Genomic DNA, 57,039 nt, shown 5'->3' on the forward strand with positions numbered 1-57,039 from the left:
GTCTTCCTTCAGGAGGGCGACGAGCATCGACGCGGAGGCCTGCGAGATCGAGCAGCCCGCGCCTTCCCAGCTGACGGATGCCACGCGGTCGCCGTCGACGTCCACCCGCAGCGTGATCTCGTCGCCGCAGATCGGATTGCGCTGATGCACGGTGGCGCTGTGCGCGCCAGGGTCTGCCAGACCGAAACCGCGACGGTTCTTCGAGTGGTCGAGGATCAGGTCCTGGTAGAGGGATTCGAGACCGCTCATGCGCTCACCCCGAAGAAGCCGCGGACGCCGGACACGGCATCCAGGAACGTGTCGACCTCTTCGGCCGTGGTGTGGACCGCAGCGCTCGCGCGCACCGACGCGGTCAGGCCGAACCGGCGGTGCAGCGGCTGCGCGCAGTGGTGTCCCACGCGGACGGCGACGCCGCGGCTGTCGAGGAACTGCCCCACGTCGTGCGCGTGGACCCCCTCGACGTCGAAGGCCTGCAGGGCGACGCGCTCGGCGGCATCCGTGTCTCCGAGGAGACGGATGCCGTCGATCGAACGCAGGCCCTCGCGGAGGCGCTTCTCGAGGGCGGCCTCGTGCGCGTGCGCGGCGTCGCGGTCGAGCACGCCGAACCAGCGCACGGCGGCGGCGAGTCCGATCGCCTGCGACACCGGCTGCGTCCCCGCCTCGAACCGCTGCGGCGGCGGGAGGAACTCGGCCTTCTCCAGTGTCACGGTGGTGATCATCGAACCGCCCGTCGTGAACGGCGGGAGGGAGTCGAGCACCTCGTCGCGGCCCCACAGCCCGCCGATCGCGTAGGGACCGAAGATCTTGTGGCCGGAGAAGACGGCCAGATCGACGCCGGATGCCGGCAGGTCCAGCACGAGGTGGGGCGCCGACTGGCACGCGTCGAGCACGGTCAGCGCGCCGACTCCCTTCGCGAGGGCGACGAGCTCGGCGACCGGGTTCACGATGCCGAGGACGTTCGAGACGTGAGGGAAGGCGACGACCTTCGTACGGGCGCCGATGAGGCTTTCCGCCGCTGCCATGTCGAGCGTGCCGTCGTCGTGCACCGGGATGGGGCGGAGGCGCGCGCCGGTGCGGGCGGCGAGCTCCTGCCAGGGGATGAGGTTCGCGTGGTGCTCGGCCTCGGTGACCACGATCTCGTCGCCCTCGCGGAGGCGCCCCGCGTACCCGAGGGAACCGGCCACGAGGTTGAGCCCCGCGGTCGCGCCCGAGGTCCACACGAGCTGCTCGGGCGTGCCGCCGACGAACTCCGCGACGGCGGCACGGGCATCTTCGAACAGTTCCGTCGCTTCGGCGGCGAGCGTGTGCGCGCCCCGGTGCACCGCGGAGTTCGCGGTCTCGAGGAAGTGACGCTCGGCATCCAGGACCGCGCGGGGCTTCTGGCTCGTCGCGCCGGAGTCGAGGTAGACGAGGGGCCGACCGTCGATCTCGGTACCGAGGATCGGGAAGTCGGCGCGCACGGCGGCCACGTCGAAGGGGAGGGTCACGGTTCTAGGCTACGCGGCGGCGGCGGCGGCGGGTGGGTGGGGGCTGGGGCGTGGGCGGCGGCCCTGGCGTCGGCGGGGGCGCGGGGCGGGGCGAGCCGCGAGACTGCACGCTGCTGCCGAAACCGGCGCAGGCTGCAGTGGAGATGTCGGGCGGATGCAGTCTCGCGATGCCGGGGGCCGGTCCCGCCGCCGCGGCACCGTGAGGAACCGGCCCGGGCCCGCACGGGAAACGTCAGCGGTGCGGAAGCGGCCCTGTGCCCGGCGTAGACCGGATGCCATGACCCTCACCGCTCTCCTCCCCACCCTGCGCGCGAGCATCCCGGCGCCGTTCGACGCGGCCGCGTGGCCCGCAGGTTCCGCCCCGACACTCGACGACGTCACCGTCCGCGCCATGTCCGTCGCCCGGTACGCCGACCTCTGCGGCACGCCGTGCGTGTGCACGGGCCCGGCGGTGATCCCGGCGTCGGGAGGGGTGGCATCCACGGTCCTGTCGACGACCGTCGTGGTGGCGACCGTCGTGGATGCCGGGCCCGGAACGCTCCGGCTCGATGCTTGTGCCGCGAGGCTCGACGCGGTGTGGCGGGAGGCGCGCCTGCTCGGGCGGGTGTCGCACGCGTACGACGAACGGTTTGCCGTCGTCGATGCGGCGGGGCGTCCGGTCGGGAGCGTCACGCTCCCGGGCGACCTGCGCATCGGGGACCGCGTCGCGTTCCCGTGCCCCGGATGCCACACGGTCGGCGAGGTCCGCTGATGCTCCTCCACTCGATCGTGTACGCCTGCCGCTGCGCCCGCGTGCAGGCGGAGTTCGAGGCCGCGGAGGCGGAGGATCCCGACCCGTGCGTCGTCTCCGACCGTTGACTTCGGGCTTGTGTACGCCGGGATCGTGGTTTTGCGTGCGTTTGTGCCAAGTCAGCGGGGAGCGGCCGCGGCGGGGGGCCCCGCGTGCCGCGTGTGGTCGCTGACTTCGGGCTTGTGTACGTCGGGCCCTTGGTCTTGCGCGCGTTTGTGCCAAGTCAGCGGGGGAGGGGGAGGGACCGCCGCCGCGGACCGCCCCGCGGCTACAGCACCAGCCGGTACCCCATGCCCTGCTCGGTCAGCAGGTGCGCGGGCGCGGAGGGCTCGGCCTCGAGCTTCTTCCGCAGTTGCGACATGTACAGGCGGAGGTACCCGCTGTCGGCGACCTGCTCGCTGGCCCAGATCTCCTTCAGCAGCGTCTGCCGCGTCACCAGCGAGCCGGGGTTGCGGGCGAGGAACTCCAGCATCCGCCACTCCGTCGGGGTGAGGTGCACGCGGGTGCCGGCGCGGGTGACGGCCTTCGCGGCGAGGTCGACCTCGACGTCGGCGAATCGCACCACCGACTCACCGCTCGACGGCACCGACCGCCGCGCGTGCACGCGCAGCCGCGCGAGCAGCTCGTCGATCTGGAACGGCTTGGTGACGTAGTCGTCGGCGCCGGCATCCAGGGCTTCGACCTTGTCCGCGGAACCTGTGCGTCCCGACACCACGATGATCGGTGCGGTCGTCCACCCGCGCAGCGCCTGGATCACCTGAACGCCGTCGAGGTGCGGCATGCCGAGGTCGAGCAGCACGATGTCGGGGTGCGCCTGGGCGGCGAGCGTGATCGCCGCCGCCCCGTCGGCCGCGGCGACGACGTCGTATCCGTGCGCGGCGAGGGTGATCCGCAGCGCCCGCACGAGCTGCGGGTCGTCGTCGGCGATGAGGACCTTCATCGGGTCTCCGTTCGGGGGAGGGATGCCGGGGACTCGGGGCCGCGCGCGGGTGCGGGCGCATCCGCCACCGGCAGCGCGATCACCATCGTCAGTCCACCGCCCGGGGTGTCCTCGGGGGTGAGGGTTCCGCCCATGCCCTCGGCGAACCCGCGCGACAGCGCCAGGCCCAGGCCGAGGCCGACCGTGTTGTCGGTGTCGCCGAGGCGCTGGAACGGCGCGAACATGTCGCCCCGACGCTCGGGGGCGACCCCGGGGCCGTGATCGATGACGCGGATCTCGGCGACACCGCCGAGCCGGCTCGTCGCGACGCGCGCGCGCCCTCCGGACGGCGTGAACCGGACGGCGTTGCTCAGCACGTTCACGAGCACCCGCTGCAGCAGCACCGGGTCGGCGCGCAGCGACGGCAGGTCGGGGTCGAGTGCGAGCTCGACGTCGTCGGGACCCAGGTCGAGCTCGTCGAGCGCGGCGAGCACGACGCCGGCCGAATCCACCGGCGCCAGCGACACCGCGAGCACTCCGGCCTGCACGCGACTGACGTCCAGCAGGTCGGTGACGAGCACCGACAGCGTGGCCAGGCTCTCGTCCGCCGTCTCCAACAGCTCGCGGCGATCGTCGGCGGAGAGGTGGTCGCCGGCGGCGCGCAGGCCCCCGAGGGCGGCGACGGCGGCGGCGAGCGGCCGGCGCAGGTCGTGGCTCACCGCCGAGAGCAGGGCGCTGCGCACCTGGTCGGTCGCGGCGAGCACACCCGCCTCGGCCGCGGTCTCGGCCAGATCGGTGCGTTCGAGGGCGGCGGCGAGCTGCGCGACGATGACGTCGAGGAGGCGCCGCTCGGTGGCATCCAGGTCTCTGCCGTGCAGTTCGAGGCGGGCGCGGCCGTCGCCCACGGGCACGTCGAGGAGCCGGCCGTCACGTACCGGCTCTCCGTCGGTGGCGAGGACGGACCCGTCGGATGCCACGAGCCGCACCCCCGCGAGTCCGAACGCCTCGCGGGCGCGGGCGATCAACGCCGGCACCGCGCTCTCGCCGCGCAGGACGCTGCCGGCGACCGTGGCGAGCAGCTCGGATTCGGCGGCGGCCCGACGCGCGGCGCGGGCGCGGCGGGCGGCCTGGTCGACGACGACGCTGACGAGCATCGCGATCACGACGTACAGCACCAGTGCGATCGCGTGGATCGGGTCGCTGATCGTGATCGTGTACACCGGCGCGATGAAGAGGAAGTCCAGGGTCAGTCCCGACAGCACCGCGGCGAACACGGCGGGCCAGATGCCGCCGATCAGGGCCACGACGACCACGAGAAGCTGGTACGCGAGGACGTCGGTGGTGATCGATTCGTCGGTGCCGGTGGCGATCAGCAACCACGACAGCAGCGGGCCGCCCGCGAGGGCCGTGACGAAACCGAGGAGGCGCCGCTTCGCGCTCAGCGCCGGACCGGTGAGCCGCGGCAGCGCGAACCGTCCGCCGGCGCGGGCGTGGTTGACGATGTGCACGTCGATGTCGCCGGAGAGGCGGATGACGGTCGCGCCGATGCCGGGGCCGGTGAGGGCGGCGCCGAGGCGCCCCCGGCGGCTGACGCCGATGACCAGTTGCGACGCGTTCACCGAGCGGGCGAAGTCGACGAGGGCGGCGGCGACGTCGTCGCCCACGACCTGGTGATAGGTGCCGCCGAGCGACTCGACGAGCGCGCGCTGCACGGCGAGGGCGCCGGGTTCTTCGGCCCGCAGTCCGTCCTGCGTCGACACGTGCACGGCGAGCAGCTCACCGCCGGCCGAGCGTGCGGCGATCCGGGCGCCCCGGCGCAGCAGCGTCTCGCCCTCGGCGCCACCGGTGAGCGCGACGACGACGCGCTCGCGCGCCTGCCACGACCCCTCGATGCCCTGCTCGACGCGGTAGCGCTGCAGCGCCGAGTCGACCTCGTCGGCGAGCCACAGCAGCGCGAGCTCGCGGAGCGCGGTGAGGTTGCCGAGGCGGAAGTAGTTCGAGAGGGCCGCGTCGATCCGCTCGGCGGGATACACGAACCCGGATGCCAGCCGGTCGCGCAGCGACTGCGGAGCGAGGTCGACGACCTCGATCTGGTCGGCGGCGCGGACCACGGCATCCGGGACCGTCTCGCGCTGCACCACGCCGGTGATCTTCTCGACGACGTCGCCGAGGGAGGCGATGTGCTGCACGTTGACCGTCGTGATGACGTCGATGCCGGCGTCGAGCAGCGCCTCGACGTCCTGCCAGCGCTTCTCGTGCGTCGACCCGGGGGCGTTGGTGTGCGCGAGCTCGTCGACCAGCGCGAGTTGCGGTCGGCGCGCGAGCACGGCATCCAGGTCCATCTCATCGAGAGCGACGCCCCGGTGCGCCACGTCGCGGCGCGGCACGACCTCGAGTCCCTCGGCCTGCGCGGCGGTGGCGACGCGGCCGTGCGTCTCGACGATCGCGATGACGACGTCGCGGCCCTCTTCGCGGAGACGGCGCCCCTCCTCGAGCATCTCGTATGTCTTGCCGACGCCCGGCGCGGCCCCGAGCAGTACGCGCAAGTGTCCGCGCTTCACGTGGGGCTCCCGTGCCGGCGTGTGTTCACTGTCCAAGACACGCCGTTGCGGCGGCGCGCAATCGGCGTGTTGTGGACACTCGACGCGCGTGCGACGCCGTCGGGCCCCACCGCGGCCGCGGACGCGCCGCACCGCCGCCGCCCGCGAGGGGCGACGGCGGCGGGAGGACGCGTGCGCATGTCAGCGATTCTCGCGCGTCATCGGGCGTCCAGCGCGCGATTGAGCTCGAGCACGTTCACGCGCGGGTCGCCGAGGAAGCCCAGGTCGCGCGGCAGCGTGTGCTCCGCCACGAGCGCCTCCACCTCGGACACCGGGATGCCACGGGCCTCGGCGATCCGCGCGGCCTGGCGTTCCGCGTTCGCGACGGAGATGTCGGGGTCGAGGCCGGAACCCGAGGTGGTGACCGCATCGGCGGGGATCGCCCCCGCGCCGTTCAGCGCCTCGAATACCTCACGGTTCGACGAGATCGACGCGATGAGGTCGGCGTTCTCGGGGCCGAGGTTCGATCCGGTCGAGGCGGCGGCATCCCAGGAGGCGGCGGACGGACGCGATTGGAAGTACTGCGGCAGCGCCTGGCCGTCGGCATCCTGGAACGACTGCGCGATCAGCGACGAACCGACCACGGTGCCGTCGGCGGAGCGGACGAGCGAACCGTTCGCCTGGGACGGGAGGGCGAGCTGGCCGATCCCGGTGATCAGCAGCATGTAGCCGACGCCGAGGAGCACGGTGAAGACGAGCATCGCGCGGACGGCGACGCCGGCGGTACGCAGGGTGGTGCGCATGACGGGGCCTTTCAGAATCCCGGGAGCAGGCTCACGACGAGGTCGATGAGCTTGATGCCGATGAAGGGGACGAGGATGCCGCCGAGCCCGTACACGAGCAGGTTGCGGCTGAGAATGCTCGAGGCGCTCGCCGCGCGGTACTTCACTCCGCGCAGGGCGAGGGGGATGAGCACGACGATGACGATCGCGTTGAAGATGATCGCGCTGAGCACCGCGGACGCCGGCGACGACAGCTGCATGACGTTCAGCACCGCGAGCCCGGGGAAGACGCCCATGAACATCGCCGGGATGATCGCGAAGTACTTCGCGATGTCGTTCGCGAGCGAGAACGTCGTCAGCGCACCGCGGGTGATGAGCAGCTGCTTGCCGATGCGCACGATGTCGATGAGCTTCGTCGGGTCGGAATCGAGGTCGACCATGTTGCCGGCCTCCTTCGCGGCCGAGGTGCCCGTGTTCATCGCGACGCCGACATCGGCCTGCGCGAGCGCGGGGGCGTCGTTCGTGCCGTCGCCGGTCATGGCGACGAGGTTGCCGCCCTCCTGTTCGCGGCGGATGAGGGCGAGCTTGTCCTCGGGCGTGGCCTCGGCGAGGTAGTCGTCGACGCCGGCCTCGGCCGCGATCGCCTTGGCCGTGAGCGGGTTGTCGCCCGTGATCATCACGGTGCGGATGCCCATGGCCCGCAGCTCCCCGAACCGCTCGCGCAGGCCATCCTTGACGACGTCCTTGAGGTGGATGACACCGAGCACGCGTCCCTCGCCCGCGGGCGTGAGGGTTGCGACGACCAGGGGCGTGCCGCCGGACTGGGCGATGGCATCCGTCTCCTCCTGCAGCTGCGCACGCAGCGTCTCGGGAACGGGCGATCCGGATGCCGCGAGCCAGGCCAGCACGGCTGACGCGGCGCCCTTGCGCACCTGCGTGCCGTCGGTGAGGTCGAGGCCGCTCATGCGGGTCTGGGCCGTGAAGGGGACGGGTTCCGCGCCGCGGGGCATCTCGGCGACGATCCCCTGCGCGGCGGCGAGTTCGACGACCGAGACGCCCTCGGGCGTCGGGTCGGCCTGCGACGACAGTGACGCGTACTCCGCGAGGAGCGGACCGCCGACGCCGTCCAGCGGGACGAACGCCGACGCGCGGCGGTTGCCGTAGGTGATGGTTCCGGTCTTGTCGAGCAGCAGCGTCGTGACGTCACCCGCGGCCTCGACCGCGCGACCCGACATCGCCAGGACGTTGCGCTGCACGAGCCGGTCCATGCCGGCGATGCCGATGGCGCTCAGCAGCGCCCCGATCGTCGTGGGGATCAGGCACACCAGCAGCGCGACGAGCACGGGGATCGACACCGGGGATGCCGCGTACGAGGCGATCGGGTTCAGCACGAGCACCACGACGACGAACACGATCGACAGGCTCGCCAGCAGGATGTTCAGCGCGATCTCGTTCGGCGTCCGCTGCCGCGAGGCGCCCTCGACGAGTGCGATCATCCGGTCGACGAACGTCTCGCCGGGCTTCGACGTGATCGTGACGACGATGCGGTCGCTGAGCACCCGTGTGCCGCCGGTGACGGCGCTGCGGTCGCCGCCCGACTCGCGGACGACCGGCGCCGACTCGCCCGTGATCGCGGATTCGTCCACGGTCGCGATGCCCGCGACGATGTCGCCGTCGCCGGGGATCAGCTCCCCGGTCTCGACGAGCACGACGTCGCCGACCCTCAGGTCGCCCGAGGGCACGTCCTCGGTGGCGGCACCGGATGCCAGGGGGTCGGCGGCGGAGTACGCGACGACGCGGCGCGCGGTCGTGGTCGTCCGCGTCTTGCGGAGCGTCGCCGCCTGCGCCTTGCCGCGACCCTCGGCCACCGACTCGGCGATGTTCGCGAAGAACACCGTGAGCCACAGCCAGATCGCGATGCCCCACGTGAAGCCGAAGGGGAGCGCGGCGTCTCCGCCGCCGAGGAACGGCTCGGTGAGCGCGATGAGGGTGGTCAGGGCCGCCCCCACCCACACGAGGAACATCACGGGGTTGCGCCACTGCGACGCGGGGTTGAGCTTCTTCGCCGCTCCCGGGAGCGCGGCGACGATCTGCGCGGCGCTGAACGCGCGGTGCGGAGCGGCCGGGGTCGGGGCCTCGGCGGGTGCCGGGGCGTGGGTGAGCGTGGACATGGTCAGACGAGTCCTTCGGCCAGGGGTCCCAGGGTGAGGACCGGGAAGTAGGTGAGAGCGGTGACGATGACGGCCACGCCCGCGAGGAGGCCCGCGAACTGCGGCCGGTGCGTCGGCAGGGTTCCGGCGGTGGCGGGCACGGCATCCTGCGCCGCGAGGGAACCCGCCAGGGCCAGCACGAACACGATCGGCAGGAAGCGCCCGAGCAGCATCGCGACCGCGAGGGCCGTGTTGAACCACGGGGTGTTCGCCGTGAGCCCCGCGAACGCGGAGCCGTTGTTGTTCGCCGCCGACGTGAAGGCGTAGAGCACTTCGCTGAGGCCGTGGACGCCCGGGTTGAGGATCGAGGTCGACTCGACATCGTCCCGGATGCCGGGGAGCGCGAAGCTCAGCGCGGTGCCGGCCAGCACGAGCGTGGGCGTGACGAGGATGTACGGGCTCGCGAGCTTGATCTCGCGCGGCCCGATCTTCTTGCCGAGGTACTCGGGCGTCCGGCCGATGAGGAGGCCGCCGACGAACACCGCGATCACGGCGAGGATCAGCATCCCGTACAGGCCCGAACCGACGCCGCCGGGCGCGATCTCGCCGAGCATCATGTTGATCATCGGCATCATGCCGCCCAGCGCGGTGTAGCTGTCGTGCATCGAGTTGACCGCACCGGTCGAGGTGAGGGTGCTCGTCGTGCCGAACAGCGTCGAGCCGAAGATGCCGAACCGCACCTCCTTGCCCTCCATCGCGCCGCCCGCGAGCTGCGGGGCGGTGCCCGCACCGGCGAGCTCGGCCCACGTGAGCAGAGCCGCGGATGCCACGAAGATCGCGGCCATGACCCCGAGGATCGTGTAGCCCTGGCGGTCGTCACCGACGATGCGGCCGAACGCGCGGGGGAGCGAGAAGGGGATCACGAGCATCAGGAAGATCTCGAACAGGTTCGTCCACGGCGCGGGGTTCTCGAACGGGTGCGCCGAGTTGACGTTGAAGAACCCGCCGCCGTTGGTACCGAGGAGCTTGATCGCCTCCTGGGATGCCACCGGCCCGCCGGGGATCGACTGGGCCGCGCCCGCGAGGGTCGTGGCATCCGTGAATCCGGAGAGGTTCTGGATGACGCCGCCGGCGAGCAGCACGATCGCGGCCACGATGGAGAACGGCAGCAGCAGGCGATACGTGCCGCGGACGAGGTCGACCCAGAAGTTGCCGATGACGCCGCTGCGGCGGTACGCGAAGCCGCGCACCAGCGCGACCGCGATCGCGATGCCGACGGCGGCCGAGACGAAGTTCTGGACGGTCAGCGCCGCGAACTGCACGGTGTAGCCGAGGGTCGTCTCGCCCGCGTAGGACTGCCAGTTGGTGTTCGTGACGAACGACACCGCGGTGTTGAACGACAGGGCCTCGCCGGGGGCTTCGAGTCCGAGCGAGAACGGCAGCAGCGGCTGCAGGCGCATGAGCGCGTAGACGAGCACGACGCCCGCGACCGAGAACAGCAGCACCGATCGCAGGTACGCCTGCCAGGTCTGCGCGCCGCGCGGGTCGACGCCGATGAGGCGGTAGGTTCCCCGCTCGACGGCGAGATCGCGCTCGCCGGTGTAGATGCGGGCGATGTGGTCGCCGAGCGGGCGGTAGGCCAGGCCCAGGGCGACGATGAGGGTGAGGCTGGTCAGGACGATGGACCAGGTGCTTCCGGCATCCATGTCAGAACTTCTCCGGACGGACGAGGGCGATCACGAGGTAGACGATCGCGGCGACGGCGAGGACGGCGGCGAGGATGCTCACGCGGAATCGCCCCCTCGCTCGGACGCGGCGGGGGTATGCGGGCCGCGGCCGGGGGTGCGCGCGGAGGGAGCGCCGGGCTGCGGGCCCAGCTTCTCGACCCCCTGCGCGATGAGGGCGACCAGCGCGAAGAGCGCGAGGATCGCGACGAGGTAGACGACATCGAGCACGATGACTCCAGGTTCGGGAGCTTCCGCGCGACTGCTGTGGCGCGGGCGCCGCGGGGCGGCACGTATGTCGATGCAACTCCTGCGCGCCCGGCGTTCATGCGGCCCTAACGCTTTCCCTACGGCCGGGTCGCGGACGCATACGAGGCGCTTACGCGCTTGCTACTCGCTCTTGCTAAGTACCGGTACTCAGTGTTACGTTGTAGCGGTAGTCAACGTTGAGGAGTACCGCATGGCGAGGCAAGACACCGAGATGCTCAAGGGGGTGCTCGAGGGCGTCGTCCTGGCCGTCCTCTCGCGTCGGCCGGCCTACGGCTACGAGATCACCGCCGACCTCCGCGAGCGGGGGTTCGCCGACCTCGCCGAGGGCACGGTCTACGCGATCCTCGTCCGAATCGAGCAGCGGGATCTCGTCGATGTCGAGAAGGTGGCGTCCGAGAAGGGGCCGCCGCGCAAGGTCTTCACCCTCAACGAGGCGGGGCGAGAACAGCTCGCCGAATTCTGGACCACCTGGGGTCTGCTCGCCGATCGGCTCGAGCAGCTCCGCGACGAAGGGAACTGACATGGCCTGGTACGAGAAGATCATCGGCGACTTGGGCGCCAAGAAGCAGTGGCGGGAGTACCGCCGCCGCCTCGACGCCCTCCCCGCCCCCTACCGGCAGGCGGGCCGCGCGCTCGAACGCTACGTGCTCAACCTCGGGCCGACGGACGACAGCGACGCGCTGATCCGCATGGTGACCGACCTCGCCGACCTGCTCGAGCAGGCCGCTGCGGCTGACACGCCCATCCGTGACCTGATGGGCGCCGAGCCGTCGGCGTTCGCCGAGGAGTTCATGGCGAACTACGGCGACGGCAGCTGGATCGGACGCGAGCGCGCACGCCTCGCCCGCGCGATCGACGAGGCGGCCCGCACCCAGGGCTGATCCCGCTCGCACACGCCCTCCGGACCCGGCTGGCCGGAGGCGATGGCTCAGTGCGCCCTCCGGCCGGACCACCGCGAGAGGAAGAACATGCCCATCACCGATACCGGTTCCGCCGTGCGGGTCCGGAACCTCACCAAGTCCTACGGCGACGTCACGGTGCTCGACGGCCTCGACCTCGACGTCGAGCGCGGCACGGTCGTCGCTCTCCTCGGCGCCAACGGCGCCGGGAAGACGACCGCCGTCCGCATCCTGTCGACCCTGCTGCGCGCCGACGGCGGGACCGCGACGGTCGACGGAGCCGACGTGGCCACCCAGGCGGCGCGCGTCCGGGCCTCCATCAGTCTGACGGGCCAGTTCGCCGCCGTCGACGAGATCCTCACCGGCCGTGAGAACCTCACGCTCGTCGCCCGCCTGCGACACGTGCCCGACCCGACCCGTGTCGCCGACGAGCTCCTCGCGCGGTTCTCGCTGACGGATGCCGCCGGTCGCGCGGCATCCACGTATTCCGGCGGCATGCGCCGACGCCTCGACATCGCGATGAGCCTCGTCGGCGAGCCCGCCGTGGTCTTCCTCGACGAGCCGACGACAGGGCTCGACCCGCGGGCCCGCCGGGAGGTCTGGGATGCCGTGCGCTCGCTCGCCGCGTCGGGCACCACCGTGCTGCTCACGACGCAGTACCTCGACGAGGCCGAATACCTCGCCGACCGCATCGCGATCCTGCACGGCGGACGCATCATCGCCGAGGGGACGCTCGCGGAGCTCCGCGCGCTGTTCCCGCCGACGACGGTGGAGTACGTCGAGAAGCAGCCCACCCTCGAGGAGATCTTCCTCGCCATCGTCGGCGCGGCCGACCCGATCGACACGGAGGAATCATGACCACGCACGCGCTTTCGGACACCGCGGTCCTCACCGGCCGTTCGCTCCGGCACATCCTCCGCAGCCCCGACACGATCGTGACGACCGCGATCATGCCGGTCGCGATCATGCTGCTGTTCGTGTTCGTCCTGGGCGGCGCGGTCGATACCGGCGGCACCGCATACGTGGACTTCCTGCTGCCCGGCATCCTGCTGATCACCGTGGCTTCCGGAATCGCGTACACCGCATATCGGGTCTTCCTCGACGTGCGCGGGGGAATCGTCGACCGGCTCCGATCGCTGCCGATCGCGCCGGCGAGCGTCCTGTGGGGACACGTCCTCACGTCGCTGCTGGCGAACGCGGTTTCGCTTGCGCTGGTGATCGGGGTGGCGCTTCTCGTCGGCTTCCGGTCGGGCGCGTCGCCCGTCGCGTGGCTCGGTGTGGTCGGCATCCTGATGGCCTACACGCTCGCCCTCACGTGGGTGGCGGTGATCGCCGGACTGGCGGCGAAGACCATCGACGGCGCCAGCGCGTTCAGCTACCCGCTGATCTTCCTCCCGTTCGTGAGCTCGGCGTTCGCGCCCACCGACACCATGCCCGGGCCCGTGCGCTGGTTCGCTGAGAACCAGCCGGTGACGTCCCTCGTGGATGCCCTCCGCGCCCTGCTCGCGCAGCAGCCCGTCGGCGCGAGCGTGTGGATCGCACTGGCGTGGTGCGCAGGCATCCTCGCGGTCGCGTGGGCCGTCGCGGTGGTGCTGTTCCGGCGCTCCGCGCGCTGACGCCGGGCTCCGTGTCCAGGACACGCGGATGGTGCCGCCGGGCCTCCGCGTGTCTTGGACACTCAACCGGGGGCGGGGCGGGGTCGCGCATGATGGAGGCATGCTCTCCTCCGCCGGATCCGACGTGCGCGTCAGCGCGGGCCTGGTGATCCCGGCGGCGGAACTGTCGTGGCGGTTCTCGCGCTCGTCCGGCCCCGGCGGTCAGGGTGTGAACACCGCCGATTCCCGCGTGGAGCTGATCTGGGATGCCGCGCGCTCGGCCGTGCTGTCGCGGGTGCAGCGCGAGCGGGTCACGGATCGTCTGGAGAGCCGGCTCGTCGACGGGGTGCTGACCATCGCCGCGTCCGAGCACCGCAACCAGCTGCGCAACCGCGACGCCGCGCGCGCCCGTCTCGCCGCGCTGGTGGCCGAGGCCGTGCGTCCGCCCGCGCCCCCGCGTCGTGCGACCCGGCCGACCCGCGGATCGAAGGAGCGGCGTCTGCAGGCGAAGCAGCGCCGCACCGACGTGAAGCGCCTGCGACAGCGGCCCACCGATTGACGCCGATCGCGTCGACGGGCGTCCGAGAAACGCCGTACGGGCCGTCTTCCCGGCGGCGTGTTCCGGACACTCGACGGGTCAGCGGGCGCGCGGTCAGCTCGCGGCGTCGCCCTCGGCGCGGCGGCGGCGCACCTGCTCCTCGAGGTCGGCGAGGTACATCTCGCGCTCGAGGTCGGCGATCTGCTGCTCGGTGGTGCGGGCGCTCGGTGCGGCCGGAGCCGCCGCGGCATCCCGCTGCCACCGCCGGGGGTCGCCGAACGTCATCGGCTCGCGCCGCTGCTCCCACTCGCGACCGATCGTGAACCACAGGATCGACCCGATCAGCGGCAGCAGCACGATGAAGAACACCCACGCGAACTTCGGCAGGTGCTTGACCTGGTCGTCGCGGCGGGTGATGGCGTCGATCAGCGCGACCACCATCACGGCGAGGGTGAGTACGGCGAGGATCGGCATGGCATCCACCCTGCCGGAGGCGTCGGCGGGCGGCAAGGTTTCCGTGGCGGAGCCGCCCCGCGCCGTCGGGAGCGAGGGATGCCGAGACTGCACCCGCATGACGACTCCACTGCAGCGTGCAGTGGGTTTGTCGGGCAGATGCCGTCTCGGCGATCCGAGGGGCCACAGAGGCCCCGGCCCCCGGCCCCCGACCCGGATGCCGGGTCAGCCGGCGACGCTGACGCGGGCCGGCTCGTCGGCGTCGGCGCGGCCCTGCGCGTCGCCGCGCGTGACGATGAGGAGCACGACGGCCCACACCACGTAGGCGACCGTTCCGGCGCTGGCCACCGCGTTCGCCGAGTTCATCGTCGCGTGGGTGCCGTCGTCGATCCCGCCCGAAGCGAGGATCGTGGTCGGGTCGGTGAGCGCGTGCAGGATGATCGGCCAGATGAGCGAGCCGCCCACGCGCAGCGTGGCGTACATGCACACGCCGAAGGCGAAGGTGTAGATCACGATCGGGATCACCGCCGCGATGCTCTGTCCCGCGAAGAGGTTCGACAGGTGCAGCGAGGCGAACAGGAGCGAGGAGAGCGCCATGACGGCCCACTCGCGGTAGCCGTGGCGACGGAGCATCACGACGGCCATGCCGCGGGTGAGGAAGTCCTCGGAGAACCCGACGAACACGCCCGCGATGAGGACCGAGATGACGACGCCCGCCCCGTAGCGGCCGTAGTCGATCCCGAGGAAGTGGAAGACGATCGGCACGAGGATGAAGATCGGTCCGAGCCAGAACCACCACTTGCGCGGCACCGGCTGGCGCCCGAAGAGGGGGCGGGGCAGCCATCCGAGCGAGACGGCGATGATCACCAGGACGACCGAGCCGATCAAGGGCTGCAGGCCGATCGCGAGGAACGCCGACAGCGGGGTCGACAGGAAGTTCTCCGCGTCGACGAGCCCCCCGATCGCGGGCTGGAGGGCGAGCCCGGAGAGGTTGTAGACCGCGAGGTAGATCACGGCCATGAGGACCGCGCGCCACCAGCCGCCGCGGTTCCAGAAGCGCTGCCAGCCGTTCGCGCCGAGAGCGGGGGCGGTGCGGGTGTCGTCGTGCATCGACGGAGCCTTTCGGGGGGAGGTCACGCGAAGAAGCGGTTCGCGCGGGAGGTGTAGAGGAGGGCGATGCCGAGGACGGCGAGCGCGATCGTCAGGACGGCGCCGACGAGCACGTTGGCGTCCTGATGGGCGATCGCCTGCAGGATCGCGCTCAGGATGCTGAGGACGAGCGACGCGGTGACGATCACGCGCGCCACCCGGCGGGCTCCGAAGAGCCCGAAGCTGACCAGGAGCGTGATGATCCCGACGACGATCCCGACCCACGCGGAGGGGACCGAGACCCCCGCGGGGCGGATCGCCCCGGTGAGGACGAGGGCCGAGATGCCGACCTGGAGGATGCCGGTGACCCACGCGATCACCGCGACGAACGTGACTCCGGGCGGACGGTCGTTGTACGCCACCGGCTAGTTCTCGAGTCGGCCGAGCAGATCGTCGAGACCGAGGCCGCCGATGTTCTGCGCTTCGAACTCGAGAGTGGTGCCCGTGGTGGTGTCGGTGAGTTCGAGCACGCGGACGGTCCCGCTGTGCCGCCGGTTCACCTCGAGATGGTCCCGATCGATGTGCGCGACGGGACTCAGGTCTTTCCACCCGCCGACCAGGCCGGTCGACCGCCGCCCGAGGATGTAGAGCTTCGTCTCCGACAGCGCGAGCACGATGGACGGGAAGCTGCCGTGGGCCGCGCTGTGCGCGCGCTGGCCGACCATGCCTCCGGCGACACCCCACGCCAGCTGGTTGTCTCCCGCGAGACCTGCGCCGACGGCGGCGCCGAGGATCCCCGACTTCGTCGATCCCCGCGGCATGACGACGGCCACGTCGATGATCCGGTCGTCCGGGAGGACGGCCTGGGCGCCCTCGCGGGCGTGCTCTTCTCGGGACATGTCCGACTCCTTCTGCCTGTTTCGGGACAGTACCGAAGGAGTCGCGTTTGGGACAAGTCCGAATAGTTCGAACCGGAAATCATTCGGCGGGGTCGGGCCGTCAGCCCCGCCCCCGCGCAGCGACTTCCGCGAACAGCGCGGCCAGCGAAGCGCTCTCCTGCTCGATCCCGTAGGCGACCGCCCCCACCGCCCGCAGCCCCTCCGACGTGGCCTGGAGCACCACGGCTCGCCGGTCGTCCGGGACGACGCCGTGCACACGGGTGAGGAAGCCCTTCGCGCAGAGTTGGTCGATGATGTACGCCGCGCCCGCGGGGGAGACCTCGAGCGCGTCGGACACCGCGGCCGGGCGCACGCTGCCGAGCGTGGCGACGAGGACCAGGGCGGCGCGCTGGCGGGCCGCCAGCCGGCCCCGTGTCGCGGCCGCCGGCATGTAGCTCACGAGCCGAGCGCCGGATTCGCAGACGCGGCGCAGGAGATCGAGGGCGTCGGCGCGGGGCGAGGGTGCCGGGGGGACGTCGCCGACCGCCAATCCTCGACTGATCTCGCGCGCGATCGCCTCGCTCCCGTCGAGGAACGTCTCGCCCGCTCGCCGGAGCTCGTCGGCCTGACGCACCCCCGCCTCGGTGAGGACGACATCGACGGCGCGCCGATCGACCTCGGACGGCCGCGTCGTGACGATCCCCTCGTCCTGGAGCCGCAGGACGAGTCGGGAGATCGCCCGGCGGCCGAGGCCGCTGGCCTCGGCGAGGCGCCGGGTGCACACCACGCGCTCGGATGCCAGCACCACCAGCGCGATCATCTCCTCGATCTCCGCCCACCGGGTGCCGTAGACGGCGTCGATGACGCGGGTCAGCTCGTCGTTGAAGCGCCCCAGCAGCTCGATCGCGCGGCCGCGCGTGTCGTCATCCACCTCGTCCTCGATCCTTGCCCGCCCCCCATCCAACCAGCCGCGTCGTGGTGCGCGCCGTCGCTTCACCCGCGACGCGGAGGAGGCCCGAACGCCGGGGATGCCGAGACTGCACCCGCATGACGAACCCACTGCAGCGTGCAGTGGGTTCGTCGGGCAGATGCGGTTTCGCGGTCAGGGGGCCGCCGGCCGCCTCAGGACGCCGGGGAGGTGGGCGCCTTCCCGCGGTGCGCGGGGATCTCGGCCACCGGCTGACCACCGCGCTGCTGACCCGGGAGCGGGCGCGAGCGTCGGCCGTAGATGAGCTCGGACGAGTCCAGCAGCCACGGGACGAGCGTGATGGAGACGCCGTGCACGAGCATCAGCTGCTGCGCGAGGCGCCGCGAACGGCGGTTGTGGAGGATCGACTCCCACCAGTGGCCCACGATGAACTGCGGGAGGTAGACGGTCACCACGGCCGAGCCGTGCTTCTCGCGGTAGCTCTTGATGAACGTCGTCACCGGGGACGTGTAGGTGCGGTACGGCGACTCGATGATGACGAGCGGGATGGGCATGTCGTGCGCCGCCCACTCCTTCTGGAGGCTCGCGGCATCCTCTTCCGAGATCGCCACGTGCACCGCGAGGGTCTTGTCGTGCTTGGCGGCGAGGGCGTAGTCGATCGCCTTCATCACGGGCTTCTGCAGACGGTTCACGAGGATGATCGCGACGTCGCCCGAGGATCCGAAGTGCACCTCGTCGTCCATGCGGATCTCGTGCTCGACGTCGCGGTAGTAGCGGTTCACGCCGAGCATGAGCGTCGCGAGGATCGGAATCGCGATGAACACCAGCCACGCGCCGTGCGTGAACTTCGTGATCGTGACGATGACGAGCACGAGGACGGTGAGCGAGGCGCCGAGGGAGTTGATCCACAGACCCGTGATCGCCGAACGGCGTTCGTACCGGGCGCTCTGCTGGCGCGCCGCCTCGGGGGTGAGCGCGCGGAAACCGGCCAACGCCCGGCGCCAGTGGCGGACCATGCCGATCTGCCCGAGCGAGAACGACACGAACACACCGATGATGTACAGCTGGATCAGGGTCGTGAGGTTGGCCTGGTACACGATCAGCACGCCGATCGCGACGATGCCGAGGATCACCATGCCGTTGGAGTACACGAGACGGTCGCCGCGGGTGTTGAGCGCCTTCGGGGCGTAGCCGTCGCGGGCGAGCACGGCACCGAGCAGCGGGAAGCCGTTGAAGGCGGTGTTGGCGGCGAGCAGCAGCACGCACGCGGTCGCGGCCTGGATGATGAAGAACGGGATGCTGCCCATGCCGAACGTGGCGGCGGCCACCTGCGCCATGAGGCTCGGCTGCGGGAGGGTGCAGTCGAAGCCGACGAGGTTGCACGGGTTCTCGGCGTAGTGCACGCCGGACAGCAGTGCGAGCAGCGTCAGCCCGACGAACAGCGCGATGGCGATGCCGCCCATGAGCGTCAGGGTGGTCTGGGCGTTGCGGATCTTGGGCTTGCGGAACGCGGGCACGCCGTTGGACACGGCCTCGACGCCGGTCAGGGCCGAGCAGCCGCTCGAGAACGCCCGCAGCACCAGGAGGATCAGCGCGGCCTGCGTCATCGATTCCGCCTGGACGGCGTAGTTCGCGCTGGATGCCATGGGCACATCGCCCAGAACGGCGCGGCCGAGTCCCACGACGATCATGATGCCGACGGACCCGATGAACAGGTACGTCGGGATGGCGAACACCGACGAGGCCTCGCGCACGCCGCGGAGGTTGACGATGACGATGAGGATGACGAACCCGACGGCGATCTCGACCCGGAACGGGTTGAGTTCGGGGAGCGCCGAGATGATGTTGTCGACCCCGGATGCCACGGACACGGCGACCGTGAGCACGTAGTCCACCAGGAGAGCTGCGGCGACCACGACGCCGGGAACCTCGCCGAGGTTCTTGCTGGCGACTTCGTAGTCGCCCCCGCCGGACGGGTACGCCTTGATGAGCTGCCGGTAGCTCAGGACGACGACGACCAGCAGCACCACGACCGCCGCCGCGACCCAGGGGCTGAGCGTCAGCAGAGCCGTGCCCCCGATGAGCAGGATCATCAGCAGCTCCTGTGGGGCGTAGGCCACGGAGGAGAGTGCGTCGGAGGCGAAGATGGGGAGGGCCATCTTCTTGGGGAGGAGCTGTTCGTCGAGTTTTTCCGACGTGAGAGGCTCGCCGATCAGGATGCGCTTGGCCATCGGCGTCGGTTCGCCGGGCTCGCGACTTTCGTCAGTCACGGCGCGCGACATTACGCGCACTACCGCCCGTATGCAATCTGACGCACGGGCCGTTCACCGGCTGGTAGTCGTCCGGCGACATGGACGGGTGTTCGCAACGGTGAGAACCCGGCGTCGTCGGCCCGTATTCCCTAGGCTCGCCGGGTGCACAACATCATCGGGTCGGGGAGCCTCGCGATCGTCCTCGGAGGCATCGTCGCGTTCCTCGCCTTCGTGCCGTTCGTCGCCGTCAGCTACCGCCGCCGCGGCGGTCTGAGCTTCGGACGCACGGTGCTCTGGGCGGGCGCGGCGGTGTACTTCTGGGCGATCTGGACCTACACCCTCGTCCCGGTTCCCGACGGTGGCGACTACCGCTGTGCGGGGACGAACCTCCGTCCGTTCCAATTCGTGGACGAGATCCGGGATGCCGTCGCCGTCTCGGGCCGCTACCTCACCGACCCGGTCGTGCTGCAGGTCGCGCTGAACGTCCTGCTGTTCGTGCCGCTCGGTTTCTTCCTGCGGGTGCTCGGCGGGCGTGGCATCCTGATCGCCGGCCTCGTCGGTCTCGCGATCAGCGGCGTGATCGAGACGACGCAGCTCACCGGCGTGTGGGGGATCTTCCCGTGTGCGTACCGGGTGTTCGACGTCGACGACCTCATCGCCAACGCCTCGGGCGCCCTGCTCGGCTCGCTGCTCGCGTTCGCCGTGCCGAAGAAGCATCGCGGGGCGGAGAGGTCCCCGGATGCCGAAGACCCGCGCCCCGTCACGCGTCGGCGTCGGGTCCTCGGCATCCTGTGCGACGTGATCGGCATCACTCTCCTGGCTTTCGCCGTGTCGATCACGGTGCAGGCGCTTCTGTCGTTGGTGGTCGATCCCGCCGCCCGCACCGGTGTCGTCGCCGGACAGGTGGGGACGTTCGCGGCAGCGACGGTGTGGCTCGCGGTGATCCTCGCGACGGGACGGTCGATCGGAGACCTGTCGACGCGCGTGCGGTACACCGACGGTGTGCTGCCCGCGTGGGTGGCGCGTCCGTTGCGGTTCCTCACGGGAGCCGGCGCGTACGCCCTCCTGAGCGATCTGCCCGCGCCGTGGTCGGTGTCGGCGTTCGCGCTCGCGGTGGCGACCGTGGTGCTCCTCTTCCGGTGGAAGGACGGCCGCGGGCTCACCGGCTGGATCGGCCGGCGCCGTCTCGTGGACGACCGCGAGGGCGTCGTGAGCCCGGTCGCCGTCGCGTCGCGCGGGTAGCTCTGCGCGGGCTCCGGCCCGTCCTGCGGAGTTCGGCGGTGACGCGCCGGGTGGTGGCATCCGGGTGCGGCGTGTCGGCCGGGGACTCCGCAGGACGGTACGGCGATCCGGCCCGTCACGCGTTCCCCGTCGCTCAGGGCGTCGCGCGGAAGCCGTACGTCGCGGCGCCGAGGGCCTGGAACTCGGCGGTCGTGCCCGAGTCCAGCACCTTCGTGTTGGTGGTGCTGCCGTCGAGCACCGCCGACCGCACGGCGACGTTGGCGGCGTGATGGTTCATCGCGAGGTAGTTGTTGGTTCCTGATTTGACGAGGACCATCGTCGGGACCGCCCCCGAGGGCAGGACGTTCGCGGGCGGAACGTCGAACGAGAAGTGGTTGGTCACGATGGTGTTGCCGCTCCCGCGCACGTGGATGAGCCCGAAGAGGTCGTCCTGCGGGGCGGGGACGCTCTGGAACGGCGGGAAGCTCTCGCGATTGCGGAGGAAATGGTTGGCGCTGATCAGGTTGTTGTCGCAGGCGCCTTCGGTCGTGATCATCCCGGCGAAGAAGCTGTGCAGCCGGTTTCCGGTGATGCTGTTGTTCGTGCAGTTCTTCAGGTGCACGCTGCTCTTGCCGCGGGGGAAGACGTTGTTCCCCGTGATGAGCAGCCCGAAGTGGCCTTCCGCGAAGATCGAGAATCCGTAGGGGCCGGCCCCGATCAGGTTTCCGCTCACGAGGCTGGCCTGTCCGGATGCCACGAGCTCGATGCAGTTGCCGCACTCGGCGATGAAGTTGTTCGTGACGGCCAGCGCGTCGGCGCCGGTGATGACGAGCCCGCGCTGCAGGTACACCAGGCCCATCCCGGCGATGCGCAGGGAGTCGGTGTCGCTGGTGGAGCGGATGCCGATCTTGCCGTTGGTGTAGCTGTTCTGGTTCGGCGTGAACGAGACGCCGTCGAGGCAGAAGTCGATGAACTCGATCGAGCTCAGGCGCGGCGAGCCGGAGCGCTGGATGAGGAAGGCCTCGGCGTTGCCGTCGGTGTTCTCGACGCGGATCCGGCTGCCGCCGGGGAAGACCTCCCACCACGACGAGGTGTCGCCGGCGTTGTACCGGATGCTCGACGACGTGAAACCGTGGCCGGATCCCTTGATCTGCAGGTAGCTGATGTCGATGACCGCTCGGGTCTTGAGGGAGTAGTCGCCCGGCGGGATGTAGATGACGGCGCCCGGCTTGGAGGCCTGGGAGGGTTGGTTCGCCTTGATGTCGGCGATGATGCTGTTGATCACGGCGCCGATGTCGGTGGCGGCGGTGACGGTCGGTGCGGAGGGGATGGTCCAGGTCGTCACGTCGTAGATGGTCGAGGGCATATCGGCTCCTTCGCCGTTTCGTCGTTCGGTTCAGAGCACGCCGAGCAGCGTGCGGTGGGGGCGTTCGGGCGGCGTGTTCGCGGCGGCGGGCGTCGCGGCGGCGACCGTGGGGGCCGCGACCGCGGGGCGCGCGCCCCAGGTGCCCACGGCGCCGGCCGCCAGCGCGATGGACAGGAATCCGCGCCGGGTGAGCCCGCCGGTGGGGGCGGCGGCCGACGGGGCGTGTCGGCGGGAGCGTGGTGCAGTCATGGTCCTCCTATCGCCAAATGGATTTGGCATCCGGTCTCGTGGCGAGAGTAGGGCGGGCCGGGAACGAGGGCAAGCGCCAAAGACTTTGGCCCCCGGGCGCGCTTGACGGCGCGCTCCGAGGCCGGTTACCGTCATGCCAAGACGATTTGCCAAAACGTATTGGCGAAGACTCCCACCCGCACTTTCCCGAATCACTCACGAAGGAGTCGAAGTGATGAAGCTTCGCACGCAACAGCACACCGGACGTGTCCGGCGCGCGATGGGGCCGCTCGCCGTCGTGGCGGCGGCCGCCGTCGTCCTCACCGGATGCGGTGCCGGCGGCGGCACCGGAGCAGCCGAGGGGACTTCCACCCTCACGGTCGTCGTCGAGGGCGGCGGCAAGGCCGAACTCCAGCCGATCGCCGACCTCTACAAGAAGGAGAAGGGCACCGACGTCACGCTCGTCGAGCTGCCCTACGACGGCCTCTACGACCGCATCCAGTCCGAGCTCCAGGCCGGCACGCCGTCGTTCGACGTCGCCGCGCTGGATGCCATCTGGCTCCCCGCGTTCGCTCCGGGGCTCTCCTCCCTCGACGATCTGTTCACCGACGACGTCGAGAACGACCTGTTCGGCGGCCTGGTCGACGAGTCGCAGGTCGACGGGAAGCACATCGGGATGCCGGTGTGGACGAACTCGGAGATCCTCTTCTACCGCACGGACCTGTTCGAGGATCCGACGAACAAGGCCGACTTCCAGGCGAAGTACGGCTACCCCCTCGCCGCGCCCACGACCTGGGAGCAGTACCGCGACGTCGCGGAATTCTTCACGCGCGACACCGACGGCGACGGCACCGTCGACCTCTACGGAACCGACGTGAAGGGTGCGGTCGAGACCGAGTGGCTCGCGACGGTGTCGCAGGCCGGTGAGTCGCAGATGGTGCTCGACCCGTCGAGCGGCCAGGTGACGATCGACGACGCGAAGCACAAGGCGGCGCTCGACTTCTACGTCAGCCTGCTGCCCTACGCGCCGTCCGGGGCCGCGCAGCTCGACTGGGCCGGCGCGCAGAACCTCTTCTACCAGGGCAAGCTCGCGATGATGCGCTTCTGGGGCCACGCCTACCGGCAGACCCCCGCGGATTCGCCGATCAAGGACTCCATCGGCGTCGCGCCCATGATCGGCGGCCCCGGGGGAGTGGCCGGGGTCCCCGGCGCCTGGTACCTGTCGGTGCCCGCGAGCGGGACGAAGCAGGATGCCGCGAAGGACTTCATCGCGTTCGCGTACGAGCACAACGACCTCGCCGCCGACACCTCGCTGGGTCTCGTCGCGCGGAAGAGCGCGTTCGAGTCGAAGGCCGACGTCGCCGGATTCGAGAACTACGCCGCTCTGGTGAAGACCCTCGAAGCCCCCGGCTCCGTGCCTCGACCGGCGACGCCGGAGTGGCAGGAGATCGTCGACTCGGTCCTCGTGCCGATGCTGCAGAAGGCCGTCGAGCCGGGAGCGGACACCGCGAAGCTCCTCTCCGACGCCAAGACCCAGATCCAGTCGATCGTCAACTGACGATCCCGTTCGAAAGCATTCCGTGGAGACCATCGCTCCTCCCGCCCGTGACGGGGTGGCCCCGGCCGCCCCGTCACGGGCCGTGCCGCCGCCCCCGCGCCGGCGTCGCAGCAAGGACGCCGGGGACCGCCGCTTCGCCCTGGCCCTCATGGCCCCGGCAGCGCTCTTCCTCGCCGTGTTCGTGCTGTGGCCGCTCGTGCGCTTCGTCTACGACAGCTTCTTCGAGATCTCGCCGTTCGCGGGCGCCGGGCGCACGTTCGTCGGGTTCGCCAACTACGCGGCGGCGTTCGGCTCGGAGACGTTCCAGTCGGCGTCGGTGCGCACGGTGGTCTACACGGTCGTGGTGGTGACGGCGGAGTTCGTCCTGGGCCTCGCCGTCGCCCTGCTCTTCACCGCGCTGGGACGCCGGTCGGCGGTCTTCCGCACGATTTTCATGTACCCGCTGATGATCGCCCCCGTCGTGGCGGGACTCCTCTGGCGCTTCCTGCTCATCGACAACTTCGGCATCGTCAACGAACTGCTCACCCGTGCCGGCATCCTGTCCGACCCCGGCCAGATCGCGTGGCTGAGCGATCCGCGCATCGCGCTGTTCTCGGTGGCGGTGCCGGACATCTGGCTGACCACGTCGTTCATCACGCTGGTCCTGTTCGCGGGACTCCAGAACATCCCCGGCGACGTCATCGAGGCGGCGCGGATCGACGGGGCGCGGTATCCCCGCATCCTGTTCAGCATCATCCTTCCGCTGCTGCGGCCGGTGATCGCCGTGGCGCTGATCGTCCGCGGCATCGACGCGGCCAGGGCGTTCGACATCATCCTCATCCAGACCGACGGGGGACCGCAGAACAGCACCACCACGCTCAGTCTGCTGATCTACCGCACGATGACGCGCTTCGGCGACCCGGGCCTGGCGAGCGCGATGGGCACGGTGTACCTCGTGGCCATGCTCGCCGTCGCCATCGCGGCCGTCCTGCTCATCTGGCGTCCCGGAGGTACCGCGCGATGAATCCCCTCGAAACCGTCGGCCGCAGCCGCGTGGTGCTGTGGGCGCTGCTCGCCGTCGCCGTCGTGCTGTACGGCTTCCCCTTCCACTATCTGCTCTTGACGTCGTTCAAGACCCCGCTGGATGCCATCGCGGTGCCGCCCACGGTCCTGCCCGGCGTCTGGACGCTCGAGAACTACGTCTCGGCGCTGTCGCGCGCGGGAGTCCCGGCCGCGCTGATCAACAGCGTCGTGACCGCGGTGATCTCGACCGCGCTCTCGCTGCTGCTGGCGGTACCGGCGGCGTACGCGATCACGCGGTTCCGCACCCCGAGCGGCCGGGTGTTCATCCTGGCCGCGCTCGTCACGCGCATGGTCCCGACCATCGCGGTCGGTGCGCCGCTCATCGAGGTGATGCGGTCGCTGGGGCTGACGGACACGTCGTTCGGGCTCGCCCTCGCGCACACGACGATCTCGTTGCCGCTGTCGATCTGGCTCATGGCGAGCTTCTTCGAGGCGGTGCCCGACGAACTCGGCGAGGCCGCGGAGGTCGACGGATGCTCCCGTCTGCAGGCGATGGTCCGGGTCGTCCTGCCCGTGGTGTCCGGTGGGCTGGCCGTCACGGCGATCTTCGCGTTCCTCGCCTCGTGGAACGAGTTCCTCTTCGCGCTGCTGCTCACCTCGGTGCGCGCGCAGACGACCCCGGTCGTGATCGCGAACTTCCAGACCCAGTTCGGCCTCGATTGGGGCGGCATGACCGCCCTCGCGACGGTCTACTCGGTGCCCGTCATCCTGCTCACGCTGTTCCTCCAGCGACACATCGTCGCCGGTCTCACGCTGGGCGCGGTCAAGGGCTGACATGGCGCCCGCAGACAAGGAGAACCTCCCGATGCCTCCGCACACCAACCGGTACGACGTGACCGACGGATCCTTCGGTGACGCCCGACACGACATCGGAGCCGTCATCAACGGCATCCTCCGCGATGTGAAGGAGCGGCAGCGCGGCGCCGACGTCGAGGACGGGGGGCGCCCGGGAGCCGTCATCCACATCCCCCCGGGTGACTACCGGCTGCGCACGCAGGTCGTCATCGACGTCAGCTTCCTGCGCATCGAGGGTGCGGGCCACGGCTTCACCTCGTCGAGCATCCGGTTCAACGTCCCGGAGGACGAGTGGCCCGACCTGCATGAGCTGTGGCCGGGCGGAAGCCGCATCATGGTCGACCTCGACGACGTGCGTCCGGGCGACGAGGCGTCCGGCGCAGCGTTCCTGGTGGCGCGCATGGGGAGCCCCCGGATCAGCTCGGTCGAGTTCGTCGGGTTCTGCATCGACGGTCTCCACTTCACCGCACCCGGACCCGACGACAACGTCGAGAACTCCTACGTCAACGGCAAGACCGGGATCCTCGTGCAGGATGCCAACGACTCCTTCCGCGTGAACGGCATGGGGTTCGTCTACCTCGAGAACGCGCTCACCGTCTACAACGCCGACGCGCTGTCGATCCACGACAACTTCATCGCGGAGTGCGGGAGCTGCGTGGAACTGCGCGGATGGGGGCAGGCGTCGAAGATCACCGACAACCTCATCGGCGCGGGGTTCGCCGGCCACTCCATCTACGCCGAGAACCACGGCGGTCTGCTCGTGACCGCGAACAATGTCTTCCCGCGGGGAGCCAGCAGCGTGTCTCTGCACGCGGTGACCCGCTCGAGCGTGACGAACAACCGGCTGCACTCGTTCTACCCGGGCATGGTGGTGCTCGCGGCAGGCAGCTCCGAGAACCTCGTGGCATCCAATCACTTCCTGCGCGACCACGAGCCGTGGACCCCGTTCCTCGGCGTGGAGGGGCGCTACGACGACGCGTTCGGGCTCCTCCACATCGACGGCGACGGCAACTCGGTCATCGGCAACCACTTCTCCGAGGTCGTCGCGGCGTCGCGGGTGCGGCCCGCCGGCGCGCCGCCCGTGATCGTCCGGGTCGCCGGCGGAAGCGGCAATCGGGTGTCCGACAATCATGTCGTGGCCTCCGACGTCGATCCCGGCTCGCAGGACTCCGCGTTCGAGGCGCAGGTCGAGGCGCTGCTGTCGACCGCCGAGGCGCGCCCCCTCCCGGTCGTCACGGTGCGCGTCGACCCGGCCTCCAGCGGCAACACGATCCTCGATTCCGGGACCGAGGACGAGGTGGATGCCGAGCCCGCGGCGAACGCGGTCCGGTTCACTCCCGCCGTCCGGGCGTCGCACATCACCACCCCGGGGCAGAAGATGGTACGAACGTGAGGGGGGCGACGATGACCGAGACGCGGCTGACCGAGAAGACGGCGGGGATCCGTGACGTCGCCGCGCGCGCCGGGGTCTCGCAGACGACGGTGTCGCACGTGCTGAACGCCACCCCCCACACGCGGGTCAGCGACGAGACCGCCGCCCGGGTCCGCGCCGCGGCGGAAGAACTCGGTTATCGTCCCAACCGTCTGGCCCGAGGACTGCGCACCCAGGCGTCGGAGATGATCGGGCTCCTCACCGAGGAGATCGCGACCACCCCGCACGCCGGTCGCATCATCCTCGGAGCGCAGGAGGAGGCGAGCCGGCACAACCTGACGCTCGCGATCATCAACTCCGAGCTGAATCCCGACCCCGAGGTCCCCCCGGTGCAGGTGCAGGCCTTCCTCGACCGTCAGGTCGACGGCATCATCTACGCCACCGTCTATCACGACGAGATCGTCGCGCCCGAGAACCTCTCCGCCCGCCCGGCGGTGCTGATCGGTGCCCGCGACAGCACCGGCACGCTCCCCGCCGTCCTGCCGAACGAGCGCGCCGGTGCCGTCGCGGTCGTCGAGATGCTCGTCGCGCGGGGGCACCGCCGCATCGCCTTCGCGGCGAGCGCCGAAGACGTCCCGGCCACACGCGGCCGCCTGGGCGGCTACCTCGAGGCGATGGCCGCGGCGGGGCTCTCCACCGAGGGGCTCGTCGCCGAGGGGAGCTCGGACGCGCGCGGCGGGTACGCCGCCACGAACGTCCTCCTGGATGCCGCCCCGACGGCGCTGTTCTGCTACAACGACCGCATGGCCATGGGCGCCTATCGGGCCGCCGGTGAACGGGGCCTGTCGATCCCCGGGGATCTCTCGGTCGTCGGTTTCGACGACCAGGCGCCGATCCCCGAGAGCCTGTTCCCCCCGCTCACCACCGTCGCCCTCCCGCACTACGAGATGGGGGCGTGGGCGGTGGACGCGCTGTACGCGGTCGTCAGCGGATCGAGCGGGGGAGCGGCATCCGTCTCGCCGACGCTGCTGCCGTGCCCGCTCGTCGAGCGCGAGTCGGTCGCCGCCCCCCGCGCCTGACCTTTCGTGACCCTCCCCTCGGGGACCCTTCCTTCGGAGACCCTCCATGCGCCCTTCCCTGCACTTCACCGCCCGCACCGGCTGGATTAACGACCCCCACGGCCTCACCTGGCGCGACGGCGAGTACCACGCCTTCTTCCAGTACGTCCCCGACCGGGTCGACTGGGCGCCGAGCTGTCACTGGGGTCATGCGAGCGGGCCCGACCTGCTCTCGCTGACCGAGCGCGCCGTGGCGCTGCACCCGGGCGACGGCGATGACGGCATCTGGACCGGATGCCTCGTCGTCGACGGAGACGACGTGCGCATCTTCTACACCGCCATCACCGAGCCGGACTTCGGCATCGGTCGCGTGCGGGTCGCGACGCCCGTCGCCGGCCTCGACGGGCCGTGGGTGAAGGGCGACGTCGTCGTCACGGCACCGGCCGAACTCGACCTCATCGCGTTCCGTGACCCGTTCATCCGTCGCGACGACGAGGGCTGGCGCATGTTCGTGGGCGCCGCGGGCCGCGACGGGACGGCGATGGCGCTGTCATGGACGTCCGCCGACCTGCGGGCCTGGCGGTACGCGGGCGTGACGCTTCAGCGCTCCACCGACGTGACCGAGCCGGTGTGGATGGGGGCTCTCTGGGAGTGTCCCCAGTTCGTCACCCTCGACGGTCGCGACGTCATGATCTCCTCCGTGTGGGATGCCGACGTCCTGCACTACGCGGGATATGCGGTCGGCGGTTTCGACGGTGACCGCTTCGACGCCGAGGCGTGGGGGCGGCTGACGTACGGCGACGGCCTGTACGCGCCGTCGCTGTTCTTCGACGCCGACGGGGCCCCGTGCCTGCAGTTCTGGATCCGGGGGGTCGGCGACCACGAGGCCGGGTGGGAGGGGGCGCACAGCGTTCCGTACCGTCTCGGTCGTCAGGGCACGGTGCTCACCGCCGAGCCGCATCCCGATGTCGCGCGGCGCCGTGGCGAGCGCGCACCCGATGGGCGGGTCGCCGGCCTCGCAGCCGACGTCGAGTGGTCGGGTCCCGCCGGGCGTCTGACGGTCTCGTCGGGCGGAGCCGATGCCGCCGTGGTGGAGAAGCGCCCGACGGATGCCGTGGTGCGGGTCGGCTCCAAGGAGTGGAGCGTACCGGTCGGCGAGGAGCTGCGGATCGTCCTCGACGGTCCGGTCCTGGAGCTCTCGTCTTCCGCCGGGGTGTTCAGCGCGGTCCTCGCTCCGGTCGGCGACGACCTCGCCGTGGGCGCGACCGGAGGCGAGCTCCGGGTCTACCCGCTGCGCTGAGCCGCTGCCCCTTCCGGCCGTGCCGTGAGGCCGTGTGCCGTGGCGCGGAGGTCGTGGGTGGCGCGCCGGGGTGGTGGCATCCGGTGCCGGCGTGTCGGTGTCGGACTCCGCGGGACGGTACGCCGGTGCCGCGGTCGTGGGGCGTGTGCCGTCAGGCGGAGATTGTGGGCGGCGCGCCGGGGTGGTGGCATCCGGTGCCGGCGTGTCGGTGTCGGATTCCGCGGGACGGTACGCCGGTGCCGCGGTCGTGGGGCGTGTGCCGTCAGGCGGAGGTCGTCGGTGGCGCGCCGGGTGGTGGCATCCGGTGGCGGCGTGTCGCCCGAGGACTCCGCGGGACGGTACGCCGGTGCCGGCCCGGCACGCGCTAAAGGCTCCCCGTGGCCACGGAGAACGTGTCGCACGCGTTCACGCCGCCCGCGCGGCCGGCGTCGAACCAGCGCTGGCGTTGCTCACTCGACCCGTGGGTCCAGCTCTCGGGGTTCACCACCCCGCCGGACTCGGCCTGGATGTGGTCGTCGCCCACCGCGGCCGCGGCGGCCAGGGCGTTCGTGATCTGTTCGGTCGTGGGCGGCTGCAGGTACGGCGTGCCGCTCTCGTCGACCTGGTCGGCCGCATCGGCGACCCAGGCGCCCGCGAAGCAGTCGGCCTGGAGTTCGGTGCGCACGCCGTTGCTGGCCGGGCCGGTGCCGTCGTTCGGGTACTGATCCATCACGCCGATGAGGTTCTGCACGTGGTGGCCGTACTCGTGCGCGAGCACGTACAGCTGAGCGAGCGGTCCGGCGTTCGTGTCGAACTGCTCGCGGAGGAGCGCGAAGAACGTCGGGTCGATGTACACCGTCTCTTCCGGCGGGCAGTAGAACGGTCCGGTCGCGTTCGAGGCGGTGCCGCACTGCGTCGATGTGGCGCCGTCGACGATGATCAGCTGCGGCTTGCTGTACCCCTCGACCGTCTTCCCCCAGAACTGGTCGAGGTTCAGCGACGCCGCGGCGAGCCGGCAGTCGTCGTTGGTGTTGGCATCCTGTCCGGTCTCGCAGTTCGCGATGCGCTCGCCGCCGGTCTGCGGATCCGCCGCGCCGCCGCCCCCCACGATCCCGCTCAGGTCGGTGCCCGTGAACAGCTGGATGAGCAGGAAGACCACCGCGCCGAGGCCCACCGCACCGCCGCCGACGGCGGCCACCGTGCCGCCGCGGCGTTTCGCCGAGTTTCCGCCGACACGGGCGTTGTCGTTGAACGTCACGTCCGCGACGGTAGCGCGCAGGCGGCTCGTCGGGAGGGGGGTTGAAACGCGGGGATCAGCCGATTCGCCGCACCGACGCGGTCGGCCGCGGGGGAGCGGTGCTCTCGCGCACGATCAGCTGCGGCCGTTCCGACGAGAACCGGCGGCCGGTCTCGCCGGCGATCTCGTTGAGGAGCAGCTGCAGGCCCCGGCGGCCGAGTCCGGCGAAATCCTGGTCGACGGTGGTGAGTGGGGGAGACCACAGGGCGGCGAGGGGGTGGTCGTCGAAACCGGCGACCGAGATGTCGTCCGGAACGCGCAGACCGGATGCGGTGATCCCCCGGACCACGCCCATCGCGATCTCGTCGTTGCCGCAGAACACGGCGGTCACCGACGGATCTTCGGCCAAGCGGCGACCGATCTCGATGCCCGAGCGCGGGTCCCAGGTCGCGTCACTGAGCGGCGGGACGACCGCACCGCGGCGTTTGAGCGCGCGCCGCCAGCCGGTCGTGCGGCCGTCTTCGCGGCGTGACGGGGGAACGCGCACGTGGTGCACGGTCGCGTGGCCCAGATCGAGGAGGTGGTCGGTGAGTTCTTCCGCGGCGCGGGACTCGTCCAGTACCGCCTGGCGGAGTCCCGGTTCGCGGACACCGGACAGCGCGACCACCGGGAGCGACGACGGGATGCGGTGGAGGGCGGCGACACCCGGGGGATCGAACTTCAGGACGCAAACCCCGGCCAAGGGTTGCGACAGGGTCGCCGCGATCGCTCGGTCTATCTCGTCGTCGTCCGTGCTCTCCACGACGGTGATCATCACGGTGTAGTCCTCGGCGCGTGCCGCTTCCTCGATCCCCCGGATCGTCTCGGCGTAGCCGTACTGCGATGTGTCACCGGCGATCACGGCGATCACCTGCGCTTTGCGCGAGGCCAGCACGCGGGCGGCGGCGCTGGGGCGGAAGCCGAGCGCCGCGATCGCGGCCTCGACCGCTTCGCGCTTCGCGGGGCTGACCTTCGCGGCCCCGGTCAGCACGCGTGACACCGTCGGGACCGATACCCCGGCCCGCGCAGCCACGTCGGCGATCGTCGCCGGTCTCGTGCGGGAGGGGTCCATTGCGCTCCGTCTGTGCGCGGCGCCCGCCGTCACTTGACGGCGCCGCTGGTGATGCCCGAGATGATCTTGCGCTGGGCCACCATGAACGTGATCAGCAGCGGAAGGCTCATCAGGATGATGTAAGCGAAGATCAGATGCCAATTCTGAAGGTACAGACCGCTGCTCGCCACTTGGTACAGGTTCAGCGGGAGGGTGTCCAGTCGGCCGCCGACCACGAACAGCGCGTAGAAGACGTCGTTCCAGATGTACAGGCAGATGAGGATCGTCGCGGTCGCGAGCACCGGCATGAGCAGCGGCAGGATGATCTTCACGAACACCCGCACCGGTGAAGCACCGTCCACGCGCGCTGCTTCCTCGAGTTCGACGGGGATGGTGCGCACGAATCCGGTGACGAAGAAGATCACGGTCGACATGTACATGCCCATGTAGACGCCGATCATGCCGACCGGGGTGCCGGCCAGACCCAGCTGACGCAGCAGGAGGACGATCGTGACGACGGCCGGGGGCAGGACGATGCCGCTGATGGCGACGGCGTAGACGAACGCCAGACCTCGAGAGCGGCGGCGCCCGAGGATCCAGGCCGCCATCGACCCCAGGATCAGCACGCCGAGAACGGCCGGCACCATCACGAGGATGCTGCCGCCGAACGCGGCGATCATCCGTCCGTCCGACACGACGGTCGCGAAGTTGTCGAACAGGTGCCATTCGGTGGGGAGGGCGAGCGAGGGCACGAACGCCTCGGACTGGGTCTTGGCGGCCGTCAGCACCGTGAGCAGGAACGGGATGCCGAGGAGCGCCACCGCCGCCACGACGGCCGCGATCGGCTGGATCACGCGGCCGATCGGCGAACGGCGCCGGGGGAGCCGGCGGGCGCGGCCCGTCGTGAGGGTCATGGTCTCGGTCACAGCACGTCCTCCCGCTTGCGCAGAAAACGGATCACGGGGAAGGCGAGGATCGCGACCACGAGGAACAGCACGAGGCTCATCGTCGTGGCCTGGGCGAACAGGCCCTGGCCGAACGTCCGGAAGATGAAGATGTTGAGCAGCTCGGTGGTCCCGCCCGGGCCGCCGGCGGTCGTCGCCTGGACGATGTCGAAGCCGTTCATCGAGCCGAGCAGCGCCGTGGCGACGTTGAAGGTGACGGCGGGGGCGAGCAGGGGGAACCGGATCGCGCGGAAGGTGGTCCACCACCCCGCGCCGTCGAGGCGCGCAGCCTCGAGGATGTCGTCGTTGATCGTCTTGAGCCCTGCGAGGTAGATGAGCATCGACAGGCCCATCCACTTCCACGCGTGGATGAGGGCCACGACCACGATCGTCCAGGTGGTGCTGCCGAGCCAGGCGATGTCGATGCTCTGCCCGGTCACGGCGCTGAGGATGCCGTTGAGCGCACCGTCGGGCTTGAGCATGGCCTGGAAGATGTAGCCGACCGCCAGGGCCGACATGATCACGGGCACGAAGAACGCCACGCGCAGCGCGCGGTTCGTGCGGGTGTCGCGCTCGAGCAGCAGGGCGAGGGCGAGGCCGAAGAGGTTCTGGAAGATCGCCACCAGCACGGCGTAGATCAGCGTGACCGTCAGCGCGTTCACGAGGGAGCCGTTGGAGAACAGCGACACGAAGTTGTCGGTGCCGATGAAGTCGATCGAGCTCTTGAAGCTGGACCAGTTGGTGAACGCGTAGACGAAGTTGAAGACGGTGGGGACGGCGAAGAACACCACCAGGACGGCGAGCGCCGGGATCAGGAACCACAGCGGGTGGTCCTTCGCGTGCCGACCGCGTGACGCGGGGCGCGCGGATCGCGGCGGCGGCGTCACCGTGCGGGGACGCTCGAGGGTCGAAGTCATGGGTGTTCCTCCCGGGGGAAGGGGGCGCCGGGTCGGGTCCCGGCGCCCCGTTGGGATCAGAAGCCGGCGGCGCCGATGGCCTTGGCCAGTTCGGCGAACTGCGACTGCGTGGCCTCCGCGACCTGGGCCGGGGTCTTGGTGCCCTGGATCATGTCACCGAGGTTGAGGTACAGGTCGGGGTTGGCCACGGCCAGCGCCTGCATCGAGCCGACCGAGTCGCCGAGCGACTTGCTGACGTCCAGCAGCGCTTCGGGGACGTCCGAGGACGACTTCACATCCGACTGCAGCGAGACCGTCTTCTGCGCCTGCACGAAGTCGCTGTAGCCGTCGCCGAGCCAGTACGACAGCAGCTGGCGCGCCGCGGCCTCGCGTTCGGCGTCCCCCGTCTTGAACGCCACGAGGGCGTTGGACTGGTCGGGGATGAACGTGCCGACGTTGCCCGAGGGGGAGATCGGGAAGAACCCGATCTTCTCGTTCAGTTCCGTCGTGTCGGCGAGGGACTGCAGCTGACCGAAGAACGAGTTGACCTGCACCGCCATGGCCGCCTCGCCCGAGAGCAGCGCCGGACCCTGGTCCTCGAAGGTCGCGGTCTTCAGGTCGGCGTTGAACAGGCCCTCCTGGATGAGGCCCTGGTAGGTGTCGATCGCGCCCTGGATCGTCGGGTCGGTGAACTTTTCCTTGTTCTCGTTCACGCGGTCCCACAGGCCGTCCTTGGCGGCGTCGGCGAGCTGCACCTGCACCCACCACTGCGTGGCCCACGGGGTGCCGCCGCCGAAGTCGAAGAACGGGGTGACGCCGGCGGCCTTCAACTGACGCGCGTCGGCGAGGAACTCGTCCCAGTTGCCGGGCGTCTGGGTGATGCCCGCCTTCGCGAACACCTCCTTGTTGTAGTAAACGCCCTCGACCGCCGGGGTCGTGATGAGCGCGGCGTACCGCGTGCCGTTCAGGATGCCGGTGATGTCCTTCAGCTCGGGCGTGTACGCGTCGATGAAGGGGGCGCCGTCGAGCGACTGCAGGTTCGTGGTGGCGTTGAGGGCCGTGAGCTGCGAGGCGGTGGGCTGCCAGAAGGCCAGGTCGGGCTTGTCGCCGGTGGCGACCTTCGTCTGCACGCTCTGCTCGTACGGGTCGGGGATGGTGACGACGTCGACCTTGGCGCCGGTGGCGGCCTCGAATCCCTTGACGACGCTGTCGGGGACCGTGTTCGAGTTCTGCGCGGCCCAGATGGTGAGGGTCGTGCCGTCGAGCTTGGTGTCTTGGGCGGGCCAGTCCGAGGGGCCCGCGGCGGCGCCGCCGCCGGCACCGGGGTCCGAGCAGCCTGCGAGGGCGAGGGCGGCCACGGCGGTGAGGGCCGTGGCGGCGAAGAACCGCTTCTTCATTGAATTGCTCCTTGTTGGTGTGATCAGTCTGATCCGGTGCGAGCGCCTTCGTCGACCGGGACCGGCCCGGCCGAGAGGCGGAGGGTGCGCGCGGAGATACGGGCATCGCCGGCGCGCACGTGCAGGGTCCCCGTCGTGGCATCCCATTCGGTGTGCCAGGAGGGGAGGTCCAGGGGGAAGACCGGGGTCACCTCGACGTCGTGGCCGACGAGGTGGGGGAAGGAGAGAGCCGTGGAGGCCTCGTCGCCGCGTCGCCAGATCGACACGAGATCCGCGGCGGGCAGGCGTAGGCCCAGGGCCACCCACGGGTCGTCCCATCGCGGAAGGTCCAGGGGCCAGTGCGGGTGGGACGCGGCGATCTCGCCGCGCAGTTCCTTCGCGACGGCGATGGCGCCCGCGACCCGGTGGCGCTGAGCGGGAGTCATGCGGTTGAGGTGGCCCGACACGTAGAAGCGGCCGAGAAGACCCGTGACGAGGCAGAACGACGCCTCCTCGGCATCCATCTCGGGCTGGGGATAGGCCCAGCTCGCGGCCTGCTCGGGGAGGATCGCCATCGGCGCCGCCGCCGCGATCGGCGGGTACTTGACGAAGTCCTGCTGGTCGGACGTCGACTGCATGGCCAGGCGGGAGAGCATGGCGTAGTCCATGCGCATCGCGCCCGAGCTGCAGTTCTCGATGACGAGGGTCGGATGCCGGTCCAGCACGCCGTCGAGCCACTCCAGCACCGCCCGGTTGTGTCCGAGGAGTCCATCGCCGACGCTGTCGGCATCCACGTCCGTCCCCGGGCCGGGGTTGATGTTGTAGTCCATCTTGAAGAATCCGAGGCCGAAGTCCGTCACGAGCCGGTCGACGACACCGTCGAGGTGCGCGCGGGCGGCGGGATGCCGGAGGTCGAGGTGGAAGCGGTCGTGCTCGACGACGCGCTCGCCGTGGCGCTGGAGGAACGCCTCCGCAGGCAGGCGGTCGGCGAGGGCGCTGCGGATGCCGATCACCTCGGGCTCGAGCCAGAGCCCGGCGACCATGCCCTCGGCGTGGATGGCGTCGATGACCTCGCCCAGCCCCCCGGGGAAGCGGGTGGTCGACGGCATCCATTCGCCGACGGAGTCCCACCAGTGCCCCGAGTCGTCGTACCAGCCGGCGTCGATGCAGAACACCTCGGCGCCGACCTCGGCGGCCGCGCGGATGAGGGGGAGGAGCTTCTCCGTGGTGGGGTCGCCGTCGAGCGTGTTCATGTAGTCGTTGAAGACGACCGGCATCGCGGCGTTGTCGGGGTGCGGGCGCCGCGTCGCGCGACGATGATCGGTCAATGCCGACACGGCGCCGGTGGCATCCGGGGCGAAGGCGACCGTCACGGGCACGCTCGTGAACGTCTCGGCGGGGGAGAGGACGTGCGTCCATGCCGCATCGGCGTCGGTCGGCCCGGACAGGGCCAGGTAGCCGCCGGCGGTGTCCTCCCCGATCTCCCAGCGCCACGCGCCGTTGTGCTCGATCTGCCAGGCCAGGGCCAGGCCCGCGGCGCAGGACTCCAGGATGCCGGTGGGCAGAGCGTGCGCCGTCGACCACGTCCCCGTCGACACCGCCGTGAAGGCGCCGCGCGGGTTGTGGCCCGTGAGGTGCTCGGCGAGGGGCACGAAGTCCGGGCCGCGCAGAGGAGTACGCGCCCACCGCCCCTCGCCGAGCCAGTCGCTCTCGCCGGTCACCCGCTGCCAGTCCGAGAGCGCGTCGCCGGTCGCGTCGGCGGCGGTGAATCCGGTGGCCCAGGAAGCGACCGACCGGAGGACGACACGACCGGTACCGACGTTGGTGAGCGCGACGGTGCTGGAGACGGCCGAGACGCCGTCGCGGACGACGAGGGTGAGCCGTGCCTCCAGGTCGGCGGAGCGCTGCCGGACGACGAGGGTGTGCACGCCGTCGCCCGCGGTCTCGGTGTGGTCGACGTACCGCATCCGCAGTCCGAGCTCGGTGTGGGCGAGGCGCCCCGAGGCGGGGCGGTGACCCGCGTCGGCGGTGAGGATCTCGACGAACGGGATGCGGTGGACCGGAAGCGTCCGTCCCGCGACGCGCACGGCGCTGCAGACCACGGGCGCGTCGTCGTCCCAGTGGAACGTCAGTGCGACCAGGTCGGTGCCCCACTCGAGGCGCGGACCGGGGGCCGCGTCGGTGGGGGCGGGGTGCATCGTCGTCATTCGTCTCTCCGTCGTGTCGAACGAGAGGGACGCTAACCGATTCTGAAAGCGTTATCAAGCGCGATGTGAAACCGATATCAGAGATCGGTGTCGAACCTTGTGTGCGGAGGCGCGGACCCTTATGCTCGCGGTCTGAAAGCGCTATCAGATTCTGATGCGCGTGTCCCGTCACTCAACGCCGAGGAAACATGAGACCCCACACCCCTGCCCCGCGCCGCGTTCCCGCGGCCGTCGCCGCCTGTGTCACCGTGCCGCTGGTGATCGGCCTCGTCGGAGCCCCCGCCGCGTTCGCCGCCCCCGACGACGCGCCGCCGCGCCCGATCGTCGAGTACACCTTCGACGGGGACCCCTCGGCATCCGTCATCGCCAACGAAGGATCCAAGGGAAGCGCCTTCGACGCGCACGTCCGCAACGCGACGTCGCTCGCGCGCGGTACCGGACCCACCTCCGACGCGGGCGCCTCGGGGCTGTTCCCCGGTGCCGCGCAGGGTTCGTCGAGCTCCGCGACCCCCTACCTCGACATCCCCGCGGGACTGTTCGACGGCGTGACGGCGTTGACCGTGTCGACCTGGATCAAGTGGGACGGCAAGAACGCGGGCAACCTCCCCTGGGCCTACATCATCGGCAGCGACGCGTTGCCGCGCGACAACTGGGGCCTGTACTTCCAGCCGAACGAGGGCGGGCAGTCCAAGGCCGTCGCCAACTCGGGCAACGAGGTGAAGGCCGTCTCGCCCGTACCCCTCACGGCCGGCGCCTGGGCGCAGATCACCTCGGTCGCCGACGGGCAGACGCTGTCGTACTACATCAACGGCGAGCTCGTCCGCCGCGAAGCCGCCGAGGTGGACTTCGCGAAGCTCGGCGCCGAGGCGAGCACCCGCTCCGGCCTCATCGGTCGGGTGCCGTGGGCGCCGCAGTGGGCCGCCCTCTTCGGCGGCGAGTTCGACGACTTCTCCATCTACGACGTCGCCCTGACCTCCGACCAGGTGGCCCAGGACTTCGCCGCCACCGCGGGCGCCGTCACGGCGCTCGACCAGACGGCGTGGCAGGTGCAGACCACGGCCGGCCAGGCGCCCGCGCTGCCGGCACGGGTCGGCGTGACGCGCGAGTCCGGTCTGAAGACCGACGCGGTCGTCCGCTGGGACGCGGTCTTCGCTTCGCAGTACGCGACGGCGGGCGCGACCTTCGTCGTGAACGGCGCCGTCGAGGGCACGGACCGGACCGTCACCGCGACCGTGACCGTGGGCGTGCGCCCCACCGAGGAGATCGTGGCGGACCTCTCGCGTCGCACCGGCGACTTCCGCGGGGGTGCGTCGGGCACCCTGTACGGCCTCGGCGACGAGCAGTCGCCCACGCAGGCTCTGGTCAACGGCGCGGCCATGACGAACGTGTCGCAGAAGCCGCCGTTCGGTACGCAGCACCCGGGCGGTGACGCCTTCGACATCGAGAAGACGTTCTTCGACAAGCACGGCGAAGACCTCTACATCTACACGCAGGACTATTACCCCGACTGGCCGTACAACCAGGGCGTCCGCCCGGGCGACGACCGCACCTACGTCCGCGACGCGAACGGCAAGCTCACCTCCGAGTGGACGCCCGGCGGTGACGGCGTGTGGGACTACCTCGAGGTGCTCGAGATCGTGACCGAGGCCGTCGCGACCGGAGCCGACGACCCCGAGAAGTACACGTTCATCCCCTTCAACGAGCTCGATCTGCAGTGGTTGAACACCGACGACAAGTACAACCGCTACCTCCTGCAGGGCGGCCAGCCCGACAGTTACACCCCGGGCGGGGCGAGCGACTGGGCCGCGGCCTGGAAGGTCATCACCGACGTCTACGCGAAGCACGGGCTCAGCCGTCCGCGCATCGCCGGACCCGGGGATGCCGCGTGGCGCGGTGAAGGCAACATCAAAGCGTTCCTGCGCACGGCGATCGCCACGAACACCGTCCCCGACGTCTACGTGTGGCACGAGCTGCGCGGGTACCAGTGGATGCCGGACCGCGCCAGCGCGTTCCGCCAGTACGCCCGCGACCTCGGCATCGCCGAGGACGAGATCCCCCAGATCAACATCACCGAGTACGGCGCGAGCAACGACATGAGCTCGCCCGCCAACCTCCTGCGCTGGTTCTCCAGCTTCGAGGCGGCCAAGATCGACGCGCAGACGGCCTACTGGACGGCATCCGGAACGCTCTCCGACAATCAGGCCAAGGTCAACGCCGCCAACGGCGGATGGTGGATGTTCAAGTGGTACGGCGACCTGCAGGGGGCGCAGACCGCCGAGGTCACCGCCAACCGCGAGAAGGCCATCGCCGCGATCGACGACGCGAACCGTCGCGCCCAGGTGCTCGTCGGCGGTGTGGAGCAGGGCCGTGACGGACTGCTCACGGTGAAGGGACTCTCGAACGACACGTTCGGTGACAAGGTCGACATCGAGGTGCGCGAAGACCTCATCTCGGGCACCGACGGCGTCGCCGACACCCCGCGCGTGGTCGCCGCCTACGACGACGTCGCGGTCTCGGGAGGCTCCGTGCAGGTGCGCATCCCCTCGGCCAACGCCAGCGCGGCGTACCAGGTGATCATCACCCCGGCCACCGACCGCGACGTCGCGGCCGAGGCCGCTGAGCAGGCTCCGCACCAGTGGTCGGAGGCCGAGAACCTGGCCATCACCGGTGGCACCGTACGCTCGCAGCCGGGTGGCGGCTACCGCCTCTCGGGTGACTGCGACGTCATGGGCCTGACGGGCGCCGACGCCCGACTGGACTGGGAGGTCGACGTGGCCGAGCCGGGTCTGTACCGGTACAAGGTGCTCGCCGCGACCCCGGGACGAGCAGCGCAGCACGCGCTCTTCGTCGACGGGAACGACTCCGCGACGGTGCAATACGGCGCCAACGCGATCAAGCCCGACAACGTGCGCGGCACGGCCCGCGGCACCGCCGAGGTGTACGTGAAGCTGGATGCCGGGACCCACACGCTGAGCCTGCGCACCAGCCGCGACGGGCAGAACGTGCTGCCGGGAGCGGGAACGGACGGTGGCGTCACCGTGGACCGCGTCGAGCTCACCCGCGTGGGAGACGACACCAACACGCAGCACACGGTGTACCCCGCCACGACCCTGCGCCTCGCGGGTGACGCGAAGCTCGACGCCGGCGCGGTGTCGATCGGTGACGGCGACCGTGTCGATGTCTATCCCTCCGCCGAGGAGTCGGGCTACTACGACGTGGTCGTCGATTGGACGGGCGCTGACCTGGGCCTGACGGTGAACGGCCGTCTCGCGACGACCTTCACCGAGGGGCAGAAGCGCGCGCGGATCCACCTGCCTGAGGGCATCAGCGAGATCGAGCTGCGCAGCACCGGCGGCGCGCGCGTCAGCGCGGTCCGCACGACCCGTGCGGTCGAGGGCGACGCCGCCATCGTCAAGGTCGAGGTCGAAGACCCCACGAAGGCCACGCTCGGCGGAACCGCCGCGGTGAAGGGCTTCGGCTCCGACCTCACCAACGGCACCGGCACCGGTTACGTCGGCGGGCTCGGCATCACCGACGCGATCGCGGCGAACCAGGGGACGCTGACGATCCCCCGTGGCGCCGGATTCGACACGGCCGGGGCGTACGACGCGATCGTGCACTACTCCAACGACGACATCGAGGGGCGCCACGACTACAACCCGCAGGTCGTCGACCTGGGGCTGCAGGCGCAGGAAGCCGGTCACGACGGGTTGGTGGGGCGCTCGACGTTCCGCTACACCTATACCGCGACCAACTTCTGGGAGGCCGTGATGCCGCTAAACCTGACCACCGCTGACGGTGCGGTGACGTTCGGCAACACGAAGCACACGATCGTCATCGATGAGCGCACCAGCCAGCAGGACCAGGTCGTCCTCGACGGGTACGCGATCGCACCCGACGTCGACTGGATCGCGTTCGCCCCGTTCGTGCTCGAGACCGACGGCGTCGAGATCGGCGTTCCCGCCGCCCCCGCGGCTCCCTCCGTCGGGGTCGACGGGACCTCCGCGACGGTGTCATGGGAGGCCCCGGCCGACAACGGCTCGGCGATCACGGGCTACACCCTCGACCTCGTCTCCGATGGCGGAGCGACCCGGTCGGTCGCGGTGGACGCCGCGGGGGATCCGACGGCGAAGGCGGCGCTCTCCGCGACCGTGGCCGACCTCGCGCCGGGCACGTGGACGGCGCGGGTCAGCGCGATCAACGCGGCCGGGGCATCGCCGGCATCCGAGTCGTCGGCGCCGTTCGTGATCTCCGAGGCGGCGGGGCCCGGTGAGCCCACGCCCACGCCGACGCCCACCGAGTCCGGTGCGGGTTCGGGCCCCGGTTCGAGCGCCGGCGCCGGTTCGACGACCTCGACGGCCGCGGGAGGCGCGCTCGCGGTCACCGGCACGGTGTTCCCGCTTGCGGCGCTGTTCCTGGCCGTTGCCGGTATCGGCGCCGGAGTGATCCTGCGCCGTCGTGCGCAGTCCTCGCGCGACGGTCGCACCGAGGACTGATGCCCCGGTGGGGGCGGCCTTCCCGGTCGCCCCCACTGCCCTAGCGGACCAGCGTCGGCGCCGACGGGGCGGTCAGCCCATCGGGTGCGTCGAGATGTCGAACGACGTGAAGGGGAACGGGATGAAGATCGAGTAGTTGTTCCAGTCCTCGACGCGGAGCGTCGTGATCGCCCAGTACCCCACGACGAACGTGACGAGGGTGAGCACGACGATCACCATGCGGGCGTTGTTCACGATGCGCAGCGCCTGCGCGACGGTGCCGGCCCGGGCGAGGATCCGGGTGAGCGACAGCACGACGATGAGGGCGATCGCGGCGTACACGAGCGGGTTCGCGCTCGTCGTGACCGACCCGCACATCGGGGCGACGTCGGTCGGCCGCCCGTCGACGTCGAGGAACCCCCCGCTGCCGGTGATACCGCCCGAGCAACTGCCCATCGAGCCGCGCAGGAAAACCGCCAGCATGGTCGCCGCCACGATCGCCCAGATCAGGAGCGACCGGATGCCGACGACGATCTCGGCGCCCGGAAGCAGCGCGTTCTCGTCGGTGTCGTTCTGCGTGATGGTCATGGATGGCCCCCCGAGGTTCCTTCCACCCTCACACGGGCGCAGCGATCAGTCCAGGAACTCCCGGGCCGCGACCACGAGGTTCTCGACACCGCGGTCGATCGTGGGCTGCATCACGGGAGCGAAGAACGGCGAGTGGTTGGTCGGGATATCGCGCTCGACCGTGCCGCCGGCCACGGCATCCGCGAACGTCTGCGGATCCACGCCGCCCCAGAACCAGAACACCAGCGGGGCGCCGGACTCGCGCGCGAACCAGGACACGTCCTCGCTGCCGGTGAACATGCCGGGGTCGACGACGCTCGCCTCGCCGAACGCCCGGCGGAAGGCCGCGGTCAGGCGGGAGGTGGCATCCGGGTCGTTGATGGTGGGCGGCAGGGTGTGATCCGTCGTGATGGTCGGGGTCTGCTCGGCGCCGGATGCCTCCGCCTCGGCGCGGATGATCCGCTCGACCTTGCTCATCACCCGCGCGCGGGCCGCGTCGTCGGGGTAACGGAGGCTGAGTTCGAGCTTCGCCTCGGCGGGGATGATGTTGTTCTTCAGCCCCGCGTGGATCGAGCCGACCGTGACGACGGCGACGTCGCGCGGGTCGACCTCGCGCGAGACGACGGTCTGCAGACGCATGACGGTGGCTGCCGCCATGACGACGGGGTCGATCGTGGAATGGGGCCGCGAGCCGTGCCCGCCGCGGCCGTGCAGCACGACGGTGAGCCCGTCGGATGCTGCCATCTGGGTGCCCGGGCGCACGCCGATCGTGCCGGCGGGGAGCGGGGTCACGTGCTGACCGAGCACGATGTCCGGCTTCGGGTAGCGGTCGAGCACGCCGTCGGCGATCATCGCCTGCGATCCGGCGCCGTACTCCTCGGCCGGCTGGAACACCGCGACGACCGTCCCCGACCACTCCGACGTGGTCGCGACGAGGCGTTGGAGAGCCCCGATCAAGGCCGTGACGTGCATGTCGTGCCCGCACGCGTGCATCACGGGGACGGCGTTGCCGGCCGGGTCGGTGCCGCGCGCGGTGCTGGCGTAGGCGAGGCCCGTCTGCTCCTCGACGGGCAGACCGTCCATGTCGGCCCGCAGCCACACGACCGGACCGGGGCCGTTGTCGATCCGCGTGACGACGCCGGTACGGCCGACGCCCTCCTCGACCTCGAGCCCGAGGTCCGCGAGGTGCCGTGCGATGACACCGGCGGTCCGCGTCTCCTGGAACGACAGCTCGGGGTGGGTGTGAAGGTCGGTGTACAGGCTTTCGAGGTCGACGCTCATGCCTTCGAGCCTAGGCGTCGCGCCGGCGCTTGCTTCAGCTATCCGCGTCGGGCTGCCGAAGAATGAATCTGTCCATGTTCGGAACTGTGAAGCTCACGTATCCGCGACGCTCGGCATAGATGATCCCCTTCTCGATGAGGGATTGCCGTGCCGGGCTCACCGAGGCGGCTGCAACACCGAGGTGTTCGGCGACAGCGGCCGTACTTGCGGTGCTCCCTCCGACATCGACGATCGCTCGCAGATACTGACGCTCGGCCGGTGTCGTGCGGTCCCACCGTGCGGGGAAGAAGCCCTGGTCGAGGTCTGCGTTCCCTTCGGCGATGCCGGCCACGGCCACGTCGATGTCGATGTTGCGATCGGGTGTGATGTCCCACACCGCCTTGCCGTACGTCTGGAGGAAGAACGGATACCCCTGCGACTCACGCACGATTTCCTCCAGGGCATCGCGAGTGAAGCGTGCGCCGAGTTCTCTCGCGGGCTTCTCGAGCGCCTCGATCGCGGAATCGTGCGTCAGCGCCCCGACTTCGTGCAGAGCAAATCGTTCCGAGTAGGAGCGTGCCTCGGCCATCGTCCGACGCAGCGTCGGGAGACCGGCTCCGATGACATAGAACGGCCAGTCCGACTGTGTCGCCTTGTGTTGTACGGCGAGAAGTGCCGTCAACAGGTCGGCGTCCAGGTCCTGCATTTCATCGACGAAGATCGCGAGGGCGCTCTGATTCTTCTGCAGGGGGCCGGCAAGGTCGGCCACGAGTTCCTCCAGGTCCACTTCGATCAGCCCGGAATTGGCTCGATGGTCCGAGGGTGCGACGCCGAGGTTCAGGGAAACGCCTGCGATCGTCAACGCGAAAGAAGACACCGTGGACACCGCAGTCCTGACGTCCTCCACTGCGGAGCGGAAGCGCGTCATCCGTCGCCCTGCCATCGCCACACCCCGGCCGAGGGACTGCCGCGCCGCGATGGGCCCCGCGCTGCCTGGTCGCGCTTCGAATTGAATGGTGACCCAGCCTGCACGTTCGACGTTGCGATGAAGCTCGTTGAGAAGCACCGTCTTGCCCACGCCACGCAGTCCGTAGATGATGAGGCCGCCGTCGTTTCGCTTCACGCGGCTCTTCGCCACCATGAGATCGACGAGATCGATCTCCGGTTGGCGACCGACGAGCTCAGGCGGGCGGACACCGGCTCCCGGGCGAAAAGGGTTGAGTTCGTGCAGCATTTGCGGCACTCTACCGTTTTCTATCCCATATCTAGAGAATTCGGTAGAAAACTTCACCCTCTCCTCACCTGTGCCGCGTCTCGGCGTTGCGCCGGGCGTCGCTTCCCCGGGTCGAGTGTCCAAGACACGCCGCATCCACCCCACGCCATGCGGCGTGTCTTGGACACTCGACGTGTCCCGGGCCCTCGATGCCGACGCGACCCGCTACCGGATGCCGGGGCGCCTGTCCAGCCGCCTCGGGCGGCGTCCCGTGGCGGCGAGGCTGGCCGCATGGCCACGACACACTTCGACTACCTCATCATCGGCGGCGGGATGGTCGCCGACACCGCCGCCCGCGGCATCCGCGAGCTCGACGCCGACGGGTCCATCGGCATCCTGAGCGACGATGTGGACGAGCCCTACACGCGTCCCGCGCTCAGCAAGAAGCTGTGGACCGACGACGAGTTCACCTGGGAGAAGGTGCCGCTCGGCACCGCCGACGACACCGGCGCCGACATCCGGCTGCGCACGCGCGCGACGGCGATCCGCCCCGAGGATCACGAAGTGGATGCCGACGACCGGACGTTCTCGTACGGGAAGCTGCTCCTCGCCACCGGCGGCCACCCCGTGCCGCTCCCGATCGACGACCGGTCCGGCGGCGAGCGGGCGCTGACCTTCCGCACGGCCGCGGACTATCGGAGGCTGCGCGCCCTGTCCGAGGAGGTCCGGCGCATCGCGGTCGTGGGCGGCGGGTACATCGGCTCCGAGCTCGCGGCCGCCCTCGTGCAGAACGGGGTCGACACTGTCTTGATCCACACCGGTGCGGTTCTCGGCGACGCCGTGTTCCCGCCCGCGCTGGCGGAGCGTTTCGAGAAGCTCTTCCGCGACGCCGGAGTCGAGATCGTCTCCGGTTCCAAGGCCGAGGGGGGTGAGGCGGATGCCGATGGCATCCGGTTGACGCTCGAGGGCGGCGATGAGGTGCGCGCGGATGCCGTGGTCAGCGGCCTGGGTATCGAGGTCGCGACCGACCTGGCCGAGGCCGCCGGGATCACCGTCGACGACGGGGTCGTGGTCGACGCGCAGCTGCGGTCCTCGGCCGACGACGTGTGGGCCGCGGGCGACGTGGCCAGCTACCCCGACCGGCTGCTCGGCCGCCGCCGCGTCGAGCACGTCGACAACGCGAACGAGATGGGGCGGGCCGTCGGGCGGAACCTCGCCGGCGCGGGGGAGCCCTACACCCACACGCCCTACTACTACTCGGCGGTCTTCGGCATCCGGTACGAGGCGGTCGGCACGCTGGATTCCGCGCTCGACACGGTGGAGGACTGGATCGACGCCGACCGCGGTGTCGTCTACTACCTCGACGACGATCGGGTGGTCGGCGTCCTCCTGTGGAACGTCGAGGACGCCCGCGACGCCGCCCGCGCCGTGCTCGCCGAGGCCGACTCGCTGACCGCCGGCGACCTCGTGGGGCGCATCCGATGAGAGCCGGGCGATAGCCTGGACGCTGCCAGCTCACCCTCAAGGTGACGAGATCAGGGGGTATCCGTGGCGACCGCAGAACTGCGACTTCTTCTTCCGCTCGACCGCGCACGCGACGCCGTCGCATCGACGCTGGTCGAGCAGGGCTTCAGCGTGCAGCCGACGGCGAGCGGATCGCTCGACGTCTCGCGGGGGAGCCTGGGCACGACCATCGTCGCGGGCGCCTTCGCGGGTCAGGACATGCACGTGCGCTTCGACGTGCACTTCACGGAGGATGCCGGGAGCACGCTGGCCGCGTTCGAGCACTCGACGGTCGGCGGGTTCTTCAAGGGCGGTGCCGTCGGCGCCGCGAAGGCGGGCGACGTCGTCCGCGAAGCCGCGCACCTGTCGGGCGTGCGGCTCGCGCAGCAGGGTCTTCTGCAGGGTGCGGTGCCCGACGGCGCACCGGCGCCCACGCCCGACGTGGACGCGACGGATGCCATTCCCGCGGGACCGTTCGCCGACGACGCGGGCGCCGCGGCACAGGGCTATCCCGCCCCCACCGCTCCCCCGGCGGACTACGCGGCGGTCCCTCCGGGCGTCCGCTACGGCGCGCCCGCTCCGGTCCCCGGTGCCGGGCCGCGGACGAACACGGTCGCGATCATCGCCCTCGTGCTCGGCTTCGTCGTCCCGATCGGTGGCATCGTGGCCGGTTCCGTGGCGCTCGCGCAGGTCAAGCGGACCGGCGAGAAGGGGCGTGGCCTCGCGATCGGCGGCATCGTCGTGGGCGCGGTCATGTCGGTGCTCTCGATCCTCGGCGCGATCGCCCTCTTCGCCCTCTTCGCCTTCGGCGCGGCATCCTCGTCGGGCGCGAGTTCACCGATGGATCCGTTCGTGCCGCCGAGCGAGCAAGCGCCCGCCGAGCCGGACGAGTCCTTCGCGCTCCCGGTGGGGTCGTGCCTCGACGACGTGGCGAGCGGGTTCATCACCAGTGACAACGTGCTCGACTGCGCCCAGCCGCACACGTACGAGGTGTTCCAGTCGTTCCTGCTGGACGACGGCGTCTTCCCCGGTGACGCGGTGCTGCAGACCGAGGCCCTCGACCGGTGCGGCGCGCAGTTCGACGCCTTCGTCGGCATCGCCTATGCGGATTCGACCCTCGACTACTCGTACGTCTCGCCGACCGAGCAGACCTGGGCGCAGGGCGACCGCGAGCTCCTCTGCCTGATCTTCGATCCCGCCGGCGAGACGACGGGATCGCTGGCGGCCTCCCAGCGCTGACCGCGCGCGTCTCGTTCCGCTCGCGCGCGGTGTGAGCCGCGCAGAACTCCTGCGCTGTGGCATCCCCGCGCGTCGGTCCGTCGGGCGGGTCGCGACATGCCGGAGTTGTGCGGGGATGTCGTGGCCCCGACCCCGCGCCCGCCTCACGGCCTCAGTGCGAAGGTGCCGCCGTCGACCCGCGTTCGAGCAGCGCGAACGGCAGCGTGCCGCGTCGAAGGGCGGGGGCGGCCCCGTCGAGGTCGGCGAGCACCGCTTCGGCGGCCCGCTCGCCCTGGCCGCGGGCGAACTGATCGACGGTCGTGAGTCCGAACCAGCGGCCGAGGTCGTTGCCGTCGACGCCGATGATCGAGACGTCCTGGGGGACACGCAGCCCGGCCTCCCGGGCGGCGAGCACGGCACCGATCGCCATCTCGTCCGAGGCCGCGAAGATCGCGGTCGGACGGTCATCGCCCTCGAGAAGGCGCCGCGCCGCGGCCGATCCCCCCTCGATCGTGAAGTCGGCGTCGGCGAACGAGGGCGCCGCGCCCGCGGCATCCATCTCCTCGGCGAAGCCGCGGCGACGCAGCGCCGGCACCGAGGATCCGCTCGTCCCGTGCGAGCCGATGTGGGCGATCCGGCGGTGGCCGAGCTCGAGCAGGTGCCGGGTGGCGAGGCGACCCACGGCGTGGTCGTCGACGGTGAGGGTCGTCAGCAGCGGGTTGGGTCCGGCGATCGCGACGATCGGCACGCCGAGGCCGCGGAGCAGCTCGGTCTCTTCCGCGTCGAGTTCCGGCGCGATCGTGATGATGCCGTCGACGCGACGCCGGCGCATGTTGTCCGAGAACACGCGGCGGCGCTCCTCGGCCGCCGCACTCACGCCGTAGAGCGTGATGTCGAAACCGCGACGGACGAGCGCGTCCGAGATCCCCGCGAGCACGGTGCTGAAGAACCATCGGTCCAGGAACGGCACGATGACCCCGATCGCCCGCGCGCGGCCGGTCGCCAGCGTCGACGCCGCCGCCGAGACGACGTACCCCAGCTCGTCCGCGGCGGTCTGCACCCGCTGCCGGGTGACGGGGGACACGGGGCCGCGCCCGCTGAGGGCTCGCGAGACCGTGGCCGTCGACACGCCCGCCCGGCGGGCGACCTCGTCGATGCCGACCACGGTCTCGCGGATCCGGGATGCCACGGCTCAGGCCGCGGCGATCCAGACGGTCGTGTCGGTCGGGAGCGAGGCGCCCTCCAAGGGTCCGCTGGCGACGAGGACGTCGCCGTCCGGCAGCTCGACCGCCGTGTCGCCGAGGTTGGCGATCACGGTGACGGCGCCGTTGCGGAACGCCACGACGTCGTCGCCGTAGCCGTCGAGCCACTCCAGCGACCCGGCGCCGAGACCGTGCGCGCGGCGCTCGGCGAGCAGCGAGCGGTACAGCGACAGGGTGGATGCCGGGTCCTCGCGCTGCACGTCACGGGCGAGCTCCGCCCACTCGGTGGGCTGCGGCAGCCAGGCCGCTCCGGTGTCGTTGAAGCCGTAGGCGGGGGCGTCCGCGGCCCACGGGATCGGGACGCGGCAGCCGTCGCGGCCGTAGCGCTCGCCCTCGGTGCGGAACCAGGTGGGGTCCTGGCGGGCGTCGTCGGGCAGGTCGATGACCTCGGGCAGGCCGAGCTCCTCACCCTGGTACAGGTACGACGAGCCGGGCAGCGCGAGCATCAGCGAGGTCGCGGCGCGGGCGCGGCGCAGACCCTTCACCGGGTCGGGCTTGCCGGGCGACTTCGGGCCGATGCCGGCGCCCTGCGGGTTCTCGGCCGTGAGCGCCAGGCGCGACGCGTGGCGGACGACGTCATGGTTCGACAGCACCCACGTGCTCGGCGCGCCGACGGCCGCGTACTCGTGCAGCGATTCCGTGATCACGGCGCGCAGCGCCTCGGCACCCCACTTCGTCTCGAGGTAGTGGAAGTTGAAGGCCTGGTGCATCTCGTCGGGGCGCACCCACAGCGCCGTCTGCGCGACGGTCGGGAGCCACGCCTCGGCGCACAGGGCGCGGTCGCCGTCGTACTCGGCGAGCACCTCGTGCCACTCGCGCCACACCTCGTGCACGCCCGGCTGGCCCCAGTACGGGACGCCGGCGGCGTCGCCGCCCATGGATCCGCCCTCGGGGTCGGGCGTGAAGTCGGGCAGACCCGCAGCCTTGATGAGGCCGTGGGCCACATCGACACGGAAGCCGTCGACGCCGCGGTCGAGCCAGAAGCGCAGGATGTCGCGGAACTCCGCGCGCACCTCGGGGTTGGTCCAGTCGAAGTCGGGCTGCGATTCGTCGAAGATGTGCAGGTACCACTGGCCCGGCGTGCCGTCGGCCTCGGTCACGCGCTTCCACATGCCGCCGCCGAACACGCTCTCCCAGTTGTTCGGGGGAAGTTCGCCGTTCTCGCCCGCGCCGTCGCGGAAGATGTACCGAGCGCGCTCGGGGCTTCCGGGGGCGGACTTCAGCGCCTCCTGGAACCAGACGTGCTGATCGCTCGAGTGATTCGGCACGAGGTCGACGATCACCCGGATGCCACGCTCGTGCGCGCCCGCGAGCATCGCGTCGAAGTCGGCGAGCGTGCCGAAGATCGGGTCGACGTCGCGGTAGTCGGCGACGTCGTACCCCGCGTCCTTCTGCGGCGACCGCTGGAAGGGGCTGAGCCAGATGGCATCCACCCCCAGCTCCTTCAGGTCGTCGAGGTGCGCGGTGACGCCGGGCAGGTCGCCCAGGCCGTCGCCCGATGCGTCGGCGAACGAGCGCGGGTAGATCTGGTAGATGACGGCGGTCCGCCACCACTCGGAACCGGGAGCGGACTCGAGTTCGGGGCGCGCGTCCTGCTGCGTGAAAGTCATGCGGTACAACCTAGTGCAAGCGCTTGCAGCGGGTCGAGTGTTCTCCTGCACGGTGACTTGGGGCGTATGTGCGCACGGAGGGCGCTTCCGCGCGCGTTTGCCCGAAGTCGCGGGAGGGGTCGCGGCCCCGCGTCTAGGCTGGATGGGTGCCCGACGCCTCCGCCCTCGCCCGTGCCGAATCGCTGATCGGCAGCATCCCCGACTATCCCGAGCCCGGGGTGATGTTCCGCGACATCACGCCCCTGCTGGCGGATGCCACGGCCCTGCGCGCCACGATCGACGCGCTGCTCGAGCCGTTCGCGGGCCGCTTCGACGTGGTCGCGGGCATCGAGGCGCGCGGGTTCCTGCTCGCCGGAGCCGCCGCCGTCGCGGCGGGCGTGGGGCTCGTGCCCATCCGCAAGGCGGGCAAGCTGCCGCGGCCCGCGGCATCCGTCTCGTACGCGCTCGAGTACGGCACCGCCGAGATCGAGATGCACGACGACATCGCCGACGGCACCCGGGTGCTGCTGCTCGACGACGTGCTCGCCACCGGCGGCACCCTCGAAGCCGGCCGTGCGCTCGTCGCCCGCCTCGGCGGCGAGGTCACCGGCACCGCGGTGCTGCTCGAGATCGACGCCCTCGGCGGCCGCCAGGTGCTCGGCGGCGACGTGCACAGCATCTTCCACGTCTGACCCCGGCGCGCGTCCGCCTCCGCCTCCGCCGTATCGCGCCGCGTCGCGGTTGAGTGTCCAAGACACGCGGACCGCGCGCCGTGGCATCCGCGTGTCTTGGACACTGAAGCCCAGACGCCGCGCCGCTCGACGTCGAGTGTCCAGGACACGCCGTTGCGTCGGGCCCCGATACGGCGTGTCTTGGACACTGAACCCGACGCCCCCCCGCGACGCCGGCCCGCGCGTCAGCCCAAGACGCTCGCGCCGAGCTCCACGGGGCTGCCCTCGATGTTGCCGACGATGCCGCGGATCACGCCGGTGCCGTCCTCGCGGCGCAGGCCGTCGTACCAGGCCTGCGTGGCCTCGACGTCGAACGCGTGCGTCTCGTGCGCCCGCTTGCGGGCGCGCAGCACGAGGTCACCGGCCCGTTCGGTGCGGATGCGCTCGTAGCGCTTCAGCGAGTCCTCGACGCCGAGCGTGGTCGTGGCGAACACGATGCCGAGGGCGAAGCTGTCCTCCAGCGCCGAGCACGCGCCCTGGCCGATGTCGGGGGCGGTGTTGTGCGCGGCATCCCCGAGGATCGCCACGCGCCCGCGCACCCAGGTGTCGAAGGGGTCGATGTCCCAGATCTCCACGCGGTTGAGCGAGGCGTCGGGGTCGATGGCATCCAGCAGCGCCCGCACTCCCGGCGCGCCCCACGAGCCGAACGCATCCTCGAGGGCCTGCATGCGGTCGGGAGTCTCGCCCGAGGGCCCGGGAACGTCGACGAAGAAGTAGAACCGGTCGCCCGCGACGGGCATCACGGCGCAGCGCTTGCCGTCGCCGACGTAGGTCGTCCACTGGTGCGGCGGTCCGATGCGCGGGTCGGCGGGGACCAGGCCGTTGTAGTTGACGTACCCGGAGTACCGCCGTTCGGGACGGATGCCGGTGGGCTCGGTGACGTAGTCGCGCACGAGCGAGCGCGCCCCGTCGGCCCCGATGAGGAGGTCGGCCGTATCGGTCGAACCGTCCGCGAAGGTCGCGGTGACCGTCTCGCCGTCGTCGGAGACGCCGACCAGCTGCATGCCGAGACGGATGTCGGTCGAGCCGACGGCATCCATCATCAGCGCCTGCAGGTCGGCGCGGGCGACCGGGTAGGGCTGCTGTCCGGTCTGGGCGGTGACGGATGCCAGGGAGAACTGACACATCTCGTCGCCGGTGTGGCCGTCGTAGTAGGCCATGTCGTGCATCTGGCCGCCGAGCGCGGCGACCTGGGTCCCGAGCCCGAGCCAGTTGAGCACCTTCACGCCATTGGACCAGAGCGACAGCGCGGCGCCGACGGGGCGGTTCTCGCGCATGCGGTCGTACACGACGACCTCGTGGCCGAGCTTCTGCAGCGCGAGGGCGGCGGAGGTTCCGCCGACCCCGGCGCCGATGACGATGACCTTCATGGCTCTCCTCAGCTGCCGCGGTAGGTCGAGTAGGCGAACGGGCTCAGCAGCAGCGGCACGTGCAGGTGCGCGTCGTCCGACACGGTGAACGCGACGGTCGCGACGGGGTGGAACGACGCGACCCCCCGCGCACGGAAGTACGCTCCCGTGCCGAACGTCAGCGCGTAGTCGCCGTCGTCGAGCCGGTCGGGTCCGAGGGCGAGGCGCCCGTCGGCGTCGGTCTCGGCGGAGTCGATCGTCGCGCCGTCGAGGTGGGCGAGCGTCACGGCGACGCCGGCCGCGGGCGTGCCGGTCGCGGCATCCAGGACGTGGGTGGTGAGGTGGGTCATTCGGTGCCCTCCGGGGCGTCGGTGACGCTGCCGCGCAGGCGCAGCAGCGCGATCTCGGCGAGCTGCCGCGTCGCTTCGAGGGTCTCGGTGTCGGGGTCGTTGCCGAGACGACGCTCGAGTTCGGCGCGGATCTCGCCCGGCGTCCGCCCCGCCGCGCGGATGAGGAAGACGCGACCGAACCGCTCCTCGTACGCGGCGTTGCCGGCGGCGATCGCGGCGACGTCGTCATCGGCCGCGGTGCTCATCGCGGCCTGTTCGCGCCGGGATGCCGCGGCCTCGGCGTTCTCGCCCGACACTCTCGCGCCGATGCGGGGGTGGGCGTGCAGGGCGTGCGCGAGGTCGGCGGGTGACCATGCGGCGGCGAGGTCTCCGGCGTAGGCGGCGAGGGCGTCGACGTCCGCGTACGGGCGACCGGCGACGACCGCGTCGACCCACCCCGGGATGTCGGCCCAGACCCGGGCCAGGGTCGTGGCATCCGCATCGTCGAGGGCGTTGAAGGCGTGCAGGTGCATGCCGGTCAGGCTAGGCGGCGCGCGTTACGGCGCTGTGGCGGGATGTGTCCGCGATGTTGCTGGGGGGAACATTCGGTGGCGGTGGCGGCGGCGGCTCTGAGAACAGGAGATCGTTCGAGAACAGGTCGATCGCGGGCGTCCCCGTCCTGTTCTGGCAGGAACGCCTGTTCTCGTGGGCGGCGGCCGCCGGCGGATCAGGCGTGGACGATCAGCCAGTGCGCCACGGCATCCGCGGTGCCGGTGTTGTGCAGGCGGTGGGGGACCGAGCAGGGGTAGCTGATGGCATCCCCGGCGCGCAGGATCACGCGCTCGGCCTCGAAGTCGATGGTCAATTCGCCCGACACGACGGTGCCGACCTCGTACCCCTCGTGGTGGAACAGCCCGTCGGCGCCGTGCGCTGACGCTCCGGGCGGGTAGATCGATTCGAAGTAGTCGACGCCGGGAGACGTCCCGGGCGTGAGGCGGCGGAACGAGACTCCGCTGTCGAGCACGATGTCGGGGGACTGTCCCGCGCGCTGGAGGGTGAAACCGGAGGGGCCCACGGGTTCGACGGGACGATCGGATGCCGGGTCGAACGCCGCCACGAGCGGAACGCCGAGGGCGTCGGTGATGGCGATGAGCCGCGACACGCTCGGCTGCAGGACGCCCCGTTCGATCTGCGACACGGCGCTGGGGGAGATGCCGAGCTTCGTGGCGAGGGTGCGCGCCGACATGCCGCGGGCGGTGCGCAGTTCGCGGATGCGAGTGCCGACGGCGGAGCCCGCGAGGTCGTCCACGGCGGCGGGCTGCGTCATGCCCCGAGTCTAGGGATGCCGCGAGTGTGAAGGAGCGACTTCACACAGCTGTTACACGAGCGAAACCAGGGCGGATGTGTGAACCCATAGCTTCACATTCATGCACCACTCCGGCCGCGGACTCCACGTCGTGGCATCCACCGTCCTGAGAGGAATGACATGACCACGACACCGCTCACCGGCCCCCACGATCTCGTGGAGGCCGCAGGCCACCCCACCGGCGGCGGCAACATGAAGCCGCAGTACGACGACCGGCTCGCCAACGAAGACCTCGCTCCGTTGAAGAAGCAGAAGTGGACGTCGTACAACATCTTCGCGTTCTGGATGAGCGACGTGCACTCGGTCGGCGGCTACGTCACCGCGGGCTCGCTGTTCGCCCTCGGCCTGCAGTCCTGGCAGGTGCTCGTGGCTCTCCTCGCGGGCATCGTCATCGTGCAGGTGTTCGCGAACCTCGTCGCCAAGCCCAGCCAGAAGACGGGCGTCCCCTACCCGGTGATCAACCGCGTGGTGTTCGGCATCCGCGGGGCGAACATCCCCGCGATCATCCGCGGCCTCATCGCGATCGCCTGGTACGGCGTGCAGACGTTCCTCGCGGCGGAGTCGCTGAACATCATCTTCCTGAAGTTCATCCCGGGCTCGGCGGCCCTGCTCGACGTGTCCTTCGCGGGGCTGTCGGCGCTCGGCTGGATCTCGTACGCGATCCTGTGGACCGCGCAGTTCCTCCTGTTCTGGAACGGCATGGAGGTCATCCGCCGCTTCATCGACTGGGCGGGGCCGGCGGTCTACCTCGTGATGATCGTGCTCGCGGTGTACCTGGTGTCGCGGGCCGGCATCCAGAACATCTCGTTCACTCTCTCGACGACGCAGCTGGACTTCTGGGCCTCGATCCCGGTGATGCTCGGCGCGATCGCGCTGGTGGTGTCGTACTTCTCCGGACCGATGCTGAACTTCGGCGACTTCGCGCGCTACGGCAAGAGCTTCGCGGCGGTGAAGAAGGGCAACTTCTGGGGTCTGCCGATCAACTTCCTCTTCTTCTCGCTGCTGACCGTCGTCACGGCGTCCGCGACCGTGCCGGTGTTCGGGGAACTGATCACCGACCCGATCAAGACCGTCGAGTCGATCGACGCGCCCTTCGCGATCCTGCTCGGCGGCCTCACGTTCGTGACGGCGACGGTGGGCATCAACATCGTCGCGAACTTCATCTCGCCCGCGTTCGACTTCTCCAACGTCGCCCCGAAGAAGATCTCGTGGCGCGCGGGCGGCATGATCGCCGCCGTCGGCTCGACCTTCCTCATGCCGTGGAACTGGTACGCCAACGACGACGCGATCCACTACTCGCTCGGCGTCCTCGGCGCCCTGATCGGCCCGCTCTTCGGCATCCTGATCGCCGGGTACTACATCGCCGCCCGCCAGCGCGTGAAGGTCGACGCGATGTTCACGATGGATGCGCAGGGCCCCTACTGGTACCGCAACGGCTTCAACCCGAACGCGGTCAAGGCCGTCATCGTGGCGGGTGTACCGACCGTGGCGATCGCGGTCTTCCCGAAGCTCTTCGCCGACCTGGGGCTGTTCAACGTCTCGTGGGTCAGCGACTACAGCTGGTTCATCGGCTGCGGCCTCGGGTACGTCCTGTTCCTGCTGTTCGAGCGGCTCGACCCCCGCGTCCCGACGTTCGCCGGCGAGATCGACGGCATCTCGGACGGCACCGTCGACGGAGCCGCGGCCACCGCGGCATCCGAGCCGCCGGCGATCTCGGGAGGGATCCCCGTGGATGCCACCGGGGCGGTGCCGCGCTCCGGAACCCCGACGCCTGAGGCAGTCACGGCGCGTGCACAGACGGTTCAGGATGCCGCAGTTCCGGAGCCCGGGACGGCGCGGCCGACAGCCGCCGGCCCGCGCGAGGCGCTCGCGTGAGGATCCTGCTCATCAACCCCAACACCTCCCGGGCGATGACCGCGAAGATCGCGGACGCCGCCCGGGAGGTGGCGGGGCCCGACGTCCGCATCGACGCGGTGTGCCCCGCGACCGGCGCGGCCGCGATCGAGAGCCACGTCGACGAGGTCGCCGCCGCGGCCGCGGTCGTCGAGCTCGTCGCGGCCGACCGCGAGGGCCCTGCCCCCGCCGACGCCTACGTGATCGCGTGCTTCGGCGACCCCGGGCTCGACGCGGCGCGCGAGCTGGTCGATGCTCCGGTCGTCGGGATCGCCGAGGCCGCGATGCACCTGGCCGCGGTGTCGGGGCGGCACTTCGGCGTCGTCACGACCCTGAGCCGCACGCTCGGCCGGGCCCGTGACCTCGTGGGTCGCTACGGCATGGAGCGCGCGTGCGTATCGCTGGCCGCGACCGGCATCCCGGTGCTCGACCTCGAGGACACCGCGTCGGACGCCGTCGCGACCATCGAGCGGTTCGCGGTGGATGCCGCGGGCTCCGGTGCCGACGTGATCGTGCTGGGCTGCGCCGGCATGGCCGACCTGTGCGCCGAACTCACGGCACGCGTGGGCGTGCCCGTCGTCGACGGGGTCGCGGCGGCGGTGGGCCTGGCATCCGGGATGGTGCGCATGGGCCTCGGGACGAGCAAGCGCGACGAGTACGCGCCGCCGCCGGTGCGCGGCGTGGCGGGTGCGGTTTCGGCGACGCTGCGCGGTGGCCCCGGGGCCACCCCTGGCGCCCCGGGGCCACGCAGCACGCCCCGACTCGACCACGCCGCCCCCGCCGCGAGCACCGCCGCGCCCGCTGACCCCTCCTTCACGGGCCGAGTGTTCGCATGAATGTTGATGACGGTTACATCGGCGAAACGCGGGGCCTTTAGCGTGATCGGCATGAGCACCAGGATCGCCGCCCGCCGCACGTACGTCGACGGGCGTTTCGTCCCCGCCACCGTCGTGATCGACGAGGGGCGCATCGCGGCCGTGACCGTCTTCGATCCCGTCGCCGACCGCGTGCTGCCCGACGACGCCGTGCTGCTGCCGGGCCTCGTCGACTCGCACGTGCACCTCGACGAACCGGGCCGCACCGAGTGGGAGGGCTTCGCCACCGGCACCGCGGCCGCCGCGGCCGGGGGCGTGACGACCGTCGTCGACATGCCCCTCAACAGCTCGCCGGTCACGACGACCCCCGAAGCACTGGATGCCAAGCGCGCCGCCGCCGCCGGGAAGCTCGCCGTCGACGTGGCCTACTGGGGAGGAGCCGTCCCCGAGAACCTCGGGTCGCTGCGCGCGCTGGCGGATGCCGGT

General features: G+C 70.8%; 52 protein-coding genes (2 of these 52 only partly in view). 20 read left to right on the forward strand and 32 right to left on the reverse strand.

Translation table 11 applies throughout. The features are described 5' to 3' along the window. Together sufU and BGO45_RS13560 are read right to left on the reverse strand one after the other, a co-directional pair. Positions 1–249: the 5' portion of a Fe-S cluster assembly sulfur transfer protein SufU gene (sufU, locus tag BGO45_RS13555; protein WP_292695066.1), read on the reverse strand. The gene continues 207 nt to the left of window position 1, outside the view; 249 of the gene's 456 nt are visible here — the first part of the coding sequence; the start codon lies at positions 247–249; its stop codon lies beyond the left edge, outside the window. Beyond that, positions 246–1,487, reverse strand: a complete 1,242-nt coding sequence (locus BGO45_RS13560) for a SufS family cysteine desulfurase (RefSeq protein WP_292695068.1) — start codon at positions 1,485–1,487, stop codon at positions 246–248. Before BGO45_RS13560 ends, sufU begins: the two co-directional genes overlap by 4 nt. 277 nt (positions 1,488–1,764) lie before the next feature. Between BGO45_RS13560 and BGO45_RS13565 the strand changes: the two genes are divergently transcribed. Then, a complete protein-coding gene (locus BGO45_RS13565; RefSeq protein ID WP_292695070.1) occupies positions 1,765–2,238 on the forward strand; it encodes a hypothetical protein in 474 nt (157 codons plus the stop codon). 307 nt (positions 2,239–2,545) lie between these two features. Here the strand turns inward: BGO45_RS13565 and BGO45_RS13570 are convergent, their stop codons facing one another. From BGO45_RS13570 to BGO45_RS13600, 7 genes are all read right to left on the reverse strand, one after another. Then, a complete protein-coding gene (locus BGO45_RS13570; protein ID WP_076492438.1) occupies positions 2,546–3,217 on the reverse strand; it encodes a response regulator in 672 nt (223 codons plus the stop codon). Beyond that, positions 3,214–5,757 (reverse strand): DUF4118 domain-containing protein, encoded by a 2,544-nt coding sequence (locus BGO45_RS13575; RefSeq protein WP_292695073.1) that lies wholly within the window; start codon positions 5,755–5,757, stop codon positions 3,214–3,216. The genes BGO45_RS13570 and BGO45_RS13575 overlap by 4 nt, the downstream gene beginning before the upstream one ends. Before the next feature lie 197 nt (positions 5,758–5,954). Beyond that, on the reverse strand, positions 5,955–6,539 hold the full coding sequence (gene kdpC, locus BGO45_RS13580; RefSeq protein ID WP_292695075.1) for a potassium-transporting ATPase subunit KdpC: 585 nt from the start codon (positions 6,537–6,539) through the stop codon (positions 5,955–5,957). A gap of 11 nt (positions 6,540–6,550) precedes the next feature. After that, a complete protein-coding gene (gene kdpB / locus BGO45_RS13585; protein ID WP_292695077.1) occupies positions 6,551–8,689 on the reverse strand; it encodes a potassium-transporting ATPase subunit KdpB in 2,139 nt (712 codons plus the stop codon). A gap of 2 nt (positions 8,690–8,691) precedes the next feature. Further along, positions 8,692–10,374, reverse strand: coding sequence for a potassium-transporting ATPase subunit KdpA (gene kdpA, locus BGO45_RS13590; RefSeq protein WP_292695079.1), 1,683 nt, complete (start codon positions 10,372–10,374; stop codon positions 8,692–8,694). A gap of 1 nt (position 10,375) precedes the next feature. Next, on the reverse strand, positions 10,376–10,456 hold the full coding sequence (locus BGO45_RS13595) for a potassium-transporting ATPase subunit F (protein ID WP_022878711.1): 81 nt from the start codon (positions 10,454–10,456) through the stop codon (positions 10,376–10,378). Then, positions 10,453–10,623: a hypothetical protein gene (locus BGO45_RS13600; RefSeq protein WP_292695188.1), complete on the reverse strand. Its 171-nt coding sequence runs from the start codon at positions 10,621–10,623 to the stop codon at positions 10,453–10,455. Before BGO45_RS13600 ends, BGO45_RS13595 begins: the two co-directional genes overlap by 4 nt. A gap of 229 nt (positions 10,624–10,852) precedes the next feature. Here BGO45_RS13600 and BGO45_RS13605 point away from each other — a divergent pair, with 229 nt between their 5' ends. The 5 genes from BGO45_RS13605 (at position 10,853) to arfB (ending at position 13,715) form a co-directional block, all read left to right on the forward strand. Further along, the gene (locus tag BGO45_RS13605) at positions 10,853–11,182 is read left to right on the forward strand and encodes a PadR family transcriptional regulator (protein ID WP_292695081.1); all 330 of its coding nucleotides are present in this window, start codon (positions 10,853–10,855) and stop codon (positions 11,180–11,182) included. 1 nt (position 11,183) lies between these two features. Continuing rightward, positions 11,184–11,543, forward strand: coding sequence for a DUF1048 domain-containing protein (locus BGO45_RS13610; RefSeq protein ID WP_292695083.1), 360 nt, complete (start codon positions 11,184–11,186; stop codon positions 11,541–11,543). A gap of 87 nt (positions 11,544–11,630) precedes the next feature. Further along, the gene (locus tag BGO45_RS13615; RefSeq protein WP_292695085.1) at positions 11,631–12,419 is read left to right on the forward strand and encodes an ABC transporter ATP-binding protein; all 789 of its coding nucleotides are present in this window, start codon (positions 11,631–11,633) and stop codon (positions 12,417–12,419) included. After that, positions 12,416–13,177, forward strand: coding sequence for an ABC transporter permease (locus BGO45_RS13620; RefSeq protein WP_292695086.1), 762 nt, complete (start codon positions 12,416–12,418; stop codon positions 13,175–13,177). The genes BGO45_RS13615 and BGO45_RS13620 overlap by 4 nt, the downstream gene beginning before the upstream one ends. Positions 13,178–13,277: 100 nt before the next feature. Beyond that, the gene (arfB, locus tag BGO45_RS13625; protein ID WP_292695087.1) at positions 13,278–13,715 is read left to right on the forward strand and encodes an alternative ribosome rescue aminoacyl-tRNA hydrolase ArfB; all 438 of its coding nucleotides are present in this window, start codon (positions 13,278–13,280) and stop codon (positions 13,713–13,715) included. Between the two features lie 93 nt (positions 13,716–13,808). Here arfB and BGO45_RS13630 read toward each other — a convergent pair whose 3' ends face one another. The 6 genes from BGO45_RS13630 to BGO45_RS13655 all read right to left on the reverse strand — a co-directional run bounded on the left by BGO45_RS13630 (position 13,809) and on the right by BGO45_RS13655 (position 19,273). Next, a complete protein-coding gene (locus tag BGO45_RS13630) occupies positions 13,809–14,168 on the reverse strand; it encodes a PLD nuclease N-terminal domain-containing protein (protein ID WP_292695088.1) in 360 nt (119 codons plus the stop codon). A gap of 204 nt (positions 14,169–14,372) precedes the next feature. Next, a complete protein-coding gene (locus tag BGO45_RS13635) occupies positions 14,373–15,257 on the reverse strand; it encodes a CPBP family intramembrane glutamic endopeptidase (protein WP_292695090.1) in 885 nt (294 codons plus the stop codon). A gap of 23 nt (positions 15,258–15,280) precedes the next feature. Continuing rightward, entirely contained in the window at positions 15,281–15,658 is a 378-nt protein-coding gene (locus BGO45_RS13640; RefSeq protein WP_292695092.1) for a hypothetical protein, read from the reverse strand. A 3-nt stretch (positions 15,659–15,661) separates the two neighbouring features. Next, a complete protein-coding gene (locus BGO45_RS13645; RefSeq protein WP_292695094.1) occupies positions 15,662–16,135 on the reverse strand; it encodes a hypothetical protein in 474 nt (157 codons plus the stop codon). Positions 16,136–16,235: 100 nt separating this feature from the next. Next, positions 16,236–17,045, reverse strand: a complete 810-nt coding sequence (locus BGO45_RS13650; protein ID WP_292695096.1) for a MarR family winged helix-turn-helix transcriptional regulator — start codon at positions 17,043–17,045, stop codon at positions 16,236–16,238. 191 nt (positions 17,046–17,236) lie between these two features. Beyond that, positions 17,237–19,273, reverse strand: coding sequence for an APC family permease (locus BGO45_RS13655; protein WP_292695182.1), 2,037 nt, complete (start codon positions 19,271–19,273; stop codon positions 17,237–17,239). Between the two features lie 183 nt (positions 19,274–19,456). On the opposite strand from BGO45_RS13655, the gene BGO45_RS13660 reads away from it, so the two are divergent. Next, positions 19,457–20,536, forward strand: a complete 1,080-nt coding sequence (locus tag BGO45_RS13660; protein WP_292695098.1) for a VanZ family protein — start codon at positions 19,457–19,459, stop codon at positions 20,534–20,536. A gap of 133 nt (positions 20,537–20,669) precedes the next feature. Here BGO45_RS13660 and BGO45_RS13665 read toward each other — a convergent pair whose 3' ends face one another. Together BGO45_RS13665 and BGO45_RS13670 are read right to left on the reverse strand one after the other, a co-directional pair. Then, positions 20,670–21,881, reverse strand: coding sequence for a NosD domain-containing protein (locus tag BGO45_RS13665; RefSeq protein ID WP_292695100.1), 1,212 nt, complete (start codon positions 21,879–21,881; stop codon positions 20,670–20,672). A 30-nt stretch (positions 21,882–21,911) separates the two neighbouring features. Beyond that, positions 21,912–22,130, reverse strand: a complete 219-nt coding sequence (locus BGO45_RS13670) for a hypothetical protein (RefSeq protein WP_292695102.1) — start codon at positions 22,128–22,130, stop codon at positions 21,912–21,914. A gap of 259 nt (positions 22,131–22,389) precedes the next feature. Here BGO45_RS13670 and BGO45_RS13675 point away from each other — a divergent pair, with 259 nt between their 5' ends. The 6 genes from BGO45_RS13675 to BGO45_RS13700 all read left to right on the forward strand — a co-directional run bounded on the left by BGO45_RS13675 (position 22,390) and on the right by BGO45_RS13700 (position 29,254). Then, entirely contained in the window at positions 22,390–23,667 is a 1,278-nt protein-coding gene (locus BGO45_RS13675) for an extracellular solute-binding protein (protein WP_292695184.1), read from the forward strand. Between the two features lie 148 nt (positions 23,668–23,815). Continuing rightward, positions 23,816–24,670: a carbohydrate ABC transporter permease gene (locus BGO45_RS13680; protein WP_292695186.1), complete on the forward strand. Its 855-nt coding sequence runs from the start codon at positions 23,816–23,818 to the stop codon at positions 24,668–24,670. After that, positions 24,667–25,503 (forward strand): carbohydrate ABC transporter permease, encoded by an 837-nt coding sequence (locus BGO45_RS13685; RefSeq protein ID WP_292695104.1) that lies wholly within the window; start codon positions 24,667–24,669, stop codon positions 25,501–25,503. The genes BGO45_RS13680 and BGO45_RS13685 overlap by 4 nt, the downstream gene beginning before the upstream one ends. A gap of 31 nt (positions 25,504–25,534) precedes the next feature. Next, positions 25,535–26,917, forward strand: a complete 1,383-nt coding sequence (locus BGO45_RS13690; RefSeq protein ID WP_292695106.1) for a NosD domain-containing protein — start codon at positions 25,535–25,537, stop codon at positions 26,915–26,917. 11 nt (positions 26,918–26,928) lie between these two features. After that, positions 26,929–27,975 carry a LacI family DNA-binding transcriptional regulator gene (locus BGO45_RS13695; RefSeq protein WP_292695108.1) on the forward strand — a complete coding sequence of 349 codons (1,047 nt, stop codon included), beginning with the start codon at positions 26,929–26,931 and terminating at the stop codon, positions 27,973–27,975. A gap of 46 nt (positions 27,976–28,021) precedes the next feature. Further along, entirely contained in the window at positions 28,022–29,254 is a 1,233-nt protein-coding gene (locus tag BGO45_RS13700) for a glycoside hydrolase family 32 protein (protein ID WP_292695110.1), read from the forward strand. Between the two features lie 364 nt (positions 29,255–29,618). On the opposite strand, the gene BGO45_RS13705 is transcribed toward BGO45_RS13700, so the two are convergent. The 6 genes from BGO45_RS13705 to BGO45_RS13730 all read right to left on the reverse strand — a co-directional run bounded on the left by BGO45_RS13705 (position 29,619) and on the right by BGO45_RS13730 (position 36,983). Next, positions 29,619–30,491 (reverse strand): neutral zinc metallopeptidase, encoded by an 873-nt coding sequence (locus BGO45_RS13705; protein WP_292695112.1) that lies wholly within the window; start codon positions 30,489–30,491, stop codon positions 29,619–29,621. Positions 30,492–30,546: 55 nt separating this feature from the next. Next, a complete protein-coding gene (locus BGO45_RS13710; RefSeq protein ID WP_292695114.1) occupies positions 30,547–31,542 on the reverse strand; it encodes a LacI family DNA-binding transcriptional regulator in 996 nt (331 codons plus the stop codon). Positions 31,543–31,610: 68 nt separating this feature from the next. Further along, positions 31,611–32,486 carry a carbohydrate ABC transporter permease gene (locus BGO45_RS13715; protein ID WP_292695116.1) on the reverse strand — a complete coding sequence of 292 codons (876 nt, stop codon included), beginning with the start codon at positions 32,484–32,486 and terminating at the stop codon, positions 31,611–31,613. Then, a complete protein-coding gene (locus tag BGO45_RS13720) occupies positions 32,483–33,421 on the reverse strand; it encodes a carbohydrate ABC transporter permease (protein WP_292695118.1) in 939 nt (312 codons plus the stop codon). Before BGO45_RS13720 ends, BGO45_RS13715 begins: the two co-directional genes overlap by 4 nt. A 56-nt stretch (positions 33,422–33,477) precedes the next feature. Next, complete coding sequence (locus BGO45_RS13725) at positions 33,478–34,797, reverse strand: ABC transporter substrate-binding protein (protein ID WP_292695120.1); 1,320 nt, start codon at positions 34,795–34,797, stop codon at positions 33,478–33,480. 23 nt (positions 34,798–34,820) lie between these two features. Further along, entirely contained in the window at positions 34,821–36,983 is a 2,163-nt protein-coding gene (locus tag BGO45_RS13730; protein ID WP_292695122.1) for a glycoside hydrolase family 36 protein, read from the reverse strand. A 188-nt stretch (positions 36,984–37,171) separates the two neighbouring features. Between BGO45_RS13730 and BGO45_RS13735 the strand changes: the two genes are divergently transcribed. Beyond that, the gene (locus BGO45_RS13735) at positions 37,172–41,479 is read left to right on the forward strand and encodes a LamG-like jellyroll fold domain-containing protein (protein ID WP_292695124.1); all 4,308 of its coding nucleotides are present in this window, start codon (positions 37,172–37,174) and stop codon (positions 41,477–41,479) included. Between the two features lie 72 nt (positions 41,480–41,551). On the opposite strand, the gene BGO45_RS13740 is transcribed toward BGO45_RS13735, so the two are convergent. The 3 genes from BGO45_RS13740 to BGO45_RS13750 are packed head-to-tail and all read right to left on the reverse strand — an operon-like array spanning position 41,552 to position 44,519. Then, entirely contained in the window at positions 41,552–42,046 is a 495-nt protein-coding gene (locus tag BGO45_RS13740) for a hypothetical protein (protein ID WP_292695126.1), read from the reverse strand. 45 nt (positions 42,047–42,091) lie between these two features. Continuing rightward, positions 42,092–43,306 carry an amidohydrolase gene (locus BGO45_RS13745; RefSeq protein WP_292695127.1) on the reverse strand — a complete coding sequence of 405 codons (1,215 nt, stop codon included), beginning with the start codon at positions 43,304–43,306 and terminating at the stop codon, positions 42,092–42,094. Between the two features lie 34 nt (positions 43,307–43,340). Then, positions 43,341–44,519 carry an AAA family ATPase gene (locus tag BGO45_RS13750; protein WP_292695129.1) on the reverse strand — a complete coding sequence of 393 codons (1,179 nt, stop codon included), beginning with the start codon at positions 44,517–44,519 and terminating at the stop codon, positions 43,341–43,343. 270 nt (positions 44,520–44,789) lie between these two features. On the opposite strand from BGO45_RS13750, the gene BGO45_RS13755 reads away from it, so the two are divergent. Together BGO45_RS13755 and BGO45_RS13760 are read left to right on the forward strand one after the other, a co-directional pair. Continuing rightward, a complete protein-coding gene (locus BGO45_RS13755) occupies positions 44,790–45,983 on the forward strand; it encodes an FAD-dependent oxidoreductase (RefSeq protein ID WP_292695131.1) in 1,194 nt (397 codons plus the stop codon). Positions 45,984–46,046: 63 nt separating this feature from the next. Then, a complete protein-coding gene (locus tag BGO45_RS13760) occupies positions 46,047–47,240 on the forward strand; it encodes a DUF4190 domain-containing protein (RefSeq protein WP_292695133.1) in 1,194 nt (397 codons plus the stop codon). Between the two features lie 151 nt (positions 47,241–47,391). On the opposite strand, the gene BGO45_RS13765 is transcribed toward BGO45_RS13760, so the two are convergent. Continuing rightward, positions 47,392–48,384 (reverse strand): LacI family DNA-binding transcriptional regulator, encoded by a 993-nt coding sequence (locus tag BGO45_RS13765; RefSeq protein WP_292695187.1) that lies wholly within the window; start codon positions 48,382–48,384, stop codon positions 47,392–47,394. Positions 48,385–48,411: 27 nt separating this feature from the next. Continuing rightward, on the reverse strand, positions 48,412–50,091 hold the full coding sequence (locus BGO45_RS13770) for a glycoside hydrolase family 13 protein (RefSeq protein ID WP_292695135.1): 1,680 nt from the start codon (positions 50,089–50,091) through the stop codon (positions 48,412–48,414). Between the two features lie 146 nt (positions 50,092–50,237). Here BGO45_RS13770 and BGO45_RS13775 point away from each other — a divergent pair, with 146 nt between their 5' ends. After that, entirely contained in the window at positions 50,238–50,762 is a 525-nt protein-coding gene (locus BGO45_RS13775; protein WP_076492359.1) for an adenine phosphoribosyltransferase, read from the forward strand. Between the two features lie 224 nt (positions 50,763–50,986). Here the strand turns inward: BGO45_RS13775 and hpxO are convergent, their stop codons facing one another. The 4 genes from hpxO to BGO45_RS13795 form a co-directional block, all read right to left on the reverse strand. Beyond that, positions 50,987–52,171 (reverse strand): FAD-dependent urate hydroxylase HpxO, encoded by a 1,185-nt coding sequence (gene hpxO, locus BGO45_RS13780; protein ID WP_292695138.1) that lies wholly within the window; start codon positions 52,169–52,171, stop codon positions 50,987–50,989. A gap of 8 nt (positions 52,172–52,179) precedes the next feature. After that, positions 52,180–52,500: a hydroxyisourate hydrolase gene (gene uraH, locus BGO45_RS13785; RefSeq protein WP_292695140.1), complete on the reverse strand. Its 321-nt coding sequence runs from the start codon at positions 52,498–52,500 to the stop codon at positions 52,180–52,182. Beyond that, the gene (gene uraD / locus BGO45_RS13790; RefSeq protein WP_292695142.1) at positions 52,497–53,012 is read right to left on the reverse strand and encodes a 2-oxo-4-hydroxy-4-carboxy-5-ureidoimidazoline decarboxylase; all 516 of its coding nucleotides are present in this window, start codon (positions 53,010–53,012) and stop codon (positions 52,497–52,499) included. Before uraD ends, uraH begins: the two co-directional genes overlap by 4 nt. Before the next feature lie 194 nt (positions 53,013–53,206). Beyond that, positions 53,207–53,806: a helix-turn-helix domain-containing protein gene (locus BGO45_RS13795; RefSeq protein ID WP_292695144.1), complete on the reverse strand. Its 600-nt coding sequence runs from the start codon at positions 53,804–53,806 to the stop codon at positions 53,207–53,209. Positions 53,807–53,965: 159 nt separating this feature from the next. Here BGO45_RS13795 and BGO45_RS13800 point away from each other — a divergent pair, with 159 nt between their 5' ends. The 3 genes in view from BGO45_RS13800 to allB are tightly spaced (at most 51 nt apart) and all read left to right on the forward strand, a layout consistent with a single transcriptional unit that may run on beyond the window. Then, positions 53,966–55,720: a cytosine permease gene (locus BGO45_RS13800; RefSeq protein ID WP_292695146.1), complete on the forward strand. Its 1,755-nt coding sequence runs from the start codon at positions 53,966–53,968 to the stop codon at positions 55,718–55,720. Beyond that, complete coding sequence (locus tag BGO45_RS13805; protein WP_292695148.1) at positions 55,717–56,574, forward strand: aspartate/glutamate racemase family protein; 858 nt, start codon at positions 55,717–55,719, stop codon at positions 56,572–56,574. Before BGO45_RS13800 ends, BGO45_RS13805 begins: the two co-directional genes overlap by 4 nt. Positions 56,575–56,625: 51 nt before the next feature. Next, positions 56,626–57,039, forward strand: the start of a protein-coding gene (gene allB / locus BGO45_RS13810) for an allantoinase AllB (protein WP_292695150.1). The gene runs 915 nt beyond the window's last position; only the first 414 of its 1,329 coding nucleotides appear in the window; its start codon is at positions 56,626–56,628; its stop codon lies off the right edge, out of view.

It is taken from the genome of Microbacterium sp. 71-36 (assembly GCF_001898305.1).
In the GTDB taxonomy this organism is placed as follows: domain Bacteria; phylum Actinomycetota; class Actinomycetes; order Actinomycetales; family Microbacteriaceae; genus Microbacterium.

Bases quoted from the DNA above. Each gene is read 5' to 3' on its own strand.
- BGO45_RS13565 (WP_292695070.1), top strand. From the start codon at position 1,765: ATGACCCTCACCGCTCTCCTCCCCACCCTGCGCGCGAGCATCCCGGCG.
- BGO45_RS13570 (WP_076492438.1), bottom strand. From the start codon at position 3,217: ATGAAGGTCCTCATCGCCGACGACGACCCGCAGCTCGTGCGGGCGCTG.
- kdpC (WP_292695075.1), bottom strand. From the start codon at position 6,539: ATGCGCACCACCCTGCGTACCGCCGGCGTCGCCGTCCGCGCGATGCTC.
- kdpB (WP_292695077.1), bottom strand. From the start codon at position 8,689: ATGTCCACGCTCACCCACGCCCCGGCACCCGCCGAGGCCCCGACCCCG.
- kdpA (WP_292695079.1), bottom strand. From the start codon at position 10,374: ATGGATGCCGGAAGCACCTGGTCCATCGTCCTGACCAGCCTCACCCTC.
- BGO45_RS13605 (WP_292695081.1), top strand. From the start codon at position 10,853: ATGGCGAGGCAAGACACCGAGATGCTCAAGGGGGTGCTCGAGGGCGTC.
- BGO45_RS13610 (WP_292695083.1), top strand. From the start codon at position 11,184: ATGGCCTGGTACGAGAAGATCATCGGCGACTTGGGCGCCAAGAAGCAG.
- BGO45_RS13615 (WP_292695085.1), top strand. From the start codon at position 11,631: ATGCCCATCACCGATACCGGTTCCGCCGTGCGGGTCCGGAACCTCACC.
- BGO45_RS13620 (WP_292695086.1), top strand. From the start codon at position 12,416: ATGACCACGCACGCGCTTTCGGACACCGCGGTCCTCACCGGCCGTTCG.
- arfB (WP_292695087.1), top strand. From the start codon at position 13,278: ATGCTCTCCTCCGCCGGATCCGACGTGCGCGTCAGCGCGGGCCTGGTG.
- BGO45_RS13630 (WP_292695088.1), bottom strand. From the start codon at position 14,168: ATGCCGATCCTCGCCGTACTCACCCTCGCCGTGATGGTGGTCGCGCTG.
- BGO45_RS13635 (WP_292695090.1), bottom strand. From the start codon at position 15,257: ATGCACGACGACACCCGCACCGCCCCCGCTCTCGGCGCGAACGGCTGG.
- BGO45_RS13645 (WP_292695094.1), bottom strand. From the start codon at position 16,135: ATGTCCCGAGAAGAGCACGCCCGCGAGGGCGCCCAGGCCGTCCTCCCG.
- BGO45_RS13655 (WP_292695182.1), bottom strand. From the start codon at position 19,273: ATGGCCAAGCGCATCCTGATCGGCGAGCCTCTCACGTCGGAAAAACTC.
- BGO45_RS13665 (WP_292695100.1), bottom strand. From the start codon at position 21,881: ATGCCCTCGACCATCTACGACGTGACGACCTGGACCATCCCCTCCGCA.
- BGO45_RS13670 (WP_292695102.1), bottom strand. From the start codon at position 22,130: ATGACTGCACCACGCTCCCGCCGACACGCCCCGTCGGCCGCCGCCCCC.
- BGO45_RS13675 (WP_292695184.1), top strand. From the start codon at position 22,390: ATGGGGCCGCTCGCCGTCGTGGCGGCGGCCGCCGTCGTCCTCACCGGA.
- BGO45_RS13680 (WP_292695186.1), top strand. From the start codon at position 23,816: ATGGCCCCGGCAGCGCTCTTCCTCGCCGTGTTCGTGCTGTGGCCGCTC.
- BGO45_RS13685 (WP_292695104.1), top strand. From the start codon at position 24,667: ATGAATCCCCTCGAAACCGTCGGCCGCAGCCGCGTGGTGCTGTGGGCG.
- BGO45_RS13690 (WP_292695106.1), top strand. From the start codon at position 25,535: ATGCCTCCGCACACCAACCGGTACGACGTGACCGACGGATCCTTCGGT.
- BGO45_RS13695 (WP_292695108.1), top strand. From the start codon at position 26,929: ATGACCGAGACGCGGCTGACCGAGAAGACGGCGGGGATCCGTGACGTC.
- BGO45_RS13700 (WP_292695110.1), top strand. From the start codon at position 28,022: ATGCGCCCTTCCCTGCACTTCACCGCCCGCACCGGCTGGATTAACGAC.
- BGO45_RS13720 (WP_292695118.1), bottom strand. From the start codon at position 33,421: ATGACTTCGACCCTCGAGCGTCCCCGCACGGTGACGCCGCCGCCGCGA.
- BGO45_RS13725 (WP_292695120.1), bottom strand. From the start codon at position 34,797: ATGAAGAAGCGGTTCTTCGCCGCCACGGCCCTCACCGCCGTGGCCGCC.
- BGO45_RS13730 (WP_292695122.1), bottom strand. From the start codon at position 36,983: ATGACGACGATGCACCCCGCCCCCACCGACGCGGCCCCCGGTCCGCGC.
- BGO45_RS13735 (WP_292695124.1), top strand. From the start codon at position 37,172: ATGAGACCCCACACCCCTGCCCCGCGCCGCGTTCCCGCGGCCGTCGCC.
- BGO45_RS13740 (WP_292695126.1), bottom strand. From the start codon at position 42,046: ATGACCATCACGCAGAACGACACCGACGAGAACGCGCTGCTTCCGGGC.
- BGO45_RS13745 (WP_292695127.1), bottom strand. From the start codon at position 43,306: ATGAGCGTCGACCTCGAAAGCCTGTACACCGACCTTCACACCCACCCC.
- BGO45_RS13750 (WP_292695129.1), bottom strand. From the start codon at position 44,519: ATGCTGCACGAACTCAACCCTTTTCGCCCGGGAGCCGGTGTCCGCCCG.
- BGO45_RS13755 (WP_292695131.1), top strand. From the start codon at position 44,790: ATGGCCACGACACACTTCGACTACCTCATCATCGGCGGCGGGATGGTC.
- BGO45_RS13770 (WP_292695135.1), bottom strand. From the start codon at position 50,091: ATGACTTTCACGCAGCAGGACGCGCGCCCCGAACTCGAGTCCGCTCCC.
- hpxO (WP_292695138.1), bottom strand. From the start codon at position 52,171: ATGAAGGTCATCGTCATCGGCGCCGGGGTCGGCGGAACCTCCGCCGCC.
- uraH (WP_292695140.1), bottom strand. From the start codon at position 52,500: ATGACCCACCTCACCACCCACGTCCTGGATGCCGCGACCGGCACGCCC.
- uraD (WP_292695142.1), bottom strand. From the start codon at position 53,012: ATGCACCTGCACGCCTTCAACGCCCTCGACGATGCGGATGCCACGACC.
- BGO45_RS13795 (WP_292695144.1), bottom strand. From the start codon at position 53,806: ATGACGCAGCCCGCCGCCGTGGACGACCTCGCGGGCTCCGCCGTCGGC.
- BGO45_RS13800 (WP_292695146.1), top strand. From the start codon at position 53,966: ATGACCACGACACCGCTCACCGGCCCCCACGATCTCGTGGAGGCCGCA.